We start from the raw sequence: 43230 nt of genomic DNA, 5'->3' as shown, positions 1-43230 counted from the left end.
ATTCAGTTTTGAAGGAATAACGAAGAGAGGAGTCAATCCACTGGATTGGCTCTTTTTCCTATAAGAGAAGGGGAGCACATGGAACCGAAAGCAGAGAAAAAATATGAAGCTGACATGTACGAACCGATTCGGAATTATTTTGTCGCACAAGGATATGAAGTTTTTGGCGAGGTCAAGCATTGCGATTTAACGGCCATCAAAGGTGAGGAACTGATCATCGTTGAGTTTAAGCGCAACCTAAGTGTGGAATTGCTCATACAGGCAACAAAGCGCCAACGCTATACCGATTTTGTTTATATGGCGATCCCGAAGCCCAAATACAAATTGTTTTCGAAAAAGTGGCAAGATATATGCTACTTGGTTAGACGTCTAGAGCTCGGTCTCATTCTCGTGTCCTTTCCAAAAAGAGGGCCCGCAGTCATGGAAGTGAATATTTCACCGGGACCGTTTGATCGGGTAAAAAGCAAGCAATTCAATCAAAAAAAGCGAAACCGCATCATTGAAGAGATGCGGGGAAGATACGGCGATTACAATGTTGGCGGCAGCTATCAAACCAAGCTCATGACGGCCTACAAGCAGAGCTGCATTCAAATCGCGACGTTGCTTCAGCAGTATGGGCCGTTATCGCCTAAATTACTCAAGAGGAAAGGGGCGGGGGAGAAAACCTCGTCGATTCTTATCCAAAATCATTATGGGTGGTTTACCCGTGTGCAACGCGGCCTGTATGCGATCACTCCGACAGGAGAGAGAGAAATCGCGGAGTACCCTGAGCTCATTGCTTATTATCGAGAACAGGCAGAGGAAATTCACAGTACGCTTACTCTAGACGCAGAAAAACAAAGGCAGCCTGCCGTGAAGGAATAACAGGCTGCCTTTTCCTAGTGAAGGAATGAATTAGTGTGCGATCCATTCTGCAGTCATTTTCCCCACCAGTGCACGCCCAGCCACAATGTCTGGATGGAACTGGATCGTTGCGTTTTGGCGGACGATTTTCACCTGCTGAATGGCATCCGATAACCGCTGTTCATTCGTTAGCTTTCCCCGAGCTTTGGCGATAGAAAGTCCAGCGACCGTGCCTTGAGCCATTGCCACTTTGGCGCTTTCAATTCCCGTGATATTGCCTGCAACATAGAGTCCGGGGACTGGTGTTCGCATGCTTTCATTGTGTAAGGGGACATGCCCACCCAAGGAGGGAACATAGGCAAAAGGACACCCGGCAATCGCTGCCAATTCAGCGAGTGGGCTTAATCCGCCAGCGATACAGACGAAATCAGCCGGAATGACTTGTTCGGTTCCAGCTATGGTTGAACCATCGGCAGCTACTCGGGCGATACGAACACCCTCGACTTGAAAGGTTCCGATGATTTCCAATGCTGCTGTTCGAAGTTGAATCGGGATATCCCACATAGAAAACCCGTTTGAGGGGTAGAGGGCCATTGACAGCTTTTGCATCCATGAATTTCTCATCAGTTTGCTTCCCCATCGAATCATCAGAGAAGGGGCAAGATGGGCGACACGCAATAAAGATTGCAGCACTGCTTGTGGTTGCCCCGCAGTGTCACTGACAGTCGTACTAGGTGGGAGAATCATTCGATCCACCGTAATTCCAGCCAACTGCAATTCCCTGGATATCGCTACCGATAAGATATTGATTCCAATGACGACTCCGCGCTGTCCTACTCGCACGCGCTGCACGTTCGTCATGACTTGAGCAGCTCCGATGGACATCACGCCAGGTAACGTCCACCCTGGCACAGGCACGGCTGCTTCAGAAGCCCCCGTAGCAATCAGGAGCAACGGGGCTATCATTTCCCCCACTGTGGTAGAAACAATCCAGAAATTTTGAGATGGGGTCAAATGGAAGACGGAAACGCCGCAACGGATCTCTACGCCAAGCCCAATCGCTTCTTGCGTGAGACGAGCAGCCTCATCCAGTCCATTCCACCACACACCGTCCGGTTCTTCGTGAAGCTGTCCAAGCAAGCGGCCCCCAGGGCGATAGAACTCATCGATTACACGAACAGCCAATCCCTGCCTTGCACTTGCAATTGCTGCGGATAAGCCCGCGGGTCCAGCCCCGATGATGAGAAGGTCGATCATGCACCATGCCCTCCTTTTTTCAAGGGAGTAGGAAGGACAGAACCAGCATTCACTTGCATGCCTTCCTGCACAAGCGTCATACAAGCACGCACAGTCGGGACACCGTCTACATGCACGCGACATTCATAGCAGTGACCGATATTGCAGTAAATTCCTCGCGGTGTTCCTTTTTCCTCATGCACCCGAAGTGTACGGACTCCTGCGGCTAAAAGAGCTCCCGCAATCGTCTCGCCTTCGTAAGCCGTATAAACAGAGCCGTTATAATAAAAAGGAAGCTGCTTTCTGTCACCGATTGAACCGAGGACCGGATGGCGATCAATTCGTTGTCTCATGCCCGTTGCCCCCCAAGCGTTTGAAATGAGACGGGACGGATAGGCGGTTGGTATCCAAGAGGTACAGTATGAGAAGGCGCTTGGCCAGTTACTTGCTGAATGACCTGATCGATCAATGTACGGCAGGTTCTCCCACCGCAGCAGCCCATGCCGGCTCTGGTCCGTAGCTTGAGCTCGCGTGCGGTACATTGGTAGGTTTGGGCGGTCTCTACCAATTCAGCGAGAGTTACTTCTTCACAACGGCAGATAATCAATGGATGCGATTCCATGATGAAGCCTCCTTTCATTCTTACTTGATGAAAAATGCAAGTGTCGTGCCATGGGAAAGCGAGTGAGAACGTCCTAGCTGGCACAATACTTGCTGAATATTCTCAAAGAAACAGCCCAATCTCAACAAACAAAAGAGGGATGACAGAGATGGAAAAGGTAACAAGACTGCGTGAGAAATTCGATTCGCTTGGGATTGACGGGATGTTGATCACCAATGGACAAAACCGCCGATACCTCACAAACTTTACAGGTACATACGGGGTTGTCCTCATTTCAAGGGACCAGGCCAAGCTTTTTACAGATTTCCGTTACACATCTCAAGCGCAAGCACAAGCAACAGGCTTTGAGATCGTTTATTTGCCGACAAAAGAATCCGTTTACAGCGAAGTAGCGCGCCAGGCGGAAGCGATGGGGATCAACCATCTCGGCTTTGAGGAGGAGAATGTCTCATTTGCTTTGCATCGCAAATACAGTGAGGTCGTCCAAACAGCATTCATTCCGACGTCAGGTGTCATTGAGGGATTGCGGATGATGAAGACAAAGGAAGAACTGGCGATCATCCGAACGGCTGCGCAAATCGCCGATGCGGCATTTTCCCATATTACATCCTTCCTGCGTCCTGGTATCACAGAGCTCGCAGTGTCTAACGAATTGGAAATGTTCATGCGAAAGGAAGGGGCGTCGGGCTCTGCTTTTGACATCATTATTGCTTCTGGCTATCGTTCCGCACTTCCTCATGGCGTAGCGAGTGAAAAAACGATTGACGCGGGCGATATGGTCACGATGGACTTTGGTGCTTTGTACCAAGGATATCGTTCAGATATTACCCGTACGGTTGCTGTCGGCACACCTGATGAACGGCTCAAAGCCATCTACGAGATCGTTTTGGAAGCACGCAATCGGGCTGTTGCAGGCATTCGTCCCGGCATTACCGGGAAAGAGGCAGACGCCTTCGCACGGGACTACATCACGGAGCACGGCTATGGCGAGCGATTTGGACATGGGATGGGGCATGGAGTGGGCCTCGATATTCATGAAGAGCCATTTATGTCCACACGCTGCACCGCTGTTCTCCAAGAAGGCATGATTTTGACCGTGGAGCCGGGGATTTATATCCCAGAGCTTGGTGGGGTCCGTATCGAAGACGATTTGGTTGTCACAGAGAGTGGCAATGAGGTGCTGACACATTCATCGCGCGAATTGATCATTTTGTAAATCGAGAGTCAAAAGCCTTGGCCGAGTAAGTGGGCTGAGGTTTTTTTGTCTAACAGCGGTGTCTAAGATTTGAAACACGACAAGGTATACAGTGTACAAAAAAGTTTACAACAACCAACCTAAGAGCGAAGCCACCGTCGTTTTCATTTTTGGCACATCTTTTGCATTCTGATAATTCTGAAAAAATATATGACGACTGAATAATGGGGGTTGAGCCAATGAAAAAGAGTATGTTTGCAGTAATGAGTAGCGTAGCAGTCGTGGGATTAGCGTTGGCAGGATGTGGAGGAGGACAGCAAGCAGCACAGAGTGGTCAGTCGAGCACACAGCAAGCACCTGACACCACGGTTAAAGAACCAGCAAAAACACAAGTCCTTCGCTGGAATCTTCACTCCGAACCACCTACAGGTGATCCTGGACTTGCGGAAGACACGACTTCTGCTGCCATCGTGAAAGCAGTTTTTGATGGGCTGACACGCATCGGGTCTTCGGGCAAGCCAGAGGAAGCAGTAGCCGAGAAGATTGAAGTATCGAGTGATATGAAAATATATACCTTCAAGCTGAGAGACTCCAAATGGAGCAACGGAGAATCGGTAACTGCCCACGATTTCGAATACGCGTGGAAGCGTGCTCTCGATCCGAAGACAGCGTCCAATTACGCCTACCAGCTCTATTACATCAAGAATGCGGAGAAGGCCAACAAAGGAAATGGAAGCTTGGATGATGTCGGCGTAAAAGCATTGGACGACAAGACTCTGCAAGTAGAGTTGACGAATCCAACCCCGTTTTTTCTGGAGCTAACCGCCTTCCAAACTTATTTCCCGGTAAATAAAAAAGTAGTCGAGGCCGATGAAAAATGGGCTGGAGAGGCTAAAACACACGTAGGAAATGGTCCTTTCAAAATGGAGTCTTGGGAACACAAAAGCAAAATGGTACTCGTGAAAAACGACAACTATTGGGACAAAGATAGTGTCAAGCTGGACAAGATTGAGTTCTCGATGGTGGAGGATGAAAACACAGAGCTGTCCATGTTCGAAAACGGCGAGATTGACTGGGCAGGCAGTCCGTTAAGCTCGCTGCCAACAGATGCGATGCCAGCTCTTAAAGACAGCGGAAAGCTGCAAGTGAAGCCTGTCGGTGCTACCTACTGGTATAAGTTCAATACAGAGAAACCTCCGTTCAATAACGTGAAGATTCGTAAAGCTTTTGCCTACGCCATTAACCGTCAAATCTTAATCGACAACGTACTCCAAGCGAATCAGCAGCCAGCGATGGCAGCAGTTCCTCCGACAATGGGACTCAATACGGGCGGTTATTTCAAAGACAATGATCAAGAAACGGCCAAAAAGCTGTTAGAAGAAGGAATGAAAGAGCTGGGCATCTCTAAACTGCCGCCGATTAAGCTCAGCTACAACACGTCGGAAGGGCATAAAAAGATCGCAGAAGCGATTCAGGACCAATGGCGCCAAAACCTTGGAGCAGATGTGAAGCTGGAAAATCAGGAATGGAAGGTGTACCTCGAGACCATGCACGAGGGCAACTACCAGGTCGGGCGTCTCGGCTGGTCGGGTGACTTCAACGATCCGATCAACTTCCTGGAGCTGTTCAAGGAAAAGGACGGAGGAAACAATGATACGCGCTGGGAGAATCCGAGATTCAAAGAGCTGCTGAATCAGTCCGCCACCGAGAGTGATCCGGAAAAGCGCAAGTCGATTTTGCGTGAAGCCGAGCAAATCATGATGGACGAAATGCCGATTATGCCGATCTACTTCTATACGCATACATGGGTGAAGAATGACAAGGTAAAAGGAGTTTTCCAGGATGGTCTAGGCGCAATCGACTGGAAATGGGCATCAATCGAATGATATTTGAATGGGGATGGGCTATGAAAAAATGGGGAAGCGTGATAGTCGCGGCGATGTGCCAATCAAGGAGCTTCTACTGGAGGTGCAGACGTTGGCGAGATACTCGTCGGTGTGATTTTACCAGTAACTAGTAACTGTGCAGCGGATGGAAAAGACATGCGAAACGCAATCGAAATGGCTGATGATGTCTGTGATCCACAAATGGCGACGCAGGGAGGAATCAACCATGGAATTGATCCGTATTTTGTCTGAGGTGTTGCCGCCCAAAGAGGGGCGAAGGTTTCCTGATTTTTGTTTGCGTTGGCGTGCGTTTTTGGTGTGTAAGAAGCGGCTGTAGTGGAGGGAAGAAGCGAATTTCCAGTCTACGCTTCGGCCTACGCCCCGCAAAGGGGATTGACTGTCCGCTTCGGAAAAAATGGCGGGAGCGCTTCAAACGTAGAAGTTTCAATGAAGGATTTCATGAGTGAAGCTGAAATTCCCCGCCATTTTTTCCTACGCTGAGGTGGGCTCCAGAGGCGCTTGGACTGGAAATTCGCTTCTTCCTACGGGGCTTTGCTGAAAAATGATTGCAAGTCGATCCAAGAAGGAAGATGAACAACTCGAGATCATTGAATCTTCAAAACGAACCCAAAATGCTTCACGATCAAGATTGATCACTCAAGAAGATCAGCTAGTACAAGAAAACTACCATGACCAACCAAAATAGGTTTGAAAAGCCGGAAGAACATCTAACAGCTCGAAAGCCCTGTCACATGTTTGGAAGGAGACCGCCCGAACGAAGAGAGGATACAGGCGACTGGAAAACATGTGGCAGGGCTTCTCCATGAACAACCGTTGAAGGACAACGTTTTTTCTTTTTTACTTACCCAATTTGTTATAGAGCGTGGCCCGCGATATACCAAGTCTTTTCGCAGCCGCTTGCTTGTTGCCGTTTTCCAGCTCGATGGCTCGCAAAATGACACGGCGCTCATGCGCTTCGATTTCTTCTTGCAGCGAAAAAAGATCGGGAGGGAGCTCAATCGGGACCTGTTTCGTCTGAGCTTGCAAGGAATACGGCAAATCCTCTTCCTTGATAATACCGTCTGTCGCAAATACCACCAATCGTTCAATGGCATTTCGCAGCTCGCGAATGTTGCCTGGCCAGTCGTGTTGAAGCAGGTTTTGCATCACATTTTGCGAGATGGCATGGATGGGACGGTTGTAACGCAAAGAGAATTCATAGAGAAAAAAGTGGGCGAGTTCAATTGTATCTTCAATGCGTTCTCGAAGCGGAGGAATTTTCAAGGTCACGACATTGAGCCGATAGAATAGGTCTTGGCGAAACTTCCCTTCCTTCACTAACTCCTCCAAATTTTTATTCGTGGCGGCAACCACGCGGAAGTCCGCCTCAATCTGCTTGGTCCCTCCGACCGAATAATACTTTTTCTCTTGAAGCACGCGAAGCAGCTTCACTTGCATATCGAGCGGCATTTCTCCGACCTCGTCGAGAAACAGCGTTCCTCCACGTGCCAGCTCAATCATTCCTTTTTTCCCTTTTTGATCCGCACCAGAAAAGGCACCTTTTTCGTACCCGAAAAGCTCGCTTTCAAACAAAGTAGGTGAAATCGCACCGCAGTTGATGGCGATAAAGGGCGCATTGGAGCCTTCCCGCACATCATGCACGGCTTTGGCGAAAAGCTCCTTGCCGACGCCGCTTTCCCCTGTAATCAAGACGGTTGCTTGTGTAGCGCTGAGCTTTTGGATCATGGACTGGATATGGCGAATGGGGAGACTCGTTCCCTTGATCTGTGCAAATGGATCGGGTGTTGGACTGAGCTTCGCCATTTCCTGCTGCAAGTGATTCACTTTTTTATTGGCGTTCAACAGCTCCTGGTTCAGTCGGACTTGGCTCGTGATATCCGTTTCCGCCGCGACAGCACCGATGATTTTGTCATGCAAATAGATCGGATTGGTATTGATGAGCACGACGAGATCCTCTCGTGGCTGATGCTGATGACGGTAGAGAGACTGTCCGCTTTGGAGTGATTTGAGTGTTTCAAGCATTTCGAGCGGGAAAAATTCGGTGATCGGGCGACCAATCGTTTCTTTTGCTTTCAGGGAAAAGATTCGTTCAGCCCCTTCTGTCCAAACCATCACACGCGCTTTTTCATCGATAACGGATATGGATGCATCCATGGTCTTAATCATCGTCTCGAAATACGCTTCCAAGATCTCATACGAGGAAAAAATGGCTTGTATGACTGCACCTCGATGAAGGTAGCCGACAGGGACTCCAGGCAGTTTTTCGATCAGGAGATAGTTGTGAGTAGCTAGCAGGTGGATGGCGTCGGCCAATGTTGAATCAAGTGTCGTCACAGCAGCTGGTTCCCAAGGGGCTTTTGTGCAATCAATCGTCAAATTGGCGGTTAAATGGGAGGAATCGGCGACATGCCAGCTGGTTTGACGCAGGGCAAATACAGGAACGGTTTCGTCCAAATAAGGAGGGAGAAGCTCTTGATCGTTGAAAATACGTATGTTTGTCTGTAGCAACTCGGTTAAGGCAGGAAGTTTGTGATTCAACCCGATCATCCCTTTTTAAAAGAGGTTGTTCAAGTGTATAAAATTTCGAACATTTTCTCATTTATTATACATTCGCTCTTTGAGTTGTCAAAGAATTTAGACGAAATGTTTTGGGGATCTCGCTTGGAACGATTGGCATGGCTATTGCAAAAACAAAAGAAGGAAGAGAGTAGCAGAATACGCATTTGAGGAGAATCAGCATGACAGTACAAACCCATGCGCAGATTGCGGTAATCGGCGGTGGCATCATCGGCGCGGCGATTGCGTATTACGCTGCGAAGGCTGGATTGGATGTCGTTGTCCTGGAAAAAGGCGAGCTGGCATCAGGGACGTCCTCGCGCTGTGACGGGAATATTTTGGCGATCGACAAGGACCCCGGCTTTGACAGCCAGATGTCCCTGAAAAGCCAGATGCTCGTTGATCAGCTTAGCCGGGAGCTGGACCATACGTTTGAATATCGGGCACCGGGGAGCATTCTCGTCTGCGAATCAGAGGCTGAGATGGAAGCCGCTCATGAATGGGTGCGACGGCAAAAAGAAGCAGGACTGCCGTTTCGGATGCTGGACCGGGCGGATATTCGGCAGGAGTCGCCCTACTTTGCCCACGATTTGCTGGGAGGCTTGGAGTGCGCCACCGATTCTACCGTCAATCCGTACATGCTGACCTTTGCCCTGTTTGAAGGCGCGAAAAAGCATGGAGCGAGGATCATGCGCCGTACAGAGGTCAAGTCGCTCAGACGTGATCAGGCGACGGGAACGTTTCACATCGGGCTTGGTACAGGCAGCATGACGGCCAAGCAGGTCGTCAACGCTGCGGGGGTGTGGGCGCCGGTCATTGGCAAAATGGTCGGGGTGGATATTCCGATCGTTCCGCGCAAAGGGCATTTGATCGTCGCCTCGAGACAGATGCCTGTCGGAGGACGAAAGGTGATGGAATTCGGCTATCTCATCTCGAAGTTTGGCGGAGTGCGGCAAGTAGACGAGGAGACAGAGAAGTACGGAGTCGCGCTCGTATTTGAACCGACAGAAAGCCAGAACTTCTTGATTGGCTCCAGTCGTCAGTTTGTCGGCTTCGATACGCAGATTGATCTGAATGTCGTCAGGTGCATGGCGAGAAGAGCACTGCGCTTTTATCCGAAGATCGCCGACTTCGCCATCATCCGCACCTATTGCGGTTTGCGCCCGTGGACAGAGGATCACTTGCCGATTATTTCTCGCGTAGAGGAAGTTCCCGGTTATTTTATCGCGGCTGGTCATGAAGGAGATGGAATCAGTCTGGCTGCCGTCACAGGCAAGCTGGTGTCCGAGATGCTAGTCGATCAGACAGACACCATCATTCCGACAGAGCCGCTGCGTTTGGACCGGTTTACGAAAAAAGGAGTGTTGCATCTATGAAAGCAAGGAGGGTGTTTACCACTATTGACACGCATACCGGGGGAAATCCTACCCGCACGGTAATCAGTGGTCTGCCAAAGCTTACCGGAGCCACGATGGGAGAAAAAATGCTCCTGATGAAGGCCGAGTACGACTGGATTCGCACGCTTTTGATGTATGAGCCGCGCGGGCATGATGTGATGTCCGGGGCCTTGATCGTCGATCCATGCCATCCGGATGCGGATGTAGGAGTGATCTATATCGAGACAGGCGGATACTTGCCGATGTGCGGCCACGATACGATCGGTCTATGTACCGTACTGGTGGAGACAGGTATGATCCCCGTTACTGAGCCGGTGACAAAACTAACGCTCGATACGCCAGCAGGATTGGTCGAGGTAGACATACAGGTAGAGGGAGGGAAAGCCAAGGAAGTATCGTTTGTGAACATTCCAGCCTTCCTCTACCAGCAAGATGTGACTGTAGAAGTAGAAGGGATTGGAGCGGTGACCTGCGACATTGCGTACGGAGGAAACTTTTATGCCATCACGGATGCACGCAAGCTCCATCTCGAACTGATACCAGCGAATGCATCCACCATTGTCGATACGGCCGTCACGATTCGAAAAGCGATTAATCAGGCCATGGAGATCGTTCATCCAGAGAAGCCGTTTATTCGCGGGCTGACCCATGTGGAGTTCTATACGGCCCCTGACAATCCGGGAGCGGATGTGAAAAATACCGTCGTCGTGCCACCGGGTGGAATAGACCGATCGCCTTGTGGAACGGGCACTTCCGCCAAGCTGGTGACCATGTTTGCCAAAGGGGAGATTGGGATAGACGAACCGTTTGTGCATGAGAGCATCGTCGGTTCTCTGTTTACAGGAAGAGTGCTGCAGGTGACGGAGGAGGGGGGGCTGCCTGCTGTCATTACCCGAATTGCAGGCTCGGCCTGGCTGATGGGCAAGCATACGATTTTTTACAATCCGGAAGACGAACTGGGGAATGGCTTTTTGCTCATCCCAGCCGCAACTGATCATTAAAACAAAACCCAAATGGGAGAGGAGAATGAAAAATGGCAAGATTTGAAGGAGTGTACGTGGCGATTGTCACGCCGTTTACAAACGATTATGAGGTGGATTACAAACGTTTGGCAGAATTGTGTGACTGGTTGATTCAGGAGGGCGTAGACGGACTGGTTCCATCCGGTTCGCTGGGAGAATACGCGACAATGACAGGAGAAGAGCGGGCAAAAGTCATTCATACCGTGATCGCTGCCACAAAAGGTCGAGTCCCGGTGGTCGTAGGCTCTGCTGCTCCGTCTACCCGTCAAGCAGTGGAATGGGTGCAATTTTCCAAGGATGCGGGAGCAGCAGGCGTGATGGCCTTGCCCCCGATCAACTACAAGCCATTGGAAAATGAAGTGTTTGCCCACTACGAGGCACTGAACACTGTCGGGCTGCCGATTATTGCCTATAACAATCCGCACGACTACAAAATCGATCTGACTCCGGACATTTTGGCAAGACTGGCGAAGTTCGGAAATATCGTCGCTGTGAAAGAGTTCTCCGGTGACGTGCGCCGCATGCAGGACATTCTCGCCCAGACGGACTTGGAAGTCATGGTCGGTGTAGACGATCTCGTCATGGAGGGCGGCTTGATCGGGGCGACAGGTTGGATTTCGGGTGTGCCGAATGCGCTGCCAAAAGAAGGAGTAGAGCTGTTCCGACTGGCACGGGCAGGCAAACTCGCCGAAGCACAAGCTCTTTATCGTCGTTTGTTGCCACTGTTCCACTATGATGCGAGTCCACAGCTGGTACAGTCGATCAAATACATGATGGAGCTGGCGAATTTCCCAGTAGGACCGACTCGTCCGCCGCGTCTGCCGCTGACTGAAGAATACTACGCAGGCATTAAAAAGGCGTTTGACTACGCTGTCGGCGCTGCAAGTGGACGATAAGGGGGACGGGCAGGATGCACAGCAAAAACTGGATTGGCGGCGAATGGATGACGCCGTCAGGGAAGGAACTAACGGTCAAAAACCCGTCGCGTATCACGGAAGAAGTCGGTGTTCTACATCTGTCTGATCGATCACATGTTTTTGCCGCTGAACAGGCAGCGCGTGCGGCACAGATCGGTTGGGCAAAACAAACGGGTGCGGCTCGTGGCGAAATCCTGTTTCAAATGGCTGCCGCCTTAGAGGCAAATGCAGACAGCTTGGCACAGCTGGCAAGCCGGGAAATGGGCAAGCAGCTTGGCGAGATGCGCGGTGAAGTGGCGCGTGGGGTCAGTCTGTTGCGCTATTATGCTGGAGAAGGGATGCGTTCCAACGGCAACCTGATTCCTTCTTCAGATACAAACGTTCTGCAATACAGCCGTCGTGTCCCGCTCGGAGTCGTGGCGGTCATCACACCATGGAACTTCCCCGTTGCGATCCCCATCTGGAAGATCGCCCCTGCACTTATTTGCGGGAACACGGTCATCTGGAAACCAGCAGAAAATGGTTCACTCGCGGCGACACGACTAGCTGAAATATTTGCGGAAACAAAGCTGCCTGCGGGTGTGCTGAATCTGGTGATTGGCAAGGGCCGGGAGATCGGCCATACACTCACGAATGAAGCCGAAGTCGATGCAGTCAGCTTCACTGGCTCATCGGAAACAGGCAGACAGATTGCTATCGCGTGCGCGGGTCGCAATATGAAATATCAAACAGAAATGGGCGGAAAGAATGCAGCAGTCGTTTTGGCTGATGCTGATCTGGACAAAACGGTTCCGATTTTGCTCAGCGGCGCGTTTCGATCGGCTGGTCAAAAATGTACAGCTACCAGCAGGATCATTGTAGAAAAAGCGATCTACCAGCCACTGGTCGAGCGACTGCAATCGGCTATGGAGAAGTGCCGGGTAGGAGATGCCAGCGATCTGGAAGCGTATTTGGGGCCAGTTGCCTCGGCTGCACAGTATGAGACGGTCGGGAAGTTCATCGCATTGGCTAACGATGAAGCGACAGTCATTGCCCAAAGCCCATCATATGAAAAAGAAGAGCAAGGCTATTACATCCGTCCCCAAATTGTCGAGGGTGTCGCTGCCAATCATCGCCTCGTTCAGGAGGAGGTGTTCGGACCATTGGCTGTACTTATGACAGCAGACGGTTTTGACGAGGCGGTGGAGCTGTGCAACCAGTCTGTTTACGGACTGAGCGCTTCGCTGTTTACCCGAGATTTGGCGAGTGCCCATCGCTTTTTGGATATGGCGCAGGCGGGGATGGTTCGGGTCAATCAGGAGACGGCAGGTGTGGAATACCAGGCTCCATTTGGCGGCATGAAGCTGTCCAGCTCACATACACGGGAGCAGGGGCAGGCAGCGCTTGATTTTTACAGTACGACGAAAACATGCGCGATCAAATACGCGTGGTGATCCATCAAGCTTTTCGCCACTCGGATAAAAAGGTGAGGATGTCATGCACATCAATCAGTTGTTTACGACGATCGAGGCCCATACCGGAGGGGAGCCGCTGCGCATCATAACAGGCGGCATCCCACCGCTCGCGGGTGAGACGATTCTGGAGAAGCGACGTTACTTTCGGGAGGAGCTGGACCATATCCGGCGTGTACTCATGTATGAGCCGCGCGGGCATCATGGTATGTACGGCTGTGTCATGACAGAGCCCGTCAGCCCAGATGCGGCATTTGGAGTGCTGTTCATGCATAACGAGGGCTACAGTACAATGTGCGGGCATGGAATCATTGCGGTTGTGACGGCTGCCATTGAGACTGGAATACTTCGGCTGAAAGATCCAACAGGGCGTATTGTGATTGACAGTCCGGCAGGAAGAATCATTGCACACGCCAATGTAGAAGAATCGCTGGTCCATTCCGTCTCGTTTGAAAATGTCCCCTCCTTTGTTTTGGCACAAGACGTTTCTATTGAGTGGGGAGGACGTACTTTTTCGGTGGACATTTCTTTTGGCGGAGCATTCTATGCAGTCGTACAGGCGCAAGATATCGGGGTTCAGGTAGAAATGGAGCAATTGGCCGAGCTGCAAGAGTGGGGCAAGCTAATCAAAGAACAACTCGAGGCGAAGATAGAGGTCGTTCATCCGTTGGAGCCTGAGCTTAAAGGAATTTACGGGGTGATTATCTCGGATAAGCCGAGAGGGGAAGGATCAGACCTGCGCAACGTAACGATTTTCGCTGATAAGCAAATCGATCGCTCACCATGCGGTACAGGTACTGCGGTTCGCGTAGCCACCTTGCATGCGCGAGGCAAGCTGGCTCTTGGAGAATCGTTTGTTCATGAAGGAATTGTCGGGAGCCAGTTTATCGGCAAGGTAGTAGCAACCACGCAGGTAGGGAGTTATCCGGCTGTCATTCCGAGCATAGAAGGCAAGGCGTTCATTACAGGTCTGCATCAATTTGTCGTAGACCCTTCGGACCCGCTGAAAGACGGATTTTTACTGCGATAGGATCGTTTGCTAGAAAAAGAGGTTGCCGATCAGAGGCAGCCTTTTTCTCATCCTCGAAAAAGCCTGGTCACAATACTGCCACGCATTGGGACATCAGCATTTTTTCCCTGCTTCTGGTATAATGGACAAGATTGAATTTAGGAGTAAAGGGGTTGAATTTTTTGCCGTACAAAGCGTTAATTGAAGCGCATGTGGGTAGCTGGGAAGTCGCATTCGTGCTCTTGATCGTTGCCTACATCCTGTATCGCGTGGGCAAAGCAAAAGCAGGCAAGATCGTACATATGCTGCTCAGACTCATGATGGTCATCATTCTTGTATCGGGAGCTTGGATGCTTTTCGTGGGTCACGCAACAGATTTCTATTACTACGTGAAGGGCATCATCGCGGTTATCGCCTTTGGCTTGATGGAAATGTCCCTGGGCAAAGCAAAGCGACAAGAAGGCAGCATCGGCTTCTTCATCGGCTGTATTGTCGTATTAGTGCTGGTTATTCTGCTTGGCTATCGCGTATTTATGTAAGATAGGCAATATAGGAAAGAAAAGGGTTTCCTCGCAAGAAATATTTGCGGGCGAAAGCCCTTTTTTGTAGGGACGGGCACGGATAAGCCAATTAGCAAAGGGAGGGCGGGGGCCATATCACTCTATGTACATAAGTTAGAGGGAAGAGGTGAGGAACAAAAATGGCCTATCCTTCTGACAGTCAATTTATCCCGTTTATGCTCGGGGGAAGTCCATTCGGAGACGTCCCAAACGATGAAAGTCCCGGCTCTGTCGACTTGGTAGGAAACTCTACGTTTCCCGTTGCCTTTTCAGCGTACGATGGAACGTATCTCTACTTTCGGATGAGAGTCAATGAAGATCCAAGAAATTCGCAAAAAACGGGTTTTCAAAATTTTTCTTGGGGTTATTTAATCAATACAACTGGAGTGGCTGGCACCTATCAATGGATGCTAAGTGTGCAAGGCTTGCGCAATCGTATTGCCTTGATCCAAAACACGGTCGTAGAATTCAACTCTTGGAATGATCCGGCAGAGGGCACAAACGGCAGTGGAGCGCCAAACTGGCAAGCGCCGATTATCAATTTTGACACGGCTCGTGTGCGGCTGACGAATGACGGCTCTAATTTTAGCGGCAATCCTGATTACTTCATTGATCTCGTCATACCGGCTGCTACTTTTTTTTCAACGATCGGTGTTACCTCTCTTACTTCCCTTCGTTTCCTGCCGTTTACTTCCGCGAATGAAAATAACTACAACAAGGACTCTCTTCGAATCAGTGAGGGCTATACCTTTGAAAACTCCCAGAGTAATAACACTACGATATCTGCGGGAGATGTACGGGCGAAACTCGCGATCGCCAAGCAGGTAACAGCAGGACCAGCCTTGGTTACCACAGGACAACTATCGCAATGGACAGGTTCGATCACTGTGACTAATACCGGGAAGAGCCAGGCAACAACAGTCATTGTCAACGATTTGATCGAACTGGATCAGGTAACAGCTTTTACGGTAAATGCAACAAGCACTGGCTCTGTCAATTACAATCCGCTCACCAAGGTGCTCAGCTGGACGATCGGCAATTTGGCCGCTGGTTCTACTGCCAGCTTGACATTTACGGTCAGTGGGGTTTTCGCTGTCTCTCCAGGCGGAACGCGGCGGTTAAACAGAGCGACAGTCACTGGTGTAGACAGTTTTTCTGGCGGGACGCTTTCTCCTGTTCAGGATAATATTGTCATCACGGTTAACTTGGCTGGAAGTGTTGCTGGCGTGGTGCTTGACCAGTCCACGAACTTGCCTGTAGCAGGTGTGCAGGTTCAGCTCTATGATTCGATTCCCGTACTAATCGGAACGACGACAACAGACACAGATGGTGCCTATTCGTTTACTGGATTGGCTCCTGGTCTGTATTCTGTGTCGGTGACCGCGCCGACTTATGACCCCAAAATTCAATTCGTGAGCGTTTTGGCAGGGCAGACCACAAGATCAGATATTTTGCTTCCTCCGAGTCCAGGTCAGGTGAATGGGACGATAACAGATACCGGACTGTCACCCATCTCAGGTGCAGTGGTCAAGCTCATTAATACGACAGGCGTGACCGTAAACCAGGCAGTGAGTGGGGGAGGGGGGAGCTATCAGTTTACCAATGTCGTGCCGGGTGCCTATACCCTTGCAGTCAGTGCGGATACATTCCAGCCAGCAACAGTCGCAATCAACGTCATTCGTGCCCAGTCTACTACACAAAATGTAGTGCTCCAGACGTCAGTTGCGCAGCTCTCCGGTTTGGTGACAGGTTCGGGTAGCATAACGATTTCCGGGGCATTGGTGGAAGTGCTGAACCAGGCAGGTATTACGCTGACGGAAACGACAACAGATGGAGCTGGCACGTATCTGCTAACCAAGCTCGGAGAAGGTGTTTATCAAATCCGTGTCAGTGCCGCGGGCTTTTCCACACAATTAGCTGGAATCAGTCTGCAAGCGGGGGATACCAAGGTACTTCATTTTGAATTGACTACAGCATTTGGAACAGTAAGTGGAACCATTTCTGATGCGCAAACGGGTGAGGGAATCCCAAATGCGAGCATCAAGGTTGTCACTCGTTCGGGAATTGCTGTAGGAGAGACGCTATCCGATGCGAATGGAGACTACTCCTTGTCTTTGCTTGGCCCAGAAACTTATGTCCTGACGGTTACAGCACAAGGGTATGCGGGCCAAACCGTAGGCGTCGAAATCAATGTGGGAGCTACTACAACGGTTGACCTCCAGTTGGAAAAACAGGCAGGGGTATTAAATGGAACTGTCACGGACACAGGCATGAATCCACTAGCTGACGCCATCGTTGTCGTTTTGAAGGGAAATGTTTCTGTGGCGCAGACCATTACCGACAGCGCTGGCACTTTTTCCTTCCCGCACTTGGCACCGGACACGTATACCGTAACAGCTACAGCTTCTGGTTATTCCACCGTTGTGTTGGGGGCAACAGTGCTGCCTCAGGAAATATCGTCCCTTGCTTTTGTCCTGCAAACTTCTCCGGGATCAATCGCAGGACAGGTGGTAGACAGCGGCAATCAGCCGATTCAGGGTGCCACTGTCATCATTAGGGAAAATACGGCAGCAGGTGCTGTAATTGCTACTGTATTGACTGATGGGAACGGACAGTATGTGATACCTGATCTGCTGCCGCAGGCGTACGTCGTCATCGTGTCTGCTCCGGACAAAACGACTGTGATCACAGGGGCAAGCGTCGCTTCCCTGACGACAACAACTGTGAATCTACAGCTTGCAGATTTGCCGGGGAGCATTTCGGGTTCGATCCTCGATGCTACGTCCGGTCTACCGATATCAGGTGCTACGGTAGAGGTTAGCGTGTTGAACCAAGCGGGGGCAATCGTCGCCCATGCCGATAGCGATCTGTCTGGTAACTACGAGATCACAGGACTTGCACCCGGCGTTTACACCATTACTGCCCGTGCAACCAATTATGAAACGAACAGTGCTTCCGCCACTGTACTTGCGAATACGAATACACCTGTCAGTTTATCGTTGTTTGCGAGCCCAGGTGAGATCCAAGGGCAGGTACTCGCTGCAGGGACGTTACAGCCGATTGCAGGCGCACAAGTAAATGCACTCGATTCCAATGGCTCTGTCGTGCATTCGGTATACAGTGATAGTCAAGGAAGCTTTGTCATCACGGGCTTGGCTGCGGGACAATACGTCATCGCTGCCTCAGTAAGTGGCTTTCAGTCCAATCATGTCGGGGCCTTTGTGCTCGCGAATACAACTACTCCTGTCCAGCTTCAGCTCAATCAAGATTTCGGTTTTATTAGCGGTATAGTAGCACCTGTCGTAGCGGGAACCACCATTCAATTGTTTGATATCAATAACCTGTTGATCGGTACTGTCGTCGCAGATGGGAATGGGGCGTTTTCATTTTCAGGGGTCGCACCAGGCTCTTATGTCCTTACAGCTACGGCTTCTGGCTACGCTGTTCAATCTGTTGGGGCGATCGTACAGCCTGGGCAGACGGCAAACGTTTCCTTTACGTTTATCCCGAATCCAGCCAGTATTTCTGGAACCGTGCTAGACACGGGGATGCAGCCGATTGTCAATGCCGTTGTCCGTATTCTGGATTTGAATGAGACGACAATAGGCTTTGGTTATTCGGATTCAAACGGGACCTATATAATTGGCAACCTGCCTGCCGGATCATTTGTCGTGGTGGCAAGTGCCCCTGAATATGTTACAGGCTCGGTTGGTGTTACACTTGGACCCGGTGAAAATAAAACCGGTGTAGACTATACTCTTGGGGCGAATGCAGGCGGGATTAGTGGACAGGTGACGGACGCGACGAATCCGGCGATATTCATTGCAGGCGCAGTTGTTCTGATTCGTTCCATAAGTGACGGAAATGTAGTGGCTACAGCAAGTACCGACCAGACGGGCAGCTATTTGATTGAACATCTGTTGCCGGGTGCTTATACCGTCACGGTAAGCGCACCTAGCTATGCTGATCAATCAGTAGGGGCCAATGTAGTCAGTGGAGAGACGACAGGGGCTAGTGTGGCGCTTTTGCCCATGTCTGGGTCCATCGTGGGAAGTGTCATAAACAGCTTGGGCGTACCTGTTACGGGAAGCGAAATCAACGTCAAGCTGATGGATAGCAATCAAGCCGTCATACAGAGCTTGCTGGCGAATGAATCGGGCGTGTTTTTCTTTGCGAGTGTCGCTCCAGGCGTTTACACCGTCATCGCTTCAGCGCCCGGCTATGCCGTAGGAAGTATCGGCGTAATCGTGACTGCCAATACGGCAACTTCAACGACCGTCTCGTTACCTGACTTGCTGGCGGCTATTTCGGGTGTGGTTACCAATCAAATGACGGGATTCGGGATTCCGGGAACCACCGTGCTCATTACGGATGACCATGGTGTTGTGCTTGTTCAATTATTGACAGATGATCAAGGGAATTTTTTGGCAGAGAAGCTTCCACCGGGTGTCGTGAATGTAACTGTTTTTGCGTCGAATTTTGTATCCGTCTCGCAGGCGGTTATTTTGCAAGGGGGCATTACCACCAACTTTCAGCAGGCATTAGTTCCTAATCCCGGCAGTTTATCCGGCGTTGTGACTGATCTGGAGACGGGCTTGCCGATCATTGGCGCAACGGTAATCGTCTTCGACAGCACTCGTGCCGCTGTGGGCTCCGTACTGACAGATGCAACTGGAAACTTTTCGCTTGATAGACTGGCTCCGGGAGGGTACACCGTCAATGTCAATGCAACTGGATATGCAAGCGATGTAGCTGGCGCACAGATACAAGCAGGTGCGGCGTCCGTATTAAGCTTTGCGTTAAACCAGTTGCCCGGTGGGATTGCTGGTACAGTTCGAGAGGTAGGTACGGCCTCGCCGATTGCCGGCGCGGTCATTACTATTCGACAAGGAAGTCCGTCTGGAACGATACTGGCTATTGTCCTGACGAATGAGCAGGGGCAGTATATGGTGAGTGGACTTTCCCCGGGGAGCTATACACTGATTGCGAGTGCTACGGGATTTGCTGCTGAGGCTTCGACAGCTATGGTCGGATTGGGAGCGACTACTGGTTTTGATTTTTCTTTGCAGAGTCTGCCTGCAAGTGTCACAGGAGAAATTAGTGACGCCCTTCTCGCGACTCCATTGCCGAATACGCTCGTCCGCTTGCTGGGCAACAATAATACGATTCTCTTTTCTACCCAGACAGACGCTCAGGGGATATACTTCATCGATGGATTTGTAGCTGGAAATTACACCATTTTGGCAAGGAACGATAACTATCAGAGAGAAAACGTATCCTTTGATGTAGCGCCAGGGGGAACGGCTACTGTCAATATTCCGCTGAATCCAAACCCAGGCATTTTGCAGGGGACCGTCAGAGATGAGTTTGATGGGACACCACTGGTAGGAGCAGAGGTTCTAATCTTTTTCCCGGGAACAAACAACCTGTTGTCTCGGGCGATTACAGACGGTCTCGGTCAGTTTACAATCGACGGCTTGGCACCTTTAACCTATACGCTGGCGATCAGTGCTCTCAACTATGCTACCCAACCAGTTGGCGCGACGATTTTTTCTGGTCAGACGACGGTCATCGATGTGGGGCTTCCCTCGTTTCCAGCTACGGTCACAGGTCAGGTTCAGTCTGAGGGTGGCGGTTTTGTTTCCAACGCTTTGATACAGGTGAAGGATTCACACGGAACATTGTTCGGTAGTGCGATCACGGATGACCTCGGCAATTTCTCTGTCGGTAATCTGCCGCCTGGAACGTATGTGATAAGTGCAAGTGAAGACAGCTATGCAGCGGCAACCAGTAACATAACCGTGACTGCTGGACAGACACTTAACGGAGTCATTCTGACGATGTCTCCTCTTCCAGGCAACATCTTCGGACAGGTGACCAATCAGTTGACAGGACTCCCAATCACAGGAGCGGCCGTTGCGATTCAGCAGTTTGCCAATGGCTTGTTTGTTGCCAACGTCGTAACGAATCAGAGCGGGCAATTCCAGGTGAATAGCTTGACGGCCGGAGAGTACAATGTCATTGCAAGCGCAGAGGGGTTCGGTACGCATTACATTACCGTTTCCGTCGCAAGCGGGCAGACGACCGTAACGACAGTCGAGCTATTGCCATTCGTCGGGACGATATCCGGCATTGTCCTCTTGCCAGACGGAAGTCAAGCCAGTGGTAACAATATTCAATTGTCGCTATTCCTTTCAAACAAGATTCGCCTGCAAAATATCCTGGCTGAGCCGGATGGAACATTCCATTTTGTCAATGTGGCTCCGGGGACGTATACCGTTATCGGGACCATTCCGGGCATTGGTACCGGTCAGGCAGAAGCAGTCGTTTTGCCGAACCAAACAACCTTTATCATCATCCGCCTTTCTCAAACGGGTACGATACAAGGAACAGTTCGAGCCGGTTTGACAGGCTTGCCAGTTGCTGGGGCGTCCGTGTATGTGCAAACGGTGAATCAACCAATCATAACGACTGTAGTCGTCCAAACAGACAGCTTTGGCAGGTACAAGGTGACTGGTCTTGCTCCTGGCACCTACTTGGTTGTAGCCAATGCAATGGGGAGTGGAGAAGCGAGAGGGACAGTAACGATAGGTGCAGGAGAAATCGTGACGCTCGATCTGGTTCTGGTTCCAGCAGCCATGAGCGGATCTTTTCGAGTCGCAACATGTCCGACTATTTTGTTTACCCCATTTTGACGGTTTGGAGAATTGCTCCACTTAAAAATATAAAGATGGCGGATAACTCCTTTTTTGATATAATAGCTGTAGAAATACAGCTATTTTGTTTTGGGTAAAAACAGCTGTGAAAATCCTGACTTTTATTCAAGGGGGAGCGAGCCATATGGTGAAACAGCAGGAGGAGCTGTCCCATCCATTGACAGCTGCCATCACGAAGACAAATACGCTTTTGCATATTCAGAGTCTCCTTCCCTCCTTTACGAAATCGGAGCAAAAGGTTGCCCATATCGTCTTGCAGCAGACAGACAGCGTGATTTATTCATCGGTGATTGACCTTGCCGAAAAGGCCGGAGTGGGTGAGACGACCGTTTTACGATTTTGCAGGAAAATAGGCTTCCATGGCTATCAGGAGTTCAAGCTGGCGTTGGCGCAGGAATTGGTCAATCCAGTCAAAAACTTACATGGCGAAGTAGGAGAAGACGATTCGCTGGACATCATTACGCACAAAGTAACCGCAGCCAATCAACAGGCGATTGGGGATACTTCGGCCCTGTTTCAAATCGAACAGCTAGAGCGCTGTGTAGATCTTTTGCAAAAAGCAAACACAATCCATTTTTACGGGGTAGGTACGTCAGCGGTAACAGCCCAGGATGCCAAGTACACGTTCTTGCGGATCGGGCTTCGCGTGGACGCTTTTAATGAATCGCATCTGCAAGCGATGGCTGCGGCCACTCTGGGACCGGGGGATGTCGCGATAGGTTTGTCTGTATCAGGCAGTACGAAAGACACGATCGATTCATTGAAAGTCGCCAAACAGGCAGGCGCAACTTGCATTTGCCTGACGCACTATCGACGCTCACCGATTACGAATGTAGCGGACATTACGCTATTGACCGCAGCGCAAGAAGGTCCGTTGCAGGGAGGCTCTCTCGCAGCCAAAATTGCACAGCTGCATGTACTGGATGTCATCAGTACGACAATCACGATGCGCAACAAGGAAAAGGCCCTTTTATATAAAGAAAGAACAGCGAAGGCTGTCCTAGAGAGAAAATATTAAGTGGTTTATCTTATATGGAATAGGAGTGGTTGGAAATGAAGCTCGTGATCGTGAAAGATTACGCGGAGCTTAGCAGAAAAGCTGCTGAAATGCTCGTGAGCGAAGTAAAAGCAAATCCGAAGACCGTCCTTGGCCTTGCAACCGGAGGCACACCAGTAGGGATGTACCGTGAGCTCATCAAGCTGTCGCAAGCGGAGAGCATCGATTTTTCGCAAGCGAGCAGCTTTAATCTGGATGAATACGTCGGGCTTTCCTCGACTCATCCGCAAAGCTATCGCTCGTATATGGAAGAAAACTTGTTCAATCACATCAACATTCCTGCGGAGAAAACACATGTGCCAGTTGGGAATACGACAGACCCTTTGGCAGAGTGTGCACGCTATGAGGAAGCGATCCGATTGGCAGGCGGGATCGACATCCAGGTGCTGGGGATCGGCAATAACGGCCATATTGGCTTCAACGAGCCTGGCTCTCCTACCGACTCGGTGACGCGCGTGGTCCAGCTCACTGACAGTACGATTGAAGCAAATGCCCGCTATTTTGATAGTGTGGATCAGGTGCCGACTCAGGCCGTTTCCATGGGGATCAAGACGATTCTTGGCGCTAAAAAAGTCGTGCTTCTCGCAAGTGGAGAGGCAAAGGCAGAGGCAGTGCGATTGATGCTAGAAGAAGAGCCTACGGCAGATGTACCAGCTTCCTTATTGCAATTGCATCCGGATGTAACCGTTATTGTAGATCAGGAAGCAGCGAGCAAGCTGACAACTTCCGTACTGGCAGGAACGAAACCAAGCGGCAGCTAATGAACCGCTTGGTTTTCATTTTGCTTGTTCACCAATCTGTTCGGAATACGGACTTGTTCCTTATGCTATACTGGGAATGTTGCAAGAAGGTCACCAGATTTTTCAAAGGAGCTGATTTTAGAATGAGCGCAAACGAAGCGTTGCTTACATTAGAAGGTTGGTATACGTATCATAATTTCCGAACCATCAATTGGGAAAAGTGGAAAGCAGCGTCCGCAGCAGAACGCCAAGAAGCGTTGGACGAGCTGAATGCATTGATCCGCACATGGGAAGCGAATGAGGGAGAGAACCAAGGAAGCACGGCTGTGTATTCCATCCTGGGACACAAAGCAGACCTCGTGTTCATGTTCCTGCGTCCAACTATGCAGGAACTCGATGAGATTAAAACAGCGTTCAATAAAACCCGCTTTGCTGCTTATACAGAAGCTCCTTATTCGTATGTATCCGTAGTAGAGCTGAGCAACTATGTACATAACCCAGGCGAAGATCCAAAAGCGAATCCGCACGTGCGCGACCGCCTCTATCCGATCCTGCCAAAATGGGAGCACATTTGCTTCTATCCAATGAACAAAAAGCGTGATCTGCAAGACAACTGGTACATGCTCTCCATGCAGGAGCGCCAAGAAATGATGCGCTCCCACGGCTTGATTGGTCGCTCCTACGCTGGCCGCGTGAAACAAATCATCGGTGGCTCTGTTGGTTTCGACGATTGGGAGTGGGGCGTTACCCTCTTTGCCAACGATCCGCTGGAATTCAAGCATATCGTATACGAAATGCGCTTTGACGAAGTGAGTGCGCGCTTCGGTGAATTCGGCAACTTCCTTGTAGGAAACGTATTGAACGTAGAAACACTGGCGAAAAAGCTGGAAGTATAATCAATATCCCCAAAAATCCGCTGTGCGCGATCGTCGCATTGGCGGATTTTTTTAATTGGGCCTATTGTTGATCGTAATAAACGGAGTACCGGCAGGCGATAATGGACTTATGAAAATGCTTGAACAGCTACTTCTCACCGCATGAGTACCCGCATCGACATTCCTGCGAAAATTTATGAAACCTTGTCTTTGGTTCCCGGACACTTTTTGTTAAAGTAAACAGGAAAGCATTTTTGACAGCGGAGGGGAACAAGACTGGGCTTTCTCAAGTTTAAAATTGGTTATCGTACGTTAAAAACAGCCATTGGAACGGCTATTTCGATTCTGATCGCCCAGCAGCTAGGCTTGATGTTTGCTTCTTCAGCGGGGATCATTACGATCTTGTGTATTCAGGTAACAGTCAAGCAATCGTTTCAGACAGCGTGGAATCGGATTCTGGCCAGTTTATTGGGTCTGGGAATCGGTGTTTGCCTGTTCTCCCTTATGGGCTATACGCCGATTGCCATTCTCCTTTTCATTTTGCTTTTCTTGCCTCTCGCGGTGCGTTTTGGCATTCAGGAAGGCTTTGTCAACAGCATGGTTGTGCTCATGCATTTGTATTCGTCAAAGAGAATCGACGGGATGCTATTGCTGAATGAGGTCGCTCTGCTCGTCATCGGTGTGGGCGTAGCACTACTGGTCAATCTATACATGCCGAGTCTCGATAAAGAGCTAAAAGGGATGCAAGCAAAGGTGGAGAAGCTGTTCAGCAAGATTTTGCGGGAGTTCTGTTACTACTTGCGTCACGGAGAAAGTGATTGGGACGGGAAAGAATTGATCGAAACAACTGGTGTATTGGAAACGGCGATTCGGTTGGCTTCACGAGATGTTGGCAATCGTTTGGGACGTCGCAACGATTCGTACTACGAGTATTTTGTGATGCGGCAAAAGCAGTTTGAGCTATTGGAACGCATGATGCCGATCGTCTCTTCTTTGGACAATCAGGTGGCAGAGAGCCATCGGATCGCAGATTTTCTTGAGCGTATCAGCCACTCGGTACATCCGGGCAATACCGCCTACCGCTTCATCGACCAACTGCGCGTGATGCAAGAGGAGATCAAGGAAGCAGATTTGCCGCGAACGCGGGAGGAATTTGAGACGCGTGCCTCGCTGTTCTACCTCCTTCGGGAAATTGAGAGCTATCTGTTCATCAAGCATGAGCTAGGCAAGAACAGGGACGAAAAGGCACAGGTGGCAAAGAGTTAGACAAAACAGTACGTAACAATGAAAGAGTTGTAGAATACGAAGGAAGGCTGCGAATACTTTTCGCAGTCTTTTTTTGTTGTTCGGTAAAAACTCTGTGAACTTTTCATTAAAACCAAAAAATTACACAGTTGTCCTAGTACGTTTTTTAGCTTACTTGTATACCGTGTACAAGCGGCGAAAAAATCAAAAGAGTAGGATCAAGGAGATGAGAGTGACCAGATGAAAATAATTGTGAATGAAAAAGAGTTGAAAGAGTATTTTCAAGGGCTACGACGTCTCGTCTGGGGTAAAGACGAAAGAGACGAGGAAGTCGAAAATGACAAGGAAGAAGCTGTTCGTTGTTCGCTTCGCAAAGAACTGTACGCAGAAGAATTCGCCGCATTTCTGCAAGAAAACCACAGTGATTTGCTGCGACAAGATTCCTTTCGCAAAGTACTTCTGCGCTATTTGAATGAAACCGTAGAGCTGGGAACAGATGCAGGAAGTGTCACAGGGGTCCTGAATGAGGTTGGTCGGGACTATGCTGAAATCATAGAGCCAAGCGGTTCACGTGTGGAGATTCGTTTCACGCAAATTAATTATGTTCATGAGGTGTAAGGAGGAGAAGATAAATGAACTATGTACAGAAATTGAGAACGTTTATAGGCGATAGTGTACAAGTCGTAACTGGATTCGACGTGACTACCGGTGAGTTGCTCGGTGTGACCAATTCGACATTAACCTTGCTTGCAGCAAGTGAGCCAGGCTATGGCGGTGGCCAAACAGTGATCTTTCAACTCGATCGCATCACGTATGTGCGCGTTCTCTAATGGCAGAGCGGCAAGGGAGAAGGGGCCACGTGCCCCTATCCATTTTAATTCCCGCCATGCTTGGGACAGCTCATCTGCCAAAGCTGATCGCCGCTTGTAAACAGCTTGCACCTCTGGAGATCATCGTGATTTCGACAAGGGCCCTGGAGCTTGGCTCTGGTGTTCGTGTCGTACTTGCAGAGGCTGTTGAGAATCTTTTCTCATGGCGGAGAGAGGCTGCCAAGCATGCAAGAGGGAGTGTCCTGCTTTTTCTCGGCGAAGAACAAATTGATTCGCTGTCTGGATTGCAGCGCTTCTTGTTCCCAATTTTATATGGAAATGCACAGGTCGTTTTGCCCCAGCAGGATATGCGACACAGGAGGAAGACAAAACCAAGACCTATCCACAGTTTTTCCCTGCTGGTAAATAACCTCTTCGGTCGCTCAGACCTGCGTGAAGCTTCTTTGCTGGACACACCTCACGCGATGACCAGAGAGGCACTTTCCAAAATCGGAGTGGAACAGTTGGGACATCCTGCCCAAGCGCACAAGCGGGCAGTTGTGAGCGGACTGTCCATTACGACACAAGCTATTGGAACGGGAACGGAAGAACGGATGTTTTTGCCACAGCTTCACGGTTCGTTGCTCAAAGAGCTCTCTTTGTATGAAAAGCTGGTGATTGCCGAACAGCTTGATCTCGTCTCGCGTCTTCCCTTTCGCGGCGGACTGTCCGATGGGGGCAGGCGAAGAGATATAGCAGAGAATGTACACGGTAAAAACAGTAGTATGCCTGTTACGCAGGTCGGGAAATGGCCCCTGCGACGAACAACTCTTTACGGTGGGAAAACGGTATCTGTGATCATTCCAGCCCTTAACGAGGCAGCGACGATCCAGCAAGTGATCCGTGAAGTTCTTCGGCTGGAGCCAGTCGAAATTATCGTGGTCGTCAATGGCTCGGTTGATCAAACAGCACAGCTTGCCCGTGAATGCGGCGTGACGACCGTAGAGTTCCCATATGCATTGGGCGTAGACACTGGACGGGCAATTGGAGCCAGTCTGTCGAAAGGCGACATCCTGTTGTTTGTCGATGCGGATACGATTATGACCGCTCATGATCTGTATCCTTTTGTTCTCGCTTGCGAGTGCGGCGTGGATGTGGCCCTGAATGATGTTTCTGTATTTTTGAATCAACCTTGCGCAGACAATGTCTTTGTGGCTTGTCGCCAAGCTCTCAACTTGGCTTTGAATCGTAAGGATTTGGGGATCGGGTCTATGGTGACCGTCCCCTTTGCCTTACGCAGGGAAGCGGTTGCTTCGCTCGGGTGGCACATACTGCTTTGCCCGCCAAAAGCACAAGCAGCATACGCACAGGCAGGTGTAAAGATGGAATTGGTTCATCAGGTGAACAGTTTCACCTCCAACCGACTCCGGCCAGAAAAACACTTCGCCAGCTCCGGAATGCCCCCTGCCGTCGAACAGATTGCGGGTGACCACGTGGAAGCCTTGCAGTTTCTGGCGAAAGGACGGTAGCGAGGATGCGATGTGAAAACAAGAACACTGGAAGGAGGAAATGAAATTGGCAAGAGAGCGAGTAGAAGGTCTGGTAAGTGTCGTCATTACCAATTTCAACAGGGCGGCTTATATACGTGAATGCTTGGACAGCATTCTCCAGCAAACCTATGAGAATTGGGAGATTGTCTTGATCGATGATGCATCGACAGATCATTCCGTAGAAGTGGCCAGAGAATGGCTGGAAGAGAATAAAAGGTTTTTTCCAAGAGAGAATCAGGTGCTGATTCATGAGCTCCCTCGCAATATTGGCTTTTCGGGTGCCATCAACGTCGGGCATTACCTGAGCAGAGGCGAGTTCATCGCGATTCAGGACTCGGATGATTTCTCCCATATCCTGCGTCTTTCACGGCAGGTTGAATACTTGAAAAATAATCCCCAGATCGATTTGGTCGGTACGAATTACTATGCGTTTTCGACCGATAATCCGGAAAAAAAGCAGCTCGCTGGATGGATCAAGTACGACGATGACATTCGCAAGGTATACGGAAACGGCGGACACTGCGTCTGTCACGGAACCTGCATGTTTCGAGGACGGCTGTTTGACCAGATTGGTGGCCCGACACGCCGGATTGAGGGTGCAGAAGACTACGAATTTATCGCCAAAGCTTTGAATGCGAGAGCAGGCGTGAACAATATAGCAGAAGCATTGTATTATTACCGCACCCACGCTGAGCAGCGTTCGGCCCACTATTATCGGAAGAAGGGAGGGTAAAAAGTTGACTAGCAGTAATGATCGGATATTGATGGTGCTGGACAGTTTGAGGACAGGCGGAACGGAGACACATGTTCTTAGCATGGGTAAAGCATTGAGGAAAAAAGGCGTCCAACTGTTTTATGCAGGTGGCAATGGCCCCCTCTACCACGAATTTGTTGATGCAGGCTTTTTGGTTGAACCGATAGAATCCGCACGTGAGCCGCTCCAGGCACGCAGACAGCATCTGATCGAGTGTTACCGTGCATGTATGAAGAAGCATAGTATTACCATCGTCCATGTGCATCAGACGCCATCAGGCTTTCTTGCCGCTACGGCAGCCAATGAGCTCGGCATTCCTGTCGTGTTCACCTTGCATGGAACGTACTACCCAAAGGATGAAGCGATAAAAGTAGCTCAGCTCTGCTCTGCCGTTATCAGTGTGAGTAAACCTGTCCAACTATTCTGGCAAAGGCGAGGGGTAAAAACCACCCTCATTTCCAATGGGGTTGATATGGAAGAGTTTCAGTCTGGCTTCGCAAGTAGGGCTGATATGCCGTCATTGCCGCCCGATGCCACAGTGGTTACTTATGTCAGCAGGCTGGCTTGGCAAAAAGCGACGGTGTGCAACATGGTATTGCGGGCAACCAAAACGTTGCGCAGTGAAATCCCCAATCTGCATATCGTGGTGGTGGGTTCGGGTGCCCAGGAGATTCATGTTCATGAGCTGGCAAAAGCGCTGAATAAAGCCGCAGGGCAGCCCTATATTCACATTGTGGGGGAGCAAACCGACGTCCGGCCGTATTACGCAATCAGTGATTTGGTGATTGGAACAGGGAGGGTCGCACTCGAAGCGATGGCGTGCGGAAAGCCCGTGCTTGCGATCGGAAATCATGGCTACGTTGGTTTGGTCGAACCTTCGTCCTACGATTTGGCTTGGGATTGTTACTTCGGTGACCACTCCTCCGTGCAGAAGCCGTCTCCTTCGTTGATCGATAGTGCTTTGCGTCAAGCATGTAGCGACCGTAGTCAATTGAAGGAAATAGGAGGTCAAGGAAGAGCGTGGGTCCAAAACCATTTTCATATCACGCAAAAATGTGCCTCCTTGCTTGCCATTTATGCGCAAATAAAGAATGGAGGGGGGGCGGCAAGCATGAAAAAAATTTTGTACGTTGGCTGGTTAGGGTTCAACAATTTGGGCGATGAGCTGATGTGGCATGCCTTTTACGATTTGTCATGCAAATACCTCGACCCTACGCAATACAAGGTAATACCTTCCCTGCCCGGGGTTGATCTGAAGGATTTAAGCCCGTATGACACCGTCGTTTTAGGTGGAGGATCGCTTCTCATCCCGGGGTATGTGGATGTAGCTTATCGTGCGGTTGAACAGAAAAAAAATCTATGGGTCTGGGGAAGCGGATTTGACTCGCAGGATCAAGTCGAGCTGGATTCTTCAGGCAGATTGATGAACAAGCTGATAACTGGCCAAGATAAAATGAGCCACATGCTGCAAAAAATCGCCGAGCATGCCACGTTTTTTGGTGTACGCGGACCACTTACACTCCAATACCTCCAGCAAGCGGGAGTGGGAGAAAGGGCAGCGATTAGCGGAGACCCAGGGATGCTGCTTATTCCCGCATCATTGCCAACAGTGGCAGATAAAAGCAAGCGATCCACGATTGGTATCAACTGGGGTACGTCTTATAACCGGATTTATGGGAAAAACGAGACCGCAGTTGAGGATGGGCTTGTATATGCAGCCAAGAAGCTGATCAAGGCAGGCTACGACATCCACTTGCTCACCATGTGGGGACCGGATCGGGAAGCCATAAAAAGACTGTACAAAAAAATCGACGATCCAGCTCATACAATCCTCGACCTGGAGCTGCACGATCATAAGCGAATGCTGCAACTGATGAAAGGCTTTCAAGCGACGATCAACTTTAAATTGCATGCGAATGTGCTGAGTGCTGCTGCGGGTGTTCCGTTCGTTTGTTTGGCGTATCGCATCAAGGGCATTGACTTCGCTTATTCACTGGATCTCCCGGAGCTTATCGTGTCAACAGGCGAGCCGCAATTAGGTGAAAGAATTCTTACCTGCACCTGGGAGGCCATCGCACGCAAGGAGCAGATCGCAGCGAAATTGGCGGCGAGTCAGAAAAAAATAATCGAGAATTTGGAGCTGCCGTTCATCCAAGGCTTGCTGTAATCCATTTGTACAATGACAAAGAAGACGACGAGGGGACCTGCGGATTCGCTACAGGTCCCCTCAATCGTTTTTGTGACGAAAATCAGTACTCACCGTGCTCCCGCAAGCTGGCTACAGGAACACTCATCTCCTGATCTGGCTGGTCGAGCGGGTAAATCCTCGCCATGTCGTTGTCGTCATCGATGTGCTGGATGTATACGGGTATTCCATCGCAGGTCACATTCGCCATAACGGGTGAAGCGGCGATTTCTTTCGCGCGCTGTTTATTCATTTTGATTCCCCCTGTCAGTTGTAACAGCTTTAATATGTACGTCAGCCCAGCAGGGTATACTTTTTAAGCCTGTTGACATTCCCTAAAATATGTAATAAATTGAAGAGGAAATTACTACGAAATCGTACTAAAAGGAGTCACCGGTATGCAGCAACTATATGACCTCTTTCTGAAAACCGGTTTGCGTCCGTTCGCCTTTATGTCCGATACGATGCAGCTTGAAGAAAAACTGACTCGCTCTGATTTGTCGACCCTCCTCATATTGCTGTTTCGCGGAGATTTGACCATGTCAGAGCTGGCGCAAGAGATGGGGGCGCCACTTAGTTCGATGACCAGCATCGCGAAACGGCTTGAACGCAAAGGCTACATCGCGAGGGCTACCTCTGTAGAGGATCAACGGGTGAAGCTCGTCACATTGACACAACCAGGCAAACAGCTTGCAAAAGAATCAGAGCAAGTGATGCTGACGATGCTGGGCAGGCTTCAGGAGGCATTTACGCCGGAAGAAATGGAGCAATTCACTACCCTTTTACTCAAAGCCGCCAAGGTATTTCAGGACGGAGGACCTGTCAAGCCTCGTGAAACAAAGGTTCGTTCCATCAAGATCAACATTGAGGAATAGTCTGATCGAGCCTGCTTCTTTTTTTGTCTAATTACTACGAAATCGTATTAAATGGATCGTGAAGGAGAGAGTCGAGATGAGAATCGTTATTTACACCGGCAAAGGTGGGGTTGGGAAGACGAGTGTTGCAGCAGCAACGGCTGTTAAGCTGGCAAAGCAGGGAAAGAGAACGCTCGTACTCAGTACGGATGCTGCACACAGTTTGGCAGATTCATTGGGGACTGTGATCGGACCAGATCCCGTACCAATCAGCGAAAATTTATGGGGACAGGAAGTAAACAGCTTGCGGGAAACCGAGCGCAACTGGGGAGCAGTTCAGGGATGGCTGACAACACTGCTCGACAAAGCACAGCTGACTGATATTACAACGGAGGAGATGCTTGTTTTTCCTGGCATGGAGGAAATGTTCAGTTTGCTACAGATCAAGGAACACGCCCTGAGCGGGCAGTTCGACGTCTTGGTAGTCGATTGTGCTCCAACCGGAGAAACACTGCGTCTGCTTAGTTATCCCAACGTATTGAATTGGTGGTTGGAGAAAATTTTTCCGACCGAGCGCAAGCTGATCAAACTCGTTCGCCCAGTGGCCAAGATCGTGAACAAAGTAGAGCTTCCTTCTGATGATGTGCTAGACAGCGTCGAGCAGCTCGCACGAGGGTTGGAGGAAATGCAACGCATTGTTTTGGACCCGGAGATCACATCAGTGAGGATCGTAGTAAACCCGGAAAAAATGGTGCTTGCGGAAGCAAAGCGCTCGTTTACGTACTTGAATCTGTTCGGGTTCAATACGGATGCCATCATCGTGAATCGGGTGCTTCCGGATGAAGCGGGAGAAGGATTTTTTGCCCACTGGCGAGAGCTGCAACGGAAGTATGAGAACGAAATCGTGGAAAACTTTCAGCCGCTGCCGATTTTGAAAGCACCGATGATGCCAAAAGAAGTGATTGGGCTTCCTGTTCTAGAAGAATTGGCTGATATCGTTTTTGGAACAGAAGACCCATCCGCCAAGCTTTATCAAGGCAGGACGGAACTGATTCGAGAAGTGGACGGCGAGCTGCATTTGGAGCTGATGATTCCTTTTGTGGATAAAGCAGCCCTGGATTTAACGCAAACAGGGGATGAATTGACCGTAAATGCGGGTGCCTACAAGCGAAAAGTTATCTTGCCACGCGTATTAATGGGACGACAAGTTACAGGAGCGAAATATGCGGAGGATCGGCTGATCATTCGTTTTAGCGCAAGGGAAGGGGCTGCTCAGCATTGAGAGGTACTGGATTGAATCGGGTGCTGACGATTCTTACGAACATGGAACAGAACGGAACCGAGCGCCATGTGAAAAATGCCTGCAAAGAATGGCTACTCGCATCGCGGTCAGTGATCGACAGCATGATTGATGTGTTACAGGATGAACAAGACCGTCCGAGAGCTCAAAAAATCAACATTTCTAAGGAATAGGCCAACCTGAGAGGAGAGAATTAACATGGTAAGTGGGATCAAGCGCCAAATGGGTTTCACTCTCATCATTACAGGACTGCTGCATACGATTGTCGGTCTGTTTTTATACGCTGAGCCGCTTCAGCAGATCGTCGCAAACGGTTTATGGAATGGTGTAGGGCGAGAGGAAGTTGCGGCTTTCTGGTTTATGATGTTTGGCTTTTTGTTGATGTTGCTCGGATATATGGCGGATTGGCTGATGAAAAAGAAGGGAATGGAGACGCCAGCTGCCTTTGGGTGGACGATAATCGGGATATGCGTGGTCGGGGCGATTGCCATGCCTGCGTCGGGCTTCTGGCTCGGCATACCACAGGCTGCCATCCTGCTGCGCAAGTGATGTAAGAAATTTGCGGATTGGTAGATGGTTCAGATAAAATGAATCTAACCGTTTTCCATATGTTTCAATTCCGAGGTGATCTTCCCTGAACTTCTTAGATGCAAATAACCAATGGACCCCAGAATTTTTGGAACACATCCAAAAATCCGCAAAGTCATCCATCAAGCTCACCCTGACGAAGGAAGCGGCTACCTTAACGGATAGCAAGGTTGGCGGAAAGCCTTGGCTACCGCCAGAAATGCCATACCCACAGGATGAAGACGGAAACAACTACTTGTTTCTCGCACAAATCAACTGGGCGCAAATGCCGCGACTCGATGGCTACCCCGCTAGTGGATTGACCAGTTTTTTTGTCAAGGAGGATGATACCTTCGGACTGATGGATCAATCCTTTCAAGTGCTTCATTTTGAGGAGTTCATCGATACACAGGAATTGGACCCCTTTCAACCAGAGGACCTTGACGTGTACAGTCCGGTACTGGGTGGGCCATACAAGCTGACAGGAAAACGAGAGTCGCAGTACGTCCCTCATTGAGATCCACAGGCGGTGAATTTTCAGCTACCTACCGACGAGGACGAAGTGGCCTACTCAAAATATTGGGACCTCGCCGATGCAAGCGGGTCACGGATTGGAGGATATCCCTACTTTACCCAGGAGTATGTGAATCAGGATGGGTGGGAGCTGCTCCTCCAACTGGATATGGAGGGCGACAACTACGATTATTATGTCTCGTGGGGAGATAGCGGAGTGGGCAACTTCTTCGTTCGCAGGGAGGATTTGCTTCGTCTGGATTTTTCAAGGGTTTGGTATACATGGGATTGTTTATAAAAGAAAGATGGGGATAACACGATGGCGCACATACATGACGTCCAAACCTTAATCAAAGAATCGCAAAAGACCAGAGTGAAATACTTGTTCTTTTGGGGACATACACAGAAGGAGTCAGGCACGATCGATAAGTCTTGCTTCAGCCAATGGTATCCGGCCGCTTTTGTAGAGGACGGTATCACATACTTGACCGCTGAGCATTACATGATGGCGAAAAAGGCTGAGCTGTTCGGCGATGTTGCCATCCGTGATGAGATACTCAAGAAAAGCCATCCAAAACAAGCGAAGGAATTGGGACGAAAGGTTCATTCCTTTGACGAGGCTGTGTGGAATGCGAACAAGACGGCGATCGTTCGCCAGGCAAACCTGTTAAAATTCAGCCAGCATGCCGATTTGAAAGCATACCTCTTGGACACAGGTGACCGCATTATTGTCGAAGCGAGTCCTTATGATCGGATTTGGGGGATTGGCATGGCCCAAGATCATCCGCATGCGGAACAGCCCGAAAAGTGGCGGGGAGAAAATTTGCTCGGTTTTGCATTGATGGCAGTCAGGGAGCAGCTTCGTTCGTGATCCAGATTACCAAAATCGAAGAAGAGCCCGTCGAGCAGGTTCCCTATCTAGCAGCAGGAGCGAATGGCAAAGGTGTTGTTCCGAGCAGGTTGCCCATCTTTTTTGGGGAAATGGCGAATATTCCTGATGCTTATGATGTGATCATCATTACTTCCGATCTGCAAGGGGTGATAGAGTCTCGGCACGAGCAGCAGGTACTGCTTGGCGAAGCGTTGCCAGAGATGGTTTCACTGTTACTCCAAATCAAAAGGCCATCCATTTCAAGAGAACGTGTTCTGGTCTTGCTATGCGGAGACTTGTATGCCGATCCATGGAAACGGGGAAGTAGCGGCGATCCCTCCTCCGTATGGCATGCTTTTCAACGCGAGTTTGGAGAGGTGGTCGGGGTTGTTGGCAATCACGATTTGTTTGACTCGGGTTCATTCGCACAGCTTCAAGGCATGGCAGACATCACCGTAATCAATGATCCTGAAATGGTGCAAGTCAGCCAGCTCCGTATTGCGGGTCTGGGCGGAATCGTAGGTCGTGCGGATAAACCGAATCGGAGGGAAAGGAAGGAGTTCCTGAAAGGAATGCGGGAGCTGCTTCGGAAGCAGCCTGACATTTTGTTGCTTCATCAAGGGCCGGATGAGCCTTCATTCGATCTGCAGGGCTTGCCTGAAATTCGTGAGTGCTTGCAGCAGCACCCTCCAGTACTCGTCTGCTGTGGGCATGTACACTGGGCGCGATCTTGGATCGAGCTTGCCCAAGGGACACAAGTGTTGAACGCGGATGGGAAACTATTTGTCTTTACACGAAAAAGTGGTTGAGCAGACGTTTCGCTGCTAACCACTTTTTTTATCTACTGAATGGAAAAATCATTATTTACCTGGTCAAGAGACATGTCCATTTGCCTATACAGCTTGCCCTCCAGCGGCTGTCGGCGGGGAGGAAAACTATTCCATATTCCTATCATGAATATTTATTCAATAAAACATATTTTTCTTGAATATCAGAAAATATATAATTATAATTTAAATCAGAAATCATTTCCGATATTCGGAAAAACTGATACGCAATTCATCCGGGAGATAAATGGGGGATAGCAGGATGATTGAGGTTAAGCAGCTTGTCAAATCTTTTGGCCCGTTAACCGTGTTGAAGGGCGTTACGCTCACGGTGGAAGAAAAAGAAGTTGTCGTCTTGCTTGGAGCCAGTGGTTCAGGCAAAAGTACTTTACTTCGATGTTTGAATTTTCTGGAATTTTATGACAGCGGAGAGATTCGAATCGGTGGTCAGCAGATTGATCCACACAAGACGAATCTGAATCAATTCCGCGCCGAGGTTGGCATGGTTTTTCAGCACTTTAATCTGTTTCCGCACAAGACTGTTTTGGAAAACGTGATCGAGGCACCTGTTCACGTCAAAGGCACGAATGCAGCAGAAGCCAAGCAATTAGCGTACGAGCTCCTGAAAAAAGTGAATATGCAGGATAAAGCCGACGTCTACCCAGACATGCTCTCGGGTGGACAGAAGCAGCGGGTTGCCATCGCCCGGGCGCTTGCGATGAAACCGAAGATCATGCTCTTTGATGAGCCTACCTCTGCACTTGATCCCGAGCTCGTCGGTGAAGTGCTACAGGTCATGAAGCAGCTCGCCAAAGAAGGAATGACAATGATCGTCGTGACGCATGAAATGGGGTTCGCTCGTGAAGTAGCAGACCGGGCGGTGTTCATGCACGATGGGCAAATTTTGGAGCAAGGACCGCCGAGAGAATTCTTTGAAAACCCGCAGCATGATCGTACCAAGCAGTTTTTAGGCAGCATCCGCTAAACCATTCACTATATAAAGAGAATAAAACAGGGGGAATCACCAATGAAAAAACGTGCAAAATGGTCCGGAATTTTGTTGTCCACTGTTCTAGTAGGCTCGTTGTTGCTCTCTGCTTGTGGATCACAGGAAAGTGCACCGGCAGCAGGCGGACAAGCTTCTGGAGAAGGTGGAAAGAAAGATTTTACGTACGCCATGAGTGGCGTGTACAAGCCGTTTAGCTTCAAGGAAAACGGGCAACTGACTGGCTTTGACGTAGAGATCGGACAAGCGCTGGCAGAAAAAATGGGCATGAACGCAGTGCCGATCACCAATCCATTCGAAACGATCATCCCCGGTCTGGACGCGAAAAAATATGACGCTGTCATTGGGAGCTTGACTGTCACACCTGAACGTCAAAAAGCTGTTTTGTTTACCAATCCATACTACCGTTCCGGTTCGCAAATTTTCGTGCAAGAGGGCAATACCTCCATCAAGAGCAAAGAGGATTTGAAGGGCAAAAAGATCGGCGTCGTAAAAGCATCGAACTACTTGGATTGGGCGAAAAAGCTGACTGATGAAGACAAAATCACTCAGTATGATAGCGATATTACCGCTTTGCTGGACTTGCCGACAGGGCGTCTCGATGCAGTGATTACCGACCAGGTAGTAGGCTTGCGTTTCATTAAAGAAGGCGGCGGAAAAGTGATAGATGTAGGCGAGCCGCTCAGCTTTGACGAGCAAGCAATCGCTGTGCGCTTGGGTGACCAGGAGGCAGTGGAGCGGATCAACAAGGCGTTGGACGAGATCGTCAAAGACGGCACCTATGAAAAGATCAGCCAAAAATGGTTTGGCCGCAATATCCTGCAAAAACAGTAAGTGGGCAACGGGGTGTCCGTGATGGACGCCCCCCTTTTTAACGCTTCATGTGAGGAGGAGTGAACGTGATTATTGATATTTTTCTATCCAGTTATCCCCTTTTTCTAAAAGCGACATGGCTCACGGTACAGTTGACGGCAGTTGCGCTGATGCTCGGTTGTGTGGTAGGTCTTGTCATTGCCTTCTTCCGAATATCCGATTCCAAAGTATTGAACTACATCGCACATGTGTACATTACCGTCATTCGCGGAACGCCATTGATCGTACAAATTTGTATTCTGTACTTCGGCTTGGCGAATATGGTGACGCTGTCGCAGTTTTGGGCAGGGGCCATCGCGTTGGCCGTTCATAATGGCGCGTATATTGCAGAAATCTTCCGAGGCGCCATTCAGTCAATCGATCGCGGGCAGATGGAGGCTTCCCGATCACTCGGAATGTCGTACCCGCTGGCGATGCGTAGAATCATTTTGCCGCAGGCGTTCCGTCGGGCGATCCCATCGCTTGGCAATCAGTTTATTATCGGGTTGAAGGATTCGTCGTTGGTCGCATACGTAGGAATGCAGGATTTATGGGGAACGGGTCTCGGTGAAGCAGCTTCCAACTACAAGCAGCTAGAAACGTATATGGTCGTCGGGTTGTACTATCTCGTACTGATCATGATCTTCTCGTATTTCGTCAACAAGCTGGAAGCAAGGCTCGCCAAAGGTAAAGCTCCCACTAAACCAGCGAAAGATAACACGAGTGTTGCAGCGTAACTTTTTGTCATGGAGGACGAAAGAAGGATGGTTCAATCAGTCGAACGGGCGATGAAAATTATTCGGGTACTGATTTCAGACGAAAAACATGCTTGGCCGATTTCGGAGCTGGCGAGCGCAACGGGTCTACCAATCAGTACGCTCCACCGTTTTCTCGAATCCATGATCCAGTTCGGATTGGTTGAGCAGGATCCAGTCACCAAGCATTACAAGCCGGGATATACGTGGATGGAAATCGGTTTTATCCTGCATGAAAAGCTGAACCTGCGGGCTGTGGCGAGACCTTTCATGGAGGAGCTGGCAAATGAAGTCGAGGAGAGTATCTTCCTCAACGTATTGGCGGGGACGGATTCGATGCCGATCGAAAAAGTAGAAAGTCCACTGAAAATACGCATAGACGAGAACCTGGGGGAGCGGATACCTCTCACAATCGGCGCCCCTAGCAAAATCATTCTCGCGTATTTGAAGCAGGATGCGATTACGAAAGTCGTTTCCGCCCAGCTTGCCCGAGACAAGCAGCCGTCATTTTTGGAACAGCTGAGTCAAGCCAAGAAAAGTGGCTATGCCATCAGCTACGAGGAGAAGACGGAAGGCACCATGGCAGTCGCCGCACCGATCGTCGGCTACGGAAATCAACTCGTGGGAGCACTCTCGATCAACGCCCCGTGCTTTCGGGTGACAGAAGATCGATTGCCCCTGCTCATCGAAAAAGTAAAACGCCAGGCTGCGACGATTTCGGCAAGAATCGGCGGAGCATAAGCAAACCCTCCATTCCAGCATCTGTTGGTGGAGGGTTTGCTTTTTTTAATAGGAACCATTGGATCTTTCAATTTTTTCGCCCTGAAAAACTGTGTTAGTGTGAAAGAAACAGTGGGGAGGGAAGATAGACATGTTTCCATTTCGCGTCATTAATCAGGAAACCACGGAAGATGTGCTGGATATGGCAAGCGTGATTGAAGTGGTCGAGCAAGCCTATCAAATGAAATCGAGTCAGCAGGCGACGTTGTTTCCGCTCATTTTTCATGAGTTCGTAGAGGGGAGAGCGGACATGGATATCAAATCGGGTCATATGCCGCAAGCTGATATATTTGGACTCAAGCTCGTCTCGTGGTTCGGTGACAATGACAAGAAAGGTCTGCCACAATTAGTGGGTACGGTGATGGTGTTGGACAGCCAAACTGGCGTACCGCAGGGGATTTTGAGTGGGGAGCACATTACTTGCATGCGTACGGGAGCTGCCGGTGGAATCGGTGCAAAGTATTTGGCACGTCAAGAATCGGAGAACCTGCTAGTTGTCGGGACGGGACACCAAGCTCCATTTCAAATCATGGCGACATTGATGACGATGACAGAGATCAAGCGGGTGTTCATCTGCAATCCGCGATCACCAGAAAAGGCGCAAAGCTTTGCCGCCAAAATCAAAGAAAACCTCTTGGCCAGATTCGTCTCCAAATATGCAGGAGAAGAGTACGAGTGTTATGCCAGCCGTTGTGACGTGCAGTTTATTGCAGTGGACAACCTCGAAGAAGCGACTAGAAATGCAGATATTATCATCACCGCAACCCCTTCACGCGAACCGATGATCCAAGCGGAGTGGGTAAAGCCAGGGACTCATATTACCTGCATAGGGGCAGACATGGAAGGAAAACAGGAAATCGATGAACAGCTTTTTGCAAAAGCGCGCGTCTTCGTTGATGATGTAGGACAGGCTGTATGCGTGGGAGAGACAAAAGTAGCTGTAAAAAAGGGCTTGATAACAGAAAACGATATCGCAGCAGAGATCGGCAATGTCATCTCCGATCATGCCCAAGGACGAAAACATGCAGAAGAAATCACGATTTTTGACAGTACCGGAATCGCGTTCCAAGATTTGCTGACAGCTGCACACATTTTGAAAGTGGCGGATAAACGCGGTGTAGGTACGATAGTTGATCTGTAAAAGTGAAAGGACAGTAAAAGGAGAGGAACGACGATGAGAATTGCACCTTTTAAAGTGGAAGAATGGATGAACGCCTACGAGATGGAGGCTGTTTACAATATTGCCGAAACATGCGTCGATTCGCTGACGGTAGAAGAGTTGATCCGCCTTTCCGATGAGCCGGAAGATTTTTTCCGCGAGATGGCCCAGAAGAAGCTGACGTACGGTCATATCGAGGGTTCGCCGGAATTCCGCAGCCTCGTCGCGAGTATGTATCAAACGATGAAGCCGGAGAACATTTTGGCGATGAACGGGGCGATTGGAGCGAATTTTCTCGCCTTGTTCTCGCTCGTTGCGCCTGGTGACGAAGTAATTACCGTTCATCCGACCTACCAGCAAATTTATTCGGTACCGGAGTCGTTCGGAGCACAAGTCAAGCTGCTCAGACTTTTACCGGAAAATGATTTTCTTCCTGATTTGGATGAGTTGCGCTCGCTCGTTACAGACAAGACCAAACTGATCTGTATCAACAATCCGAACAATCCATCCGGAGCTTTGATGGGTGAAGGGTTGCTGCGAGAAATCGTCGAGATTGCCCGCTCCGTTGATGCCTACCTGCTGTGTGACGAGGTGTATCGAAATTTGCACCAAGACCCGGAGGTTGTGGTGCCATCTATCGTCGACTTGTACGAAAAAGGGATTGCGACAAGCAGCATGTCCAAAGTGTTTTCATTGGCGGGCTTGCGTCTGGGATGGATTGCAGCACCTCAGGATGTGATCAAAAGCTGCTTTACGCACCGCGATTACACGACCATCAGCTGCGGAATGCTGGATGACATGCTGGCTGTCCATGCACTGAAAAACCGCGATAAGATTATGGAGCGCAGCCTGAAGATCGTGCGCGACAACCTGCAGATTCTCGATGAGTGGGTAGCGAAGGAGCCTTTGATCTCTTACGTCAAGCCGCAGGCAGGAACAACCGCAATGCTCAAGTACGAGCTGGATATCCCTTCGGACACGTTTTGCATTGACCTGTTTAAAACGACAGGGGCGTTTTTGACGCCAGGCAGTTGCTTCGACATGGAAGGGTGGGTACGAATCGGGTACGCCTGCTCGACGGAAGTGCTTCAAACGGGTCTGGCAAAAGTATCGGAGTTTTTGGAGTCATACAAATAACGGATAAAACGGGAGGAGGAGTGTCCCTTCGGCGAGAGCAAAGGGACACTCCTATCCCAAATTCTACCGTTCTGGCATTTCTGATCACGATACCTAACTGGGGGGATATCATGAGTCAGCTTAATGTAAATTTGCAGCCGAAAAAGCAGAAGAAGCTGTGGGAAGTCAATGTGTTCGCGTTACTTTTTGCCGTGATTGCGATTGCGGTCATCTTGACGTATATTTTGCCTGCCGGAGAATACGGACGAGTCGAGGTAAACGGCAGGAGTGTCATTGATCCACAGTCGTTTCAGTGGATTGAATCATCTCCGGTGAAGCCGCTCGGGCTGGTAAACAGCGTGCATACCGGTTTGGTGGAGGCCTCAGGCATTATCTTTTTTGTATTGATAATTGGCGGAACATTCGGTATTTTGACAGCCACTGGCGCGATTGAAGCTCTCATCGTCACGCTATCGCGTCTACTTAGGAATCAAGAGAAGTGGCTGATTCCCATCATGATGCTGTTTTTTGCGGCAGGCGGCTCGCTCATGGGAATGGCTGAAGAAACATTGCCCTACATCGCGATCATGATTCCGCTGGCGATTGCTCTTGGTTTTGATGCAATGACTGGTGCTGCCATTGTGCTGGTAGGAGCGTCGGTCGGGTTTACATCTGCACTAATGAATCCGTTTACGGTGGGAGTTGCCCAAGGCATCGCTGAGCTGCCCACTTTTTCGGGAATGGGTTATCGAATGGCTGTTTTTGTCGTGATGTACTTCGTATCGACTGCATTCGTCCTTCGGTATGCGTCGAAAGTCAAAAAAGACCGTTCGCAGGGCTTCTTCGGATTGTTTGAAGGGAGGAACACGGCTGAGCTTTTGCGTGAAGATTTGAAGCTGACGGCCAGACATAAAGGAATATTGACTTGCTTTGTTCTCAATTTTGTCGTGTTGGTCTTTGGTGTCATTCAATATGGCTGGTATCTCACTGAGCTATCCGGAATCTTTCTGTTGCTGGCCATAATCATCGGAATCGTGGGAAGACTCGGCATCAATGAAATGGTAGACAACTTCATGAAAGGTGCTGCTGGCCTGATAGCCGGGGCCTTGGTCATTGGAGTTGCACGGGCAGTTGTTGTGGTGCTTAACGACGGTCACATACTTGATACGATTCTTTACTATTCTGCTGGTGTCTTGAATCAGTTGCCTAGTGCACTTACAGCGTTTGGCATGCTCGTCCTCCAAACTGTGATCAGCTTTATTGTTCCGTCCGGCAGCGGAATGGCTGCTTTGACCATGCCGATCATGGCGCCTTTGGCAGAATTAGTTGGCGTTACGCGTCAAACCGCAGTTCTTGCCTATCAGTTCGGGGATGGAATATCCAATATCTTTATTCCGACATCAGGCTATTTCATGGCTGGTTTGGCTTTGGCTGGCATCCCGTGGTTACGCTGGATGAAATGGATTATGCCGCTGATCCTGATGCAGTACGGGATTGCGACAGTAGCAGTCGTCGTCGCGCATCTGATTGGTTATGGACCATATTGACGGGGGGAGATCATGAATGGCACTCTGCACACCAATTCTTGCACAATGGGCCATCAGTGAACGGCGATACTTGCATCAATATCCAGAGCTGTCTGGTCAGGAGTATCAGACAGCGGCCTATGTTCGGAAGTATTTACAGGAATGGAAAATTGAACTGATTCCATGTGAGCCGCCGAATGTGGTCGGCATGTTGCGGGGGACGGATGGCAAGAAAACCATTGCGTTACGGGCGGATATGGATGCACTACCGGTCGTTGAAGAGGGAGAGAAGCCGTATCTCTCGAAAAATGAAGGTGTCGCTCATGTATGCGGTCACGATGGACATACGGCCATTTTGCTAGCGGCAGCCAAATGGCTCTCGGAAAACCGCGCAGACGTAGCACCAAATGTGCTTTTTCTATTTCAATCCTCAGAAGAAATGCTCCCAAGTGGAGCAC

38 protein-coding genes and 1 pseudogene (1 of these 39 cut by a window edge) are annotated in these 43230 nt (G+C 49.8%); 34 read left to right on the top strand and 5 right to left on the bottom strand.

Annotation, left to right across the window (positions count from 1 at the left end):
* The first annotated feature begins 78 nt into the window (after positions 1-78).
* A complete protein-coding gene (locus tag C7R91_RS06345) occupies positions 79-864 on the top strand; it encodes a DUF2161 domain-containing phosphodiesterase (protein WP_047071302.1) in 786 nt (261 codons plus the stop codon).
* Between the two features lie 30 nt (positions 865-894).
* On the opposite strand, the gene C7R91_RS06340 is transcribed toward C7R91_RS06345, so the two are convergent.
* The 3 genes from C7R91_RS06340 to C7R91_RS06330 are packed head-to-tail and all read right to left on the bottom strand — an operon-like array spanning position 895 to position 2701.
* Positions 895-2100 carry an NAD(P)/FAD-dependent oxidoreductase gene (locus C7R91_RS06340; protein WP_047071304.1) on the bottom strand — a complete coding sequence of 402 codons (1206 nt, stop codon included), beginning with the start codon at positions 2098-2100 and terminating at the stop codon, positions 895-897.
* Positions 2097-2432 (bottom strand): (2Fe-2S)-binding protein, encoded by a 336-nt coding sequence (locus C7R91_RS06335; protein ID WP_047071306.1) that lies wholly within the window; start codon positions 2430-2432, stop codon positions 2097-2099. Before C7R91_RS06335 ends, C7R91_RS06340 begins: the two co-directional genes overlap by 4 nt.
* On the bottom strand, positions 2429-2701 hold the full coding sequence (locus C7R91_RS06330; protein WP_047071309.1) for a (2Fe-2S)-binding protein: 273 nt from the start codon (positions 2699-2701) through the stop codon (positions 2429-2431). The genes C7R91_RS06335 and C7R91_RS06330 overlap by 4 nt, the downstream gene beginning before the upstream one ends.
* A 148-nt stretch (positions 2702-2849) precedes the next feature.
* Here C7R91_RS06330 and C7R91_RS06325 point away from each other — a divergent pair, with 148 nt between their 5' ends.
* Together C7R91_RS06325 and C7R91_RS06320 are read left to right on the top strand one after the other, a co-directional pair.
* Entirely contained in the window at positions 2850-3917 is a 1068-nt protein-coding gene (locus tag C7R91_RS06325) for a M24 family metallopeptidase (protein WP_047071310.1), read from the top strand.
* A gap of 218 nt (positions 3918-4135) precedes the next feature.
* On the top strand, positions 4136-5782 hold the full coding sequence (locus tag C7R91_RS06320) for a peptide ABC transporter substrate-binding protein (RefSeq protein WP_047071311.1): 1647 nt from the start codon (positions 4136-4138) through the stop codon (positions 5780-5782).
* 858 nt (positions 5783-6640) lie between these two features.
* On the opposite strand, the gene C7R91_RS06310 is transcribed toward C7R91_RS06320, so the two are convergent.
* Positions 6641-8341 carry a sigma-54 interaction domain-containing protein gene (locus tag C7R91_RS06310; protein WP_047071312.1) on the bottom strand — a complete coding sequence of 567 codons (1701 nt, stop codon included), beginning with the start codon at positions 8339-8341 and terminating at the stop codon, positions 6641-6643.
* A 200-nt stretch (positions 8342-8541) separates the two neighbouring features.
* Here C7R91_RS06310 and C7R91_RS06305 point away from each other — a divergent pair, with 200 nt between their 5' ends.
* The 16 genes from C7R91_RS06305 to C7R91_RS06230 all read left to right on the top strand — a co-directional run bounded on the left by C7R91_RS06305 (position 8542) and on the right by C7R91_RS06230 (position 30628).
* Positions 8542-9735: an NAD(P)/FAD-dependent oxidoreductase gene (locus C7R91_RS06305; protein WP_047071314.1), complete on the top strand. Its 1194-nt coding sequence runs from the start codon at positions 8542-8544 to the stop codon at positions 9733-9735.
* The gene (locus C7R91_RS06300; RefSeq protein ID WP_047071316.1) at positions 9732-10757 is read left to right on the top strand and encodes a proline racemase family protein; all 1026 of its coding nucleotides are present in this window, start codon (positions 9732-9734) and stop codon (positions 10755-10757) included. The genes C7R91_RS06305 and C7R91_RS06300 overlap by 4 nt, the downstream gene beginning before the upstream one ends.
* Positions 10758-10789: 32 nt before the next feature.
* A complete protein-coding gene (locus tag C7R91_RS06295) occupies positions 10790-11674 on the top strand; it encodes a dihydrodipicolinate synthase family protein (protein WP_047071317.1) in 885 nt (294 codons plus the stop codon).
* A gap of 14 nt (positions 11675-11688) precedes the next feature.
* Positions 11689-13128 carry an aldehyde dehydrogenase family protein gene (locus tag C7R91_RS06290; RefSeq protein WP_047071319.1) on the top strand — a complete coding sequence of 480 codons (1440 nt, stop codon included), beginning with the start codon at positions 11689-11691 and terminating at the stop codon, positions 13126-13128.
* A gap of 43 nt (positions 13129-13171) precedes the next feature.
* Entirely contained in the window at positions 13172-14176 is a 1005-nt protein-coding gene (locus tag C7R91_RS06285; RefSeq protein ID WP_047071320.1) for a proline racemase family protein, read from the top strand.
* Between the two features lie 152 nt (positions 14177-14328).
* On the top strand, positions 14329-14694 hold the full coding sequence (locus tag C7R91_RS06280; protein ID WP_007715853.1) for a YisL family protein: 366 nt from the start codon (positions 14329-14331) through the stop codon (positions 14692-14694).
* Between the two features lie 161 nt (positions 14695-14855).
* A complete protein-coding gene (locus C7R91_RS06275) occupies positions 14856-21410 on the top strand; it encodes a carboxypeptidase regulatory-like domain-containing protein (protein WP_047071324.1) in 6555 nt (2184 codons plus the stop codon).
* A 145-nt stretch (positions 21411-21555) separates the two neighbouring features.
* A complete protein-coding gene (locus C7R91_RS06270) occupies positions 21556-22449 on the top strand; it encodes a MurR/RpiR family transcriptional regulator (protein ID WP_047071326.1) in 894 nt (297 codons plus the stop codon).
* Between the two features lie 35 nt (positions 22450-22484).
* Positions 22485-23249, top strand: a complete 765-nt coding sequence (gene nagB, locus C7R91_RS06265; protein ID WP_047071327.1) for a glucosamine-6-phosphate deaminase — start codon at positions 22485-22487, stop codon at positions 23247-23249.
* Positions 23250-23371: 122 nt separating this feature from the next.
* The gene (hemQ, locus tag C7R91_RS06260) at positions 23372-24124 is read left to right on the top strand and encodes a hydrogen peroxide-dependent heme synthase (RefSeq protein ID WP_007715842.1); all 753 of its coding nucleotides are present in this window, start codon (positions 23372-23374) and stop codon (positions 24122-24124) included.
* 255 nt (positions 24125-24379) lie between these two features.
* A complete protein-coding gene (locus C7R91_RS06255) occupies positions 24380-25369 on the top strand; it encodes an aromatic acid exporter family protein (protein WP_083995118.1) in 990 nt (329 codons plus the stop codon).
* Positions 25370-25588: 219 nt separating this feature from the next.
* Positions 25589-25966, top strand: coding sequence for a hypothetical protein (locus C7R91_RS06250; protein WP_047071330.1), 378 nt, complete (start codon positions 25589-25591; stop codon positions 25964-25966).
* Positions 25967-25980: 14 nt separating this feature from the next.
* The gene (locus C7R91_RS06245; RefSeq protein ID WP_047071332.1) at positions 25981-26178 is read left to right on the top strand and encodes a hypothetical protein; all 198 of its coding nucleotides are present in this window, start codon (positions 25981-25983) and stop codon (positions 26176-26178) included.
* Positions 26179-26207: 29 nt separating this feature from the next.
* Positions 26208-27686: a glycosyltransferase gene (locus C7R91_RS06240; protein WP_236697911.1), complete on the top strand. Its 1479-nt coding sequence runs from the start codon at positions 26208-26210 to the stop codon at positions 27684-27686.
* Positions 27687-27732: 46 nt separating this feature from the next.
* On the top strand, positions 27733-28440 hold the full coding sequence (locus C7R91_RS06235) for a glycosyltransferase family 2 protein (protein WP_047071333.1): 708 nt from the start codon (positions 27733-27735) through the stop codon (positions 28438-28440).
* Between the two features lie 4 nt (positions 28441-28444).
* Entirely contained in the window at positions 28445-30628 is a 2184-nt protein-coding gene (locus tag C7R91_RS06230) for a glycosyltransferase (protein ID WP_047071335.1), read from the top strand.
* Positions 30629-30710: 82 nt separating this feature from the next.
* On the opposite strand, the gene C7R91_RS06225 is transcribed toward C7R91_RS06230, so the two are convergent.
* A complete protein-coding gene (locus C7R91_RS06225; protein WP_047071337.1) occupies positions 30711-30899 on the bottom strand; it encodes a small acid-soluble spore protein H in 189 nt (62 codons plus the stop codon).
* A 145-nt stretch (positions 30900-31044) separates the two neighbouring features.
* Between C7R91_RS06225 and C7R91_RS06220 the strand changes: the two genes are divergently transcribed.
* The 15 genes and pseudogenes from C7R91_RS06220 to C7R91_RS06145 all read left to right on the top strand — a co-directional run.
* Positions 31045-31521: a MarR family winged helix-turn-helix transcriptional regulator gene (locus C7R91_RS06220; protein WP_047071339.1), complete on the top strand. Its 477-nt coding sequence runs from the start codon at positions 31045-31047 to the stop codon at positions 31519-31521.
* Positions 31522-31597: 76 nt separating this feature from the next.
* Positions 31598-32782, top strand: coding sequence for an ArsA family ATPase (locus C7R91_RS06215; RefSeq protein WP_047071341.1), 1185 nt, complete (start codon positions 31598-31600; stop codon positions 32780-32782).
* Positions 32779-32973: a hypothetical protein gene (locus C7R91_RS06210; RefSeq protein WP_047071343.1), complete on the top strand. Its 195-nt coding sequence runs from the start codon at positions 32779-32781 to the stop codon at positions 32971-32973. The genes C7R91_RS06215 and C7R91_RS06210 overlap by 4 nt, the downstream gene beginning before the upstream one ends.
* Before the next feature lie 25 nt (positions 32974-32998).
* The gene (locus tag C7R91_RS06205; protein WP_047071345.1) at positions 32999-33349 is read left to right on the top strand and encodes a DUF6463 family protein; all 351 of its coding nucleotides are present in this window, start codon (positions 32999-33001) and stop codon (positions 33347-33349) included.
* A 127-nt stretch (positions 33350-33476) separates the two neighbouring features.
* Positions 33477-34178 (top strand): annotated as a pseudogene (locus C7R91_RS29660) (YwqG family protein).
* A gap of 21 nt (positions 34179-34199) precedes the next feature.
* The gene (gene ybiA / locus C7R91_RS06190; RefSeq protein ID WP_047071350.1) at positions 34200-34751 is read left to right on the top strand and encodes a riboflavin biosynthesis intermediates N-glycosidase; all 552 of its coding nucleotides are present in this window, start codon (positions 34200-34202) and stop codon (positions 34749-34751) included.
* On the top strand, positions 34748-35560 hold the full coding sequence (locus C7R91_RS06185; protein WP_052773415.1) for a metallophosphoesterase family protein: 813 nt from the start codon (positions 34748-34750) through the stop codon (positions 35558-35560). The genes ybiA and C7R91_RS06185 overlap by 4 nt, the downstream gene beginning before the upstream one ends.
* A gap of 280 nt (positions 35561-35840) precedes the next feature.
* Positions 35841-36563 (top strand): amino acid ABC transporter ATP-binding protein, encoded by a 723-nt coding sequence (locus C7R91_RS06180; protein WP_047071351.1) that lies wholly within the window; start codon positions 35841-35843, stop codon positions 36561-36563.
* Between the two features lie 42 nt (positions 36564-36605).
* Positions 36606-37418, top strand: a complete 813-nt coding sequence (locus C7R91_RS06175; protein ID WP_047071353.1) for an ABC transporter substrate-binding protein — start codon at positions 36606-36608, stop codon at positions 37416-37418.
* Between the two features lie 65 nt (positions 37419-37483).
* Entirely contained in the window at positions 37484-38173 is a 690-nt protein-coding gene (locus C7R91_RS06170; protein ID WP_047071355.1) for an amino acid ABC transporter permease, read from the top strand.
* A gap of 27 nt (positions 38174-38200) precedes the next feature.
* Positions 38201-38932, top strand: coding sequence for an IclR family transcriptional regulator (locus tag C7R91_RS06165; RefSeq protein WP_047071356.1), 732 nt, complete (start codon positions 38201-38203; stop codon positions 38930-38932).
* A 130-nt stretch (positions 38933-39062) separates the two neighbouring features.
* Positions 39063-40112 carry an ornithine cyclodeaminase family protein gene (locus tag C7R91_RS06160; protein ID WP_047071357.1) on the top strand — a complete coding sequence of 350 codons (1050 nt, stop codon included), beginning with the start codon at positions 39063-39065 and terminating at the stop codon, positions 40110-40112.
* A gap of 33 nt (positions 40113-40145) precedes the next feature.
* On the top strand, positions 40146-41267 hold the full coding sequence (locus C7R91_RS06155; RefSeq protein ID WP_047071358.1) for an aminotransferase: 1122 nt from the start codon (positions 40146-40148) through the stop codon (positions 41265-41267).
* A gap of 110 nt (positions 41268-41377) precedes the next feature.
* Complete coding sequence (locus C7R91_RS06150; RefSeq protein ID WP_047071360.1) at positions 41378-42793, top strand: YfcC family protein; 1416 nt, start codon at positions 41378-41380, stop codon at positions 42791-42793.
* A gap of 16 nt (positions 42794-42809) precedes the next feature.
* Positions 42810-43230: the start of a M20 metallopeptidase family protein gene (locus C7R91_RS06145; protein ID WP_047071362.1), read on the top strand. The gene runs 725 nt beyond the window's last position; the window shows 421 of its 1146 coding nt (coding positions 1-421); it begins with the start codon at positions 42810-42812; its stop codon lies off the right edge, out of view.

Origin of the sequence: Brevibacillus formosus (genome assembly GCF_003013405.1) — a bacterium.
In the GTDB taxonomy this organism is placed as follows: Bacteria; Bacillota; Bacilli; order Brevibacillales; family Brevibacillaceae; genus Brevibacillus; species Brevibacillus formosus.
Note: the sequence above shows the minus strand (reverse complement) of the source record. Positions and strands in the feature narration are given on the sequence as shown.

Excerpts from the sequence above, each read along its gene's own strand:
- C7R91_RS06345 (WP_047071302.1), top strand. The coding sequence starts at position 79 with ATGGAACCGAAAGCAGAGAAAAAATATGAAGCTGACATGTACGAACCG.
- C7R91_RS06340 (WP_047071304.1), bottom strand. The coding sequence starts at position 2,100 with ATGATCGACCTTCTCATCATCGGGGCTGGACCCGCGGGCTTATCCGCA.
- C7R91_RS06335 (WP_047071306.1), bottom strand. The coding sequence starts at position 2,432 with ATGAGACAACGAATTGATCGCCATCCGGTCCTCGGTTCAATCGGTGAC.
- C7R91_RS06330 (WP_047071309.1), bottom strand. The coding sequence starts at position 2,701 with ATGGAATCGCATCCATTGATTATCTGCCGTTGTGAAGAAGTAACTCTC.
- C7R91_RS06325 (WP_047071310.1), top strand. The coding sequence starts at position 2,850 with ATGGAAAAGGTAACAAGACTGCGTGAGAAATTCGATTCGCTTGGGATT.
- C7R91_RS06320 (WP_047071311.1), top strand. The coding sequence starts at position 4,136 with ATGAAAAAGAGTATGTTTGCAGTAATGAGTAGCGTAGCAGTCGTGGGA.
- C7R91_RS06305 (WP_047071314.1), top strand. The coding sequence starts at position 8,542 with ATGACAGTACAAACCCATGCGCAGATTGCGGTAATCGGCGGTGGCATC.
- C7R91_RS06300 (WP_047071316.1), top strand. The coding sequence starts at position 9,732 with ATGAAAGCAAGGAGGGTGTTTACCACTATTGACACGCATACCGGGGGA.
- C7R91_RS06295 (WP_047071317.1), top strand. The coding sequence starts at position 10,790 with ATGGCAAGATTTGAAGGAGTGTACGTGGCGATTGTCACGCCGTTTACA.
- C7R91_RS06290 (WP_047071319.1), top strand. The coding sequence starts at position 11,689 with ATGCACAGCAAAAACTGGATTGGCGGCGAATGGATGACGCCGTCAGGG.
- C7R91_RS06285 (WP_047071320.1), top strand. The coding sequence starts at position 13,172 with ATGCACATCAATCAGTTGTTTACGACGATCGAGGCCCATACCGGAGGG.
- C7R91_RS06275 (WP_047071324.1), top strand. The coding sequence starts at position 14,856 with ATGGCCTATCCTTCTGACAGTCAATTTATCCCGTTTATGCTCGGGGGA.
- C7R91_RS06270 (WP_047071326.1), top strand. The coding sequence starts at position 21,556 with ATGGTGAAACAGCAGGAGGAGCTGTCCCATCCATTGACAGCTGCCATC.
- nagB (WP_047071327.1), top strand. The coding sequence starts at position 22,485 with ATGAAGCTCGTGATCGTGAAAGATTACGCGGAGCTTAGCAGAAAAGCT.
- hemQ (WP_007715842.1), top strand. The coding sequence starts at position 23,372 with ATGAGCGCAAACGAAGCGTTGCTTACATTAGAAGGTTGGTATACGTAT.
- C7R91_RS06250 (WP_047071330.1), top strand. The coding sequence starts at position 25,589 with ATGAAAATAATTGTGAATGAAAAAGAGTTGAAAGAGTATTTTCAAGGG.
- C7R91_RS06245 (WP_047071332.1), top strand. The coding sequence starts at position 25,981 with ATGAACTATGTACAGAAATTGAGAACGTTTATAGGCGATAGTGTACAA.
- C7R91_RS06225 (WP_047071337.1), bottom strand. The coding sequence starts at position 30,899 with ATGAATAAACAGCGCGCGAAAGAAATCGCCGCTTCACCCGTTATGGCG.
- C7R91_RS06220 (WP_047071339.1), top strand. The coding sequence starts at position 31,045 with ATGCAGCAACTATATGACCTCTTTCTGAAAACCGGTTTGCGTCCGTTC.
- C7R91_RS06215 (WP_047071341.1), top strand. The coding sequence starts at position 31,598 with ATGAGAATCGTTATTTACACCGGCAAAGGTGGGGTTGGGAAGACGAGT.
- C7R91_RS06205 (WP_047071345.1), top strand. The coding sequence starts at position 32,999 with ATGGTAAGTGGGATCAAGCGCCAAATGGGTTTCACTCTCATCATTACA.
- ybiA (WP_047071350.1), top strand. The coding sequence starts at position 34,200 with ATGGCGCACATACATGACGTCCAAACCTTAATCAAAGAATCGCAAAAG.
- C7R91_RS06180 (WP_047071351.1), top strand. The coding sequence starts at position 35,841 with ATGATTGAGGTTAAGCAGCTTGTCAAATCTTTTGGCCCGTTAACCGTG.
- C7R91_RS06175 (WP_047071353.1), top strand. The coding sequence starts at position 36,606 with ATGAAAAAACGTGCAAAATGGTCCGGAATTTTGTTGTCCACTGTTCTA.
- C7R91_RS06165 (WP_047071356.1), top strand. The coding sequence starts at position 38,201 with ATGGTTCAATCAGTCGAACGGGCGATGAAAATTATTCGGGTACTGATT.
- C7R91_RS06160 (WP_047071357.1), top strand. The coding sequence starts at position 39,063 with ATGTTTCCATTTCGCGTCATTAATCAGGAAACCACGGAAGATGTGCTG.
- C7R91_RS06155 (WP_047071358.1), top strand. The coding sequence starts at position 40,146 with ATGAGAATTGCACCTTTTAAAGTGGAAGAATGGATGAACGCCTACGAG.
- C7R91_RS06150 (WP_047071360.1), top strand. The coding sequence starts at position 41,378 with ATGAGTCAGCTTAATGTAAATTTGCAGCCGAAAAAGCAGAAGAAGCTG.